This window comes from Agromyces sp. NPDC056965 (assembly GCF_042673425.1).
Classification (GTDB): Bacteria; Actinomycetota; Actinomycetes; order Actinomycetales; family Microbacteriaceae; genus Agromyces.
Map to the genome: position 1 here is coordinate 1 of NZ_JBHURI010000037.1, position 42,243 is coordinate 42,243.

The 42,243-nt window shown below is 69.4% G+C and carries 39 protein-coding genes; 7 read left to right on the top strand and 32 right to left on the bottom strand.

Going from position 1 to position 42,243, the window contains the following annotated elements:
- Nucleotides 1-65: 65 nt before the first annotated feature.
- Both cydB and ACFTQE_RS11045 read right to left on the bottom strand, forming a co-directional pair.
- Nucleotides 66-1,070 carry a cytochrome d ubiquinol oxidase subunit II gene (gene cydB, locus ACFTQE_RS11040; RefSeq protein WP_376925107.1) on the bottom strand — a complete coding sequence of 335 codons (1,005 nt, stop codon included), beginning with the start codon at nucleotides 1,068-1,070 and terminating at the stop codon, nucleotides 66-68.
- A 12-nt stretch (nucleotides 1,071-1,082) separates the two neighbouring features.
- A complete protein-coding gene (locus ACFTQE_RS11045; protein ID WP_376925108.1) occupies nucleotides 1,083-2,495 on the bottom strand; it encodes a cytochrome ubiquinol oxidase subunit I in 1,413 nt (470 codons plus the stop codon).
- Between the two features lie 111 nt (nucleotides 2,496-2,606).
- Here ACFTQE_RS11045 and ACFTQE_RS11050 point away from each other — a divergent pair, with 111 nt between their 5' ends.
- The 3 genes from ACFTQE_RS11050 to ACFTQE_RS11060 all read left to right on the top strand — a co-directional run bounded on the left by ACFTQE_RS11050 (nucleotide 2,607) and on the right by ACFTQE_RS11060 (nucleotide 4,750).
- On the top strand, nucleotides 2,607-2,981 hold the full coding sequence (locus ACFTQE_RS11050; RefSeq protein ID WP_375832578.1) for a BlaI/MecI/CopY family transcriptional regulator: 375 nt from the start codon (nucleotides 2,607-2,609) through the stop codon (nucleotides 2,979-2,981).
- A 2-nt stretch (nucleotides 2,982-2,983) separates the two neighbouring features.
- Nucleotides 2,984-3,919, top strand: coding sequence for a M56 family metallopeptidase (locus ACFTQE_RS11055; protein ID WP_376925109.1), 936 nt, complete (start codon nucleotides 2,984-2,986; stop codon nucleotides 3,917-3,919).
- 84 nt (nucleotides 3,920-4,003) lie between these two features.
- On the top strand, nucleotides 4,004-4,750 hold the full coding sequence (locus ACFTQE_RS11060) for a DedA family protein (RefSeq protein WP_376925110.1): 747 nt from the start codon (nucleotides 4,004-4,006) through the stop codon (nucleotides 4,748-4,750).
- Here the strand turns inward: ACFTQE_RS11060 and ACFTQE_RS11065 are convergent.
- The 5 genes from ACFTQE_RS11065 to ACFTQE_RS11085 form a co-directional block, all read right to left on the bottom strand.
- Nucleotides 4,747-5,673, bottom strand: coding sequence for an ABC transporter substrate-binding protein (locus tag ACFTQE_RS11065; protein WP_376925111.1), 927 nt, complete (start codon nucleotides 5,671-5,673; stop codon nucleotides 4,747-4,749). The two genes, ACFTQE_RS11060 and ACFTQE_RS11065, sit on opposite strands and share 4 nt — an antisense overlap.
- A complete protein-coding gene (locus ACFTQE_RS11070) occupies nucleotides 5,670-6,413 on the bottom strand; it encodes an ABC transporter permease (protein ID WP_376925112.1) in 744 nt (247 codons plus the stop codon). Before ACFTQE_RS11070 ends, ACFTQE_RS11065 begins: the two co-directional genes overlap by 4 nt.
- On the bottom strand, nucleotides 6,410-7,096 hold the full coding sequence (locus tag ACFTQE_RS11075; RefSeq protein WP_376925113.1) for an ABC transporter permease: 687 nt from the start codon (nucleotides 7,094-7,096) through the stop codon (nucleotides 6,410-6,412). The genes ACFTQE_RS11070 and ACFTQE_RS11075 overlap by 4 nt, the downstream gene beginning before the upstream one ends.
- Complete coding sequence (locus tag ACFTQE_RS11080; protein WP_375832566.1) at nucleotides 7,093-7,905, bottom strand: ABC transporter ATP-binding protein; 813 nt, start codon at nucleotides 7,903-7,905, stop codon at nucleotides 7,093-7,095. The genes ACFTQE_RS11075 and ACFTQE_RS11080 overlap by 4 nt, the downstream gene beginning before the upstream one ends.
- 106 nt (nucleotides 7,906-8,011) lie before the next feature.
- The gene (locus ACFTQE_RS11085) at nucleotides 8,012-8,674 is read right to left on the bottom strand and encodes a TetR family transcriptional regulator (RefSeq protein WP_376925114.1); all 663 of its coding nucleotides are present in this window, start codon (nucleotides 8,672-8,674) and stop codon (nucleotides 8,012-8,014) included.
- A gap of 105 nt (nucleotides 8,675-8,779) precedes the next feature.
- Between ACFTQE_RS11085 and ACFTQE_RS11090 the strand changes: the two genes are divergently transcribed.
- On the top strand, nucleotides 8,780-9,838 hold the full coding sequence (locus ACFTQE_RS11090; RefSeq protein WP_376925115.1) for an App1 family protein: 1,059 nt from the start codon (nucleotides 8,780-8,782) through the stop codon (nucleotides 9,836-9,838).
- Nucleotides 9,839-9,893: 55 nt separating this feature from the next.
- Here ACFTQE_RS11090 and ACFTQE_RS11095 read toward each other — a convergent pair whose 3' ends face one another.
- The 24 genes from ACFTQE_RS11095 to ACFTQE_RS11210 form a co-directional block, all read right to left on the bottom strand.
- A complete protein-coding gene (locus ACFTQE_RS11095; RefSeq protein ID WP_376925116.1) occupies nucleotides 9,894-10,946 on the bottom strand; it encodes a quinone-dependent dihydroorotate dehydrogenase in 1,053 nt (350 codons plus the stop codon).
- Between the two features lie 40 nt (nucleotides 10,947-10,986).
- A complete protein-coding gene (gene nrdR, locus ACFTQE_RS11100) occupies nucleotides 10,987-11,460 on the bottom strand; it encodes a transcriptional regulator NrdR (RefSeq protein WP_056008298.1) in 474 nt (157 codons plus the stop codon).
- Nucleotides 11,461-11,572: 112 nt separating this feature from the next.
- On the bottom strand, nucleotides 11,573-12,880 hold the full coding sequence (hisD, locus tag ACFTQE_RS11105) for a histidinol dehydrogenase (protein ID WP_376925117.1): 1,308 nt from the start codon (nucleotides 12,878-12,880) through the stop codon (nucleotides 11,573-11,575).
- 46 nt (nucleotides 12,881-12,926) lie between these two features.
- The gene (gene dnaE / locus ACFTQE_RS11110; RefSeq protein ID WP_376925118.1) at nucleotides 12,927-16,460 is read right to left on the bottom strand and encodes a DNA polymerase III subunit alpha; all 3,534 of its coding nucleotides are present in this window, start codon (nucleotides 16,458-16,460) and stop codon (nucleotides 12,927-12,929) included.
- 79 nt (nucleotides 16,461-16,539) lie between these two features.
- The gene (locus ACFTQE_RS11115) at nucleotides 16,540-17,460 is read right to left on the bottom strand and encodes an RluA family pseudouridine synthase (RefSeq protein WP_376925119.1); all 921 of its coding nucleotides are present in this window, start codon (nucleotides 17,458-17,460) and stop codon (nucleotides 16,540-16,542) included.
- Complete coding sequence (gene lspA, locus ACFTQE_RS11120; RefSeq protein ID WP_376925120.1) at nucleotides 17,460-18,077, bottom strand: signal peptidase II; 618 nt, start codon at nucleotides 18,075-18,077, stop codon at nucleotides 17,460-17,462. The genes ACFTQE_RS11115 and lspA overlap by 1 nt, the downstream gene beginning before the upstream one ends.
- On the bottom strand, nucleotides 18,067-18,762 hold the full coding sequence (locus ACFTQE_RS11125) for a DivIVA domain-containing protein (RefSeq protein ID WP_204459594.1): 696 nt from the start codon (nucleotides 18,760-18,762) through the stop codon (nucleotides 18,067-18,069). Before ACFTQE_RS11125 ends, lspA begins: the two co-directional genes overlap by 11 nt.
- 115 nt (nucleotides 18,763-18,877) lie before the next feature.
- Nucleotides 18,878-19,195: a YggT family protein gene (locus ACFTQE_RS11130; RefSeq protein WP_376925121.1), complete on the bottom strand. Its 318-nt coding sequence runs from the start codon at nucleotides 19,193-19,195 to the stop codon at nucleotides 18,878-18,880.
- A 6-nt stretch (nucleotides 19,196-19,201) separates the two neighbouring features.
- Nucleotides 19,202-19,678, bottom strand: a complete 477-nt coding sequence (locus ACFTQE_RS11135) for a cell division protein SepF (RefSeq protein WP_376925122.1) — start codon at nucleotides 19,676-19,678, stop codon at nucleotides 19,202-19,204.
- A 33-nt stretch (nucleotides 19,679-19,711) separates the two neighbouring features.
- Entirely contained in the window at nucleotides 19,712-20,404 is a 693-nt protein-coding gene (locus ACFTQE_RS11140) for a YggS family pyridoxal phosphate-dependent enzyme (RefSeq protein ID WP_376925123.1), read from the bottom strand.
- Entirely contained in the window at nucleotides 20,401-21,591 is a 1,191-nt protein-coding gene (gene ftsZ, locus ACFTQE_RS11145; protein WP_376925124.1) for a cell division protein FtsZ, read from the bottom strand. The genes ACFTQE_RS11140 and ftsZ overlap by 4 nt, the downstream gene beginning before the upstream one ends.
- 178 nt (nucleotides 21,592-21,769) lie before the next feature.
- On the bottom strand, nucleotides 21,770-22,906 hold the full coding sequence (locus ACFTQE_RS11150; protein WP_376925125.1) for a cell division protein FtsQ/DivIB: 1,137 nt from the start codon (nucleotides 22,904-22,906) through the stop codon (nucleotides 21,770-21,772).
- Nucleotides 22,907-22,919: 13 nt separating this feature from the next.
- The gene (murC, locus tag ACFTQE_RS11155) at nucleotides 22,920-24,323 is read right to left on the bottom strand and encodes a UDP-N-acetylmuramate--L-alanine ligase (RefSeq protein ID WP_376925126.1); all 1,404 of its coding nucleotides are present in this window, start codon (nucleotides 24,321-24,323) and stop codon (nucleotides 22,920-22,922) included.
- Between the two features lie 103 nt (nucleotides 24,324-24,426).
- Nucleotides 24,427-25,527 (bottom strand): undecaprenyldiphospho-muramoylpentapeptide beta-N-acetylglucosaminyltransferase, encoded by a 1,101-nt coding sequence (gene murG, locus ACFTQE_RS11160; protein ID WP_376925127.1) that lies wholly within the window; start codon nucleotides 25,525-25,527, stop codon nucleotides 24,427-24,429.
- Nucleotides 25,524-26,792, bottom strand: a complete 1,269-nt coding sequence (gene ftsW / locus ACFTQE_RS11165; RefSeq protein WP_376925128.1) for a putative lipid II flippase FtsW — start codon at nucleotides 26,790-26,792, stop codon at nucleotides 25,524-25,526. Before ftsW ends, murG begins: the two co-directional genes overlap by 4 nt.
- The gene (gene murD, locus ACFTQE_RS11170; protein ID WP_376925140.1) at nucleotides 26,752-28,293 is read right to left on the bottom strand and encodes a UDP-N-acetylmuramoyl-L-alanine--D-glutamate ligase; all 1,542 of its coding nucleotides are present in this window, start codon (nucleotides 28,291-28,293) and stop codon (nucleotides 26,752-26,754) included. Before murD ends, ftsW begins: the two co-directional genes overlap by 41 nt.
- A complete protein-coding gene (mraY, locus tag ACFTQE_RS11175) occupies nucleotides 28,293-29,390 on the bottom strand; it encodes a phospho-N-acetylmuramoyl-pentapeptide-transferase (RefSeq protein ID WP_376925129.1) in 1,098 nt (365 codons plus the stop codon). Before mraY ends, murD begins: the two co-directional genes overlap by 1 nt.
- A gap of 79 nt (nucleotides 29,391-29,469) precedes the next feature.
- Nucleotides 29,470-30,882, bottom strand: coding sequence for a UDP-N-acetylmuramoyl-tripeptide--D-alanyl-D-alanine ligase (murF, locus tag ACFTQE_RS11180; protein WP_376925130.1), 1,413 nt, complete (start codon nucleotides 30,880-30,882; stop codon nucleotides 29,470-29,472).
- A complete protein-coding gene (locus tag ACFTQE_RS11185) occupies nucleotides 30,879-32,426 on the bottom strand; it encodes a Mur ligase family protein (protein WP_376925131.1) in 1,548 nt (515 codons plus the stop codon). The genes murF and ACFTQE_RS11185 overlap by 4 nt, the downstream gene beginning before the upstream one ends.
- A 13-nt stretch (nucleotides 32,427-32,439) precedes the next feature.
- On the bottom strand, nucleotides 32,440-34,248 hold the full coding sequence (locus tag ACFTQE_RS11190; RefSeq protein ID WP_376925132.1) for a peptidoglycan D,D-transpeptidase FtsI family protein: 1,809 nt from the start codon (nucleotides 34,246-34,248) through the stop codon (nucleotides 32,440-32,442).
- A 29-nt stretch (nucleotides 34,249-34,277) separates the two neighbouring features.
- Entirely contained in the window at nucleotides 34,278-34,856 is a 579-nt protein-coding gene (locus ACFTQE_RS11195) for a hypothetical protein (RefSeq protein WP_376925133.1), read from the bottom strand.
- The gene (gene rsmH, locus ACFTQE_RS11200) at nucleotides 34,853-35,806 is read right to left on the bottom strand and encodes a 16S rRNA (cytosine(1402)-N(4))-methyltransferase RsmH (protein ID WP_376925134.1); all 954 of its coding nucleotides are present in this window, start codon (nucleotides 35,804-35,806) and stop codon (nucleotides 34,853-34,855) included. Before rsmH ends, ACFTQE_RS11195 begins: the two co-directional genes overlap by 4 nt.
- A 103-nt stretch (nucleotides 35,807-35,909) precedes the next feature.
- The gene (gene mraZ, locus ACFTQE_RS11205; protein ID WP_139418416.1) at nucleotides 35,910-36,341 is read right to left on the bottom strand and encodes a division/cell wall cluster transcriptional repressor MraZ; all 432 of its coding nucleotides are present in this window, start codon (nucleotides 36,339-36,341) and stop codon (nucleotides 35,910-35,912) included.
- 310 nt (nucleotides 36,342-36,651) lie between these two features.
- Nucleotides 36,652-37,041 carry a DUF3040 domain-containing protein gene (locus ACFTQE_RS11210; protein WP_376925135.1) on the bottom strand — a complete coding sequence of 130 codons (390 nt, stop codon included), beginning with the start codon at nucleotides 37,039-37,041 and terminating at the stop codon, nucleotides 36,652-36,654.
- Between the two features lie 74 nt (nucleotides 37,042-37,115).
- Here ACFTQE_RS11210 and ACFTQE_RS11215 point away from each other — a divergent pair, with 74 nt between their 5' ends.
- On the top strand, nucleotides 37,116-38,228 hold the full coding sequence (locus ACFTQE_RS11215) for a polyprenyl synthetase family protein (protein WP_376925136.1): 1,113 nt from the start codon (nucleotides 37,116-37,118) through the stop codon (nucleotides 38,226-38,228).
- A 73-nt stretch (nucleotides 38,229-38,301) separates the two neighbouring features.
- Here the strand turns inward: ACFTQE_RS11215 and ACFTQE_RS11220 are convergent, their stop codons facing one another.
- Nucleotides 38,302-38,640 (bottom strand): Rv2175c family DNA-binding protein, encoded by a 339-nt coding sequence (locus ACFTQE_RS11220; RefSeq protein WP_376925137.1) that lies wholly within the window; start codon nucleotides 38,638-38,640, stop codon nucleotides 38,302-38,304.
- A gap of 176 nt (nucleotides 38,641-38,816) precedes the next feature.
- Here ACFTQE_RS11220 and ACFTQE_RS11225 point away from each other — a divergent pair, with 176 nt between their 5' ends.
- Entirely contained in the window at nucleotides 38,817-40,076 is a 1,260-nt protein-coding gene (locus ACFTQE_RS11225) for a LysM peptidoglycan-binding domain-containing protein (RefSeq protein WP_376925138.1), read from the top strand.
- 91 nt (nucleotides 40,077-40,167) lie between these two features.
- Complete coding sequence (pknB, locus tag ACFTQE_RS11230) at nucleotides 40,168-42,081, top strand: Stk1 family PASTA domain-containing Ser/Thr kinase (RefSeq protein ID WP_376925139.1); 1,914 nt, start codon at nucleotides 40,168-40,170, stop codon at nucleotides 42,079-42,081.
- Nucleotides 42,082-42,243 lie beyond the last annotated feature (162 nt).

Genomic DNA, 42,243 nt, shown 5'->3' on the forward strand with positions numbered 1-42,243 from the left:
CCCGCGGCGAGGAAGCCGCGGGCGGCGCGGGAACGGCGGAGGAGCCGCGGATCGAGCGGTTTCACCTAGTGCGCTGCCGCCTCGATCGAAGCGCGGGAGACGCGCTTGCGGAACACCCAGTACGTCCAGCCCTGGTAGAGCAGCACCAGCGGGAGGCAGAACAGGGCCACCCAACTCATGACGGTGAGGGTGTAGGTCGTGCTCGAGGCGTTCTCGATCGTGAGGCTGTTCGCCGGATCGTTCGAGGCCGGCATCACGTCGGGGAACAGCGCCGCGAAGAGTGCGAACACCGCAGCGGCGACCGTGACGGCGAGCAGTGTGAACGCGATGCCCTCCGCTCCCCGCAGGTTCGCGATCCATCCGCCGATGAGGGCGACCGCGGCGACGGCCGCGAGGATCCAGAACCAGAGCGTGCCGAATGCGAGCCCGGTCCAGAGGAGGAACGAGGCGGCCACGACGATCGTGATGATGCCCGACCTGGTCGCGAGTCGCCGCGCCCGTTCGCGCAGGTCGCCCTCGGTCTTCAGCGAGGCGAACACCACGCCGTGCGTGAAGAAGAGCAGGAGCGTCGTGACGCCGCCGAGCAGCGCGTACGGGTTCAGCAGGTCGAAGAGCGTGCCCGTGTAGTTGTGATCCGCATCGAGCGGCACCCCCTGCACGATGTTGGCGAACGCGACGCCCCAGAGCAGGGCCGGCACGGCCGATCCGACGACGATCATGCCGTCGAACCACTTCTTCCAGCGCGACTCGGGTCGCTGGTGGCGGTACTCGAACGAGACGCCGCGAGCGATGAGCGCGAGCAGGATGAGCAGCAGCGCGAGGTAGAACCCGGAGAAGAGCGTGGCGTACCACTCGGGGAAGGCCGCGAAGAGCGAGGCGCCCGCGACGATCACCCACGTCTCGTTCAGGTCCCAGACCGGGCCGATCGTATTGATGAGCACGCGACGATCGGTCTCATCCCTCCCGAGGAACGGGAGGGACATGCCGATGCCGAAGTCGAACCCGTCGAGCACGAAGTAGCCGACGAACATGAAGGCGACGATCCAGAACCAGAGCACTGTGAGATCCATGGGGTGTCCTCCTTAGTAGACCGTCGTGGCGGGTTCGACGCGGCCGGTCTCGGGGTCGGGTTCGCCGAGCTCCGGCGGGCCCTTCTTGATCGCCCGGATGATGAGGCGCACCTCGACGACGGCGAGTGCGCCGTAGATGAGGGTGAACGCCACGAGGGAGATGAGCACGTCGAGCCCGGTCACGTTCGGCGAGACCGCCGACTCGGTGGGTAGCAGGCTGAACACGATCCAGGGCTGCCTGCCCATCTCGGTGAAGATCCAGCCGACGATCATGGCGGCGAGCGAGAGGGGGAAGCTCCAGATCGCGACCTTCCAGACCCAGGCCTGCTTGGGCATGCGGCCCTTGCGGGTGACCCAGAGGCCGACCACGGCGATGAGCACGTGGAGGAGGCCGAGGCCGATCATCCAGCGGAACGACCAGTACGTGACCCAGATGATGGGGGTGTAGTCGCCGGGCCCGTAGAGCTCCTGGTACTGCGCCTGCAGGTCGTTGATGCCCTCGACGCAGCCGTCGAACGTATGCGTCGAGAGGAAGGAGAGCAGGTAGGGCACGCGGATCGAGAAGAGCTCGCTCGAGCCGTCGGGCGTGCCGAGGGTGAAGAGCGAGAACGAGGCATCCGCCCCGCATGCTGTGTCGTACATCGCCTCGGCGGCGGCCATCTTCATCGGCTGCGTCGCCACCATGGCGAGGCTGAGCTGGTCGCCGAAGAGCGTCGTGAGGATGCCGGAGCCCACCATCACCCAGAGGCCGAACTTCAGCGCCGGGCGCATCGAGTCGAGGTGCTGGTTGCGGGCCAGGTGCCAGGCGGCGGCGCTGATGATGAGGCCGGCCGCCACCATGAAGCTCGCTGCGATCGTATGCGGGAACGCAGCGAGCGCCACGGGGTTCGAGAGGAGCGCACCGATGTCGACCAGTTCGGCCCGGCCGCGCTCGGCGTTCATCTCGTAGCCGACGGGGTTCTGCATGAACGCGTTCGCGGCGATGATGAAGTAGGCCGACACGATCGAGCCGATGGCGGTGCACCAGATCGTCGCGAGGTGGATGCCGCGGGGCAACTTGTCCCAACCGAAGATCCAGAGGCCGATGAACGTCGCCTCGAAGAAGAAGGCGAGCAGGCCCTCGAGCGCGAGCGGGGCTCCGAACACGTCGCCGACGAATCGCGAGTACTCCGACCAGTTCATGCCGAACTGGAACTCCTGCACGATGCCCGTCACGACGCCCATCGCGAAGTTGATGAGGAAGATCGTGCCGAAGAACTTCGTGACCTTCAGGTATTCGACCTTGCCGGTGCGGTACCAGGCGGTCTGGAAGACGGCGGTGGAGGTCGCGAGGCCGATCGTGATCGGGACGAACAGGAAGTGGTAGACGGTGGTGAGCCCGAATTGCCATCGGGCGAGCAGCAGTGGATCCAGCAGCTCGTTCACGGATGCCCCTTTCACACGCGATCGCGTCGTGATGAAGTCTCGTTCTACACGTCGTAGAACGTTCTTCTACGAAGCGTAGAACATATCGCCCGACGACGGTAGTCTGGAGGCATGGCGAGTCTCGGCGAACTGGAGCGCTCCGTGATGGAGGTGCTGTGGTCGCGCGACGCCGCGCTCACGGCGAACGAGCTGCGCGACGCCCTCGCCCTGAGTGAAGGCGAGCCCGGTCGTGCCGTGGCGACGACCACCGTCCTCACCGTGCTGTCCCGTCTCGAGCGCAAGGGATTCGTGACGCGCGCCCGCGACACCCGCCCGCACCGCTACCGGGCGCTCCTCACCCGTGAAGAGCACACCGCCGAGCTCATGCACGAGGTGCTCGACCGCGCGAGCGACCGCGACGCCGCGCTCGCCCGCTTCGTCGGCACCGTCAGTGCTGGCGAGGCCGCAACGCTGCGGCGACTCCTCGACGACCTCTCCCGATCCTGACGATGCTCGCCGTCGCCGCGCTGCTCGGCGGGTTCGCGCTCCTGCTCGCCTGGCCGATCCCCGTCGTGCTCTCGCGCGCCACCTGGCCGACTCACTCCCCCGCCATCGCGCTCGCGCTCTGGCAGGCGATCGCCCTCGGCGGCGGCCTCTCGATGATCGGCTGCCTGCTCGTCTTCGGCGCGTCCCCCGCCGGCTCGCTGCTGGGCGCGGCCGAGTCGTTGCTCCCGCACCTCTTCGCCGGCCCGATCCCGCCCGAATTCGGTGTCGTCCACCTCGCGGCCCTCACGCTCGCCGCCGGGCTCGCGCTCCATCTCGCACTCAACCTCGCGCTCACCGCGGTTCGCGCCGAACGCGAACGCCGCCGCCAGCACCAGCTCATCGACCTGCTCAGCGACCCGATGCCGGGGCAGCCGCGTACGCGAGTGCTCGCGCACCCGGTTCCCCTCGCCTACTGCGTCCCCGGCATCCGCACGGCGACGGTGCTCACCGACGGCCTCATCGACGCCCTCGACGACGCCGAGCTGCGCGCCGTCATCGCGCACGAGCGTGCACATCTCGACCAGTTGCACCATCTCGTGCTGCTCGCGTTCCGCGCCTGGCACAGCGCACTCCCCTGGTTCCCGATCGCCAATCGCGCCGAGCGCTCGGTCGCGCTCCTCGCCGAGATGCTGGCCGACGACCGCGCCCGACGCGAAGCCGATGACGACGCACTCCGACGTGCGATGGTGCAGGTCGGCAGCGGCGGCGAACCCGGCGCATATGCCGATTCCGGCGGCGTCGTCCCCGACGTCACGATGCTCGAGGCGCGGCTCGCGCGCCTCGACGAGCCGCAGCAGCCCTCGGGCCCGCTGACCGGTTCGGCCGTCGTGTGGACGGCTGCGATCATCGTCGCCGTGCCGATCGTCGCCCTTCTCGCCACCCTCGGCGCGGTCGCCTGACCCCGACCACGGTACGAGTGCCCCGTCGCCGAATCAGACTGGGGACTGATGCGGTCGTTCAGGACGCCTCGCTACGCTCGAACGATGAACGAGATCCTCGACTGGATCCTCGACACCGTTCAGGCTGTCGACCCGATCGCCCGCACCCTGCTCGCCGGGCTCGGCATGCTGCTCGAGACCTCCGTGCTCATCGGCCTCGTCGTGCCGGGCGACACGATCGTGATCGTCGCCTCGACGGCCGTCGACAGCATCGGCGAGTACTTCGCGCTCACGTTCACGGTCATCATCGGTGCACTCATCGGCGAGAGCATCGGCTTCGCGCTGGGCCGATGGTTCGGCCCGCACATCCATCGCTCGTGGGTCGGGCGCAAGATCGGCGATGAGAACTGGGCGCGGGCCGAGCGCTACCTCGACCGCCGCGGCGGTCCTGCGGTCTTCATCTCCCGATTCCTGCCGGTGCTGCATTCGCTCATCCCCCTCACCGTCGGCATGAGCTCGATGCGGTACCGCAAGTTCATGGCGTGGACCGTGCCCGCGTGCGTCATCTGGGCCTTCGCCTACGTGACCGTCGGCTGGCTCGCCGCGGGCAGCTACCGCGAGCTGAGCCGCGACCTGCACTGGGCGGGCTACCTGTTCGTCGGCGTGATCGCGCTCTTCCTCGCCGCGGCCTGGGGCGTGAAGAAGCTCCTCGTTCGCTCCGAGGCCAAGCACATGGTGGCGACGGATGCCCCGGCCAACGCGTCGTCCGACGCGGTGACGATCACGGCCGAAGACGGCGAAGGGCCGGATGCCGCGGCATCCGACCCCTCGAATCTCGACGCGAACCGCTAGAACAGCGCCTTCTCGGCGAGCCAGTCCTTCGCGATCTGGTCGGCGGACTGCTGCTCGTCGACGCTCAGCGCGTTGAGCGCGACGAGGTCTTCGGCGGTGAGCGCTTCGCTCACCGTGTTGATGACGTCGGCCATCTCGTCGGTGACCTTCTCGCTCACGACCGGCACGACGTGCGATGCGAGGAAGAGCCCCTCGGGGTCTTCGAGCGTCACGAGGTCGTTGGCCTTGATGTTCGGGTCGGCACTGTAGATGTTGACGAGCTGGACCTGGTCGTCGACGAGCGCCTTGAGCGTCAGCGGGCCGCCGCTGTCCTCGATCGGCGTGAACGCGACATCGACGCCGTAGACCTCCTTCAGGCCGGTCGGTCCGTACGGACGCGTCTCGAGCTCGGAGTTGCCGCCGAGGGTCAGCGGCGTCGTGACCTTCGCGAGGTCGGCGAGGCTCGTCACGCCGTTGGCCTCCGAGAACTCCTTGGTCACGTTATAGGAGTCCTGGTCGGTCGCGGGCGACTGGTCGAGCACGCGGAGCCCATCGGGGAGCGACGTCTCGAGCTCGGCGTAGACGTCCTCGCTCGTCGTGGCCGTCGTGTCGGGCACGTAGTACTGCAGCAGGTTGCCCGTGTACTCGGGGAAGACGTCGATCTCACCCGCCTCGATCTCGGGGATGTAGACCTCGCGCTGGCCGATGCGCGGCTGCAGTTCGACCGTGAAGCCGTTGGCCTCGAGGGCCTGCGCGTAGATCTCGGCGATGATCTCATTGGAGTAGTAGTCCTGCGAGCCGACGACGATGGTCTCCGACGAAGCGCCGTCGGTGCTCGATCCGCTGTCCAGCGGATCGCCCGACGCGCACCCTGCCAGGGCCACTGTCGCCCCGACCGCGACTGCTGCGAGTGCAAGCAGCCGGCCTTTTCCTGCGGTGTTCATTCTCGATTCCCTTCGGTGATGGGTTGCCCCACGACCGCTCGGGGCCGGGTCGGCCGCGAGCGGAGCTCTCTGGTCCTGGTCGCCCGCACGCCGACGGGCACGACGAGGCGCTGCGTGATCGCGAAGAGGCCGTCGATCGCGAGGGCGAGCAGGATCACGAGGATCGAGCCGCCGAGCATCTCGGCGTAGTCGCGGGTCTTCAGGCCTGCGAAGATGTATCGGCCGAGTCCCTCGTCGGCGATGTAGGCGGCCAGCGTCGCGGTTGCCACGATCTGCAGCGTCGCCGAGCGGATGCCGCCGACGATGATCGGCATGCCGAGGGGCACTTCGACCTTGCCGACGATCTGCCGCTCTCGCATGCCCATCGCGCGCGCCGCATCGACGGTGCGTCGGTCGACGGACTCGAGGCCCGCATATGCGCCGGCGAGCAGCGGCGGCAGGGCGAGCACGACGAGGGCGATGATCGGCGCCTGCAGTCCGATGCCGAGCCACAGCGCGAGGAGGGTGAGCAGGCCGAGCGTCGGGAGGGCGCGCAGCCCGCCCGACACGGTCACGGCGAGCTCCTTGCCCCGGCCGGTGTGCCCGACGAACATCCCGATCGGCAGCGCGATGACGGCGGCGAACAGCAGCACGGTGGCCGAGATGGCGAGGTGCTGCCCGATGCGTTCGGGGATGCTGCCGACGCCGGTCCAGTTGGCGGGGTCGAGGATCCACTCGATGGCGTCGAGGAAGAGATTCATGCGGCGTCCAACCGCTCGACGCGTTCCAGGCTGCGACGACGCACAGCCGTGCTCGGACGCGACCACGGCATGAGCAGCCGACCGACGGCGACGCTCGCCCAGTCGAGGCCGATCGCCAGCACCATCGTGGCGACGATGCCGGTGATGATCTCGATCTGGATGCCGCGCTGGAGGCCGTCGGTGAAGAGGCTGCCGAGGCTCTGCACGCCGATCACGGCCCCGATCGTCGCGAGACTGACAGTGCTCACGATCACGACACGCAACCCCGACAGCAGCACCGGGCCCGCGAGCGGCAGCTCGACGCCCCAGAATCGGCCGGCCGGCGAGTAGCCGATCGCGGTTGCCGACTGCCGCACGTCGGGCTCGACGGCGTCGAAGGCGTCGGCGGCGGTCCGCACGATCACGGCGATGCCGTACAGCGTGAGCGCGATCACGAGGTTGAGCGGCGACGTGGTTCGAAGCCCGGTGACGACCGGCAGCGCGATGAGCAGGGCGAGCGACGGGATCGCGTAGAGCAGGCCGCAGATCGAGAGCAGTACTCCTCGCGACCACCGATACCGGTGCGCGAGCCATCCGATCGGAATCGAGATCACGAAGCTCAGTATGATCGCGGGCACCGACAATGCCAGATGGGTCAGCATCAGCTCACCGACCAGGTCGAGATTCGACCAGAGCCAGTTCACGAGGCGAGCACTCCCGCCGGGCGGCCGTCGGCGTCGACGACGAGCCGCCGACCGTCGACCTCGGTCACGTGCAGGGCTCGCTTGCCGCGGTTCGCGCCGACGAAATCGGCGACGAAGTCGTCGGCGGGGTTCGCGAGGATCTCGGCCGGCGATGCCGCCTGCGAGATCTGCCCGCCGTGCTGCATGATCACGACCTGATCGCCGAGGAGGAACGCCTCGTCGATGTCATGCGTCACGAAGACGACCGTCTTGCCCAGTTCGCCCTGCAGGCGCAGCAGCTCCTGCTGCAGCTCCGCGCGCACGATCGGGTCGACGGCGCCGAACGGTTCGTCCATGAGCAGGATGTTGGGATCGACGGCGAGACCCCGCGCGACGCCCACCCGCTGCTGCTGGCCCCCCGAGAGCTGGCTCGGGTACTTGTCGGCGAGCGAGCGGTCGAGTCCTACCGTGTCGAGCAGTTCGAGCGCCCGCGCGTGCGCCTCGCGCTTCTTCTCGCCGCGGAGCATGGGCACGGTGGCGACGTTGTCGATCACCTTGCGGTGCGGCAGCAGTCCCGAGTTCTGCATCACGTAGCCGATGCTGCGCCGCAGGGCCACGGGCTCGAGCGTCGCGACATCAGTGCCGTCGATCAGTACCTGCCCCGCCGTCGGATCGACCATGCGGTTGATCATGCGCAGGAGGGTCGTCTTGCCGGAGCCCGAGGAGCCGACGAAGACGGTCGTCTTGCGCGGCGGGATGACGATGTCGACGCCTGCCACCGCGACGGTGCCGTCGGGGAACTGCTTGCTGACGCCTCGGAACTCGATCATGCTGCCTCATTCCAGGCCCGGCGTTCGCCGGACCGGCTTCCAGCCAAACACCAATCGCGTGCCGAGGCAACGAAGGAGACGCGGCGCGTCTGCTGCCGGCGGTGCGTCAGGCGGCGTTGCTGGTGCTGCGCGCCGCGCCGAGGTGCTCGGCGAGGTAGTCGTGCACGAGCCGCTTCGCCTCGGCGAGGTAGCGCTCGTCACCGGTCTCTTCGCGCTCGAAGGCGCGGCTGATGAGCGCATCGCCGAGCTCGATCGAGACGCCGAGACGGAACCGCAGCTCGGCGAGGTCGTGGTCGCCGCCGAACTCCGCCTCGATCAGGCGCGCCAGGCGGTGGGCGAGCTCGGGTTCGATGTCGCCCTCGGGAGTCTCGCGGCGCGCAGCGTGCACGACGCTGAAGCCGGGCTCGTCGCGGTACATCGCGGCGCAGGCGTCGATCGCCACGTCCATGACGTGCCACCAGTTGACGAGGTCGATCTCGACGAGGTCGTCGGCGATGCGTTCGCGGAAGCGACGGACCGAGCGCTCGCGGAGTGCGTACAGCACGGCGACGCGGTCGGGGAAGTAGCGGTAGACCGTGCCGATCGAGGCGCCGGCGCGCTCGGCGACCATCTGCGTGGTCAGCCGTTCGAACCCGGACTCGTCGACGATCTCCGCCGCCGCGTCGAGCAGCGCGTCGAGCCGCTGCGTACTGCGTCGCTGGGTCGGCTCGGTGCGGATCGAGCGTCTCCGGCTCGGATCGGCCCCCAGGATCAGGTCGACATTCGGCACGGAACCTCCTCAGTTGCCCGTCCACTCTACCCGGACGAGCACGGGTCATCCGACCATTCCCCGCTCGTTTCGCGACCCGGCGTCGACGCATGACAGACTGAGTGGATGCCGGCGAGCTCCCCCCTTCCGGCCGGACAACGAGAGCGCCAGGTCCGGCATCGTGCCGCGCGCGCCGAAGACTGGGTCCACGACCTGCGCGAGCGCTGGGCGCGACGCCGCGGCCACAGGCCGACCATCGTGCCCTACACCGGCTACGGATCGACCGAATGGGTGCGCGTGCTCTGCCGGGTCCTGCTCAGCAAGCCCGTCGACCCCCACGAGACGTCGAAGCGCCGCCGCCGCAGAGGCGAGCAGGGCATTCGAGGATGGCGCAGCTTCACGAGCGTGCCCGTCGGCGGCGTACCCGTGGTGATCGAGGTCGGCGGCACGCGCATCGAGGTGCTCGCCGATCGCGGCGGTGTCGTCGACACGAAGGTGCCGGTCGCCCTCGAGCCCGGCTGGCATCGCGCGACGCTGCACACCGAGGGAGCCGAACCGGTCGAGGCGCCGATCTGGATCGTCGGGCCCGACGTGCGGTTCGGCATCATCTCCGACGTCGACGACACCGTGATGGTCACGGCGCTCCCCCGGCCGCTCGTAGCCTTCTGGAACACGTTCGTGCTCGACGAGCACGCGCGCATCCCGACTCCCGGCATGGCCGTGCTGTTCGAGCGTCTCGTGCGCTCGCACCCGGGCTCCCCCGTCATCTACCTCTCGACGGGCGCGTGGAACGTCGCGCCGACGCTCACGAGGTTCCTCTCGCGCAACCTCTATCCAGCCGGGCCGCTGCTGCTCACCGACTGGGGCCCGACGCACGATCGTTGGTTCCGGAGCGGCCGCGAGCACAAGCAGGAGAACCTCCGGCGTCTCGCCGAGGAGTTCCCCGACGTGCGCTGGCTCCTCATCGGCGACGACGGCCAGCACGACGAGGAGCACTACGAGCGATTCGCGCTCGATCACCCCGACAAGGTCGCCGCCGTCGCGATCCGCCGCCTCTCCAAGGGAGAGGCGGTGCTCGCCGGAGGCCGCACCAAGGGCGAGCAGCACGGCGCGGGCGTTCCGTGGGTGTCGGCGAACGACGGCTCGACGATCGCCGACCGGCTCGCCGACCTCGGCGTGCTCTGAAGCTCGCCCCTGCTCGAACCTCCGCGCCCCGGACCTTCAGGGGCGCGGTGATTCGCTACGCGGCGACGGCCGAGCGGCGGCTGCGAGCGAACTTCGCGAGCCCCCGGTTGACCTGCCTGGCCCAGAACGGTCCGCGGTAGATGAACGCCGAGTAGCCCTGCACGAGCGTGGCTCCGGCGTCGAGCCGGTCCTGCACGTCGGCGGCGGTCTCGACGCCGCCGACGGAGACGACGCAGAGCTCAGCGGGCACCTGGGCGCGGATGAGTCGCAGCACCTCGATCGATCGCGCAGCGAGCGGCGCGCCCGAGAGGCCGCCTGCCCCGATGGCCTCGACGACGGATGCATCGGCCGTGAGCCCCTCGCGGGAGATCGTCGTGTTGGTCGCGATGATGCCGTCGAGGCCGAGGCGGTCGACGAGCTCGCAGATGCGCACGATCTCGGCATCGTCGAGGTCGGGAGCGATCTTCACGAGGAGCGGCGTGTCTCCGGCCGCCGCGCGAACGGACTCGAGCAGCGGGGCGAGCGAATCGATCTCCTGCAGGCCGCGCAGGCCGGGAGTGTTCGGCGAGCTGACGTTGACCACGAGGTAGTCGGCGAACGGCGCGAGCACGCGGGCGCTGCGTTCGTAGTCGGCGACGGCGTCTTCGACGGCGGTGACCCGGCTCTTGCCGATGTTGACGCCGAGCACCGGGCGGTCGCGGCGACGCGACAGTCGCGAGAGACGGCCGGCCGCGGCATCCGCCCCGCCGTTGTTGAAGCCCATGCGGTTCACGAGCGCGCGGTCGCCGACGAGGCGGAAGAGCCGCGGGCGCGGGTTGCCGGGCTGGGCGACCGCCGTGATCGTGCCGACCTCGACGTGCCCGAATCCGAGGTTTCCGAGGCCGCGAACCGCGAAGCCGTCCTTGTCGAATCCGGCGGCGACGCCGAACGGCGACGGGAAGCGCAGTCCGAGGGCGTCGACCGCGAGCGACGGGTCGGGCGCGGTGAAGCGCTCGACGAGCTTGCCGAAGCCCAGGGTGGGCAGCCCGCGGATGACGCGGAACGCGAGGTGGTGCGCGTCCTCCGGGTCCATGTGGGAGAGGAAGGCGCTGAAGAGAAGTCGATACATCGCGCCTCAGGCTACCGGAGTGGGAGCGGCCGCCTCGACGTCACTCGACCGGTCGCGCAGGCAGGCGCCCGTGCTCTTCACGCAGCTGATCGATCGCGGACTCGAAATCGTCGAGCGAATCGAACGCCTGGTAGACGCTCGCGAAGCGCAGGTACGCGACCTCGTCGAGCTCGCGGAGCGGCGGCAGGATCGCGAGTCCGATGTCGTTCGCCTCGATCTGCGATGCGCCCGTCGAACGGATGGTCTCTTCCACCTTCTGCGCGAGCACCGCGAGGTCGGAGTCGGTCACCGGTCGCCCCTGGCACGCCTTCCGGACACCGAGCACGACCTTCTCGCGGCTGAACGGCTCGACCACGCCGGAGCGCTTGATGACGACGAGACTCGCCGTCTCGGTCGTCGAGAAGCGACGCCCGCACTCGGGGCACTGGCGGCGACGCCGGATCGAGAGCCCGTCATCGCTCGTGCGGGAGTCGATGACGCGGGAATCGGGGTGGCGGCAGAAGGGACAGTACATGGTGCTCCCAGCCTAGCGGCGGGGGCCGGGGCGGCGTCGACGACGAGGCCGCCGGCGCGCAGCCCGGTCAGGTGGACGAGCCGGAACGGCAGGTGGACGAGCCGGATCGGTCTCAGCCCGGGAATCGGGCGGTGACGGCCTCACCGTGGGCGGGGAGGTCCTCCTCCGTCGAGAGCGCGGCGATCACCGGGGCGACCTCGCGGAGGGCCTGCTCGTCGTAGCGCACGACCTGTTGCGGGCGCAGGAACGTGGCCGCGGAGAGGCCGGCCGCGTGGCGTGCCTGACCACCTGTCGGCAGCACGTGGTTCGAGCCCGCCGCGTAGTCGCCGAGGCTGACCGGCGAGAAGTAGCCGACGAAGATCGCGCCGGCGTTCTCGATGCGGGCGAGGGTGGCATCGACGTCGCGCACCTGGATCTCGAGGTGCTCGGGGCCGAAGGCGTTCGCGAAGTCGGCGGCCTGCTCGAGGTCGTCGACGAGCACGAGCGCCGACTGCACGCCGTCGATCGCCTCGCGCACCCGTGCGCTGTGCTTCGTGGCCGCGACTCGCACCTCGAGGCGTTCGGCCACCCGGGCGGCGAGCTCGGGCGAGTCGGTGACGAGCACCGCAGCGGCGAGTTCGTCGTGCTCGGCCTGGCTCACGAGGTCGGCCGCGACGAAGTCGGCGTCGGCGCTGTCGTCGGCGATCACGAGGATGTCGGTCGGCCCGGCCTCGGCGTCGATGCCGGTGACGCTCTGCACGATCCGCTTCGCCGCGGCGACGAAGACGTTGCCCGGACCGGTGACGCGCTGCACCGGCTCGAGGCCGATGCCGTCGACACCGTAGGCGAAGGCGCCGATCGCTCCGGCACCGCCCATGGCGTAGACCTCGGTGATGCCGAGGAGTGCCGCGACAGCGGCGATGGTGGGGTGGATGCGGCCGCCGAACTCCGACTGCGCCGGCGATGCGAGTGCGATCGAACGTACGCCGGCGACCTGGGCCGGCACGACGTTCATGATCACGCTCGACGGGTAGACCGCCTTGCCGCCCGGCACGTAGAGGCCGACTCGGCCGACCGGCTGCCAGCGCTGCTCGACCACGGCGCCCGGCGCAAGCCGGGTGATGTGGGGCGCGGGAACCTGGGCTTCACTCGCGGCCCGCACACGATCGATGGTCTGGAGCGCCGCAGCGCGGATCTCGGGGGCGAGTCCGTCGAGCGCCGCCGCAAGCTCGTCGGCCGGCACGCGAACCGCCGCCGGTCGAACGCCGTCGAAGCGCTCGGCCTGGTCGAGCAGGGCCGTCTCACCGTGCTCGCGGACCTCGTCGATGATCGATCGGGCGGCGTCGAGGGCCGCCGAGACGTCGGTCGCTGAGCGGGGAACGAGGGCGAGGAGCCCGGTCGTCGTCGGTCGGGTTCCGCGGAGGTCGATGGTACGCAGCATGATCCCTCAAGCCTATCGACGCGTCATCGCACCCGACTCGTCGTCGTCACACGAGGCAGTTCGGGCCGAGCAGGCTCTTCAGCTCCCCGTAGAGGTCGGCGGTCACCTTGACCGGGTACTGCCCGATCTCGAAGACGCGACCGACACGGCCCTTCGTCAGCGTGATCCGAACCTCCGTGTCGCCGCGATGACGCACGAGCACGTCGCGGAGCGCCTCGGTCGTCTCCTGCGTCGCGCGCTGGTCGGGCAGCATGATCCGCACGATGCCCGACTCCTCGTCTTGACCGATCTCGGGCGTGAAGACGCTGTACGCATGCAGGTTCATGCCGTCGTCTCGCATGCTGACCCGCCCGCGAACGACCACGATCGAATCGGCCTGCAGGCCGGGCGCGAACTCCTGGTACGCCTTGCCCATGAACATCACCGTGATCTCGCCCGAGAAGTCCTCGACCGTGATCATGCCGTACTGGTTGCCCGAGGCCTTCGCGATGCGGTGCTGAACACTCGTGACGAGACCCGCGACCGTGACGGTGTCGGCGTCCTGCGTCGAATCCGAGGTCATCAACTCGGTGATCGTCGTCGACGCATGCTTCGCGAGCGGCGCCTCGAGCCCGGCGAGCGGGTGATCCGACACGTAGAGCCCCAGCATGTCGCGCTCGAACGCCAGCTTCTGCTTCTTCGGCCATTCCGGCCGCGCGGGCACGAGTGACGGCGCGGCATCCCGCTCGTCGTCGTCGAAGAGGCTGTCGAAGTCGAAGCCGAAGTCGCCGACCTCCTCGGCCCGCTTCTCCTTCACGACCGATTCGACCGCGCCCTCGTGGATCTCGACGAGCGAGCGACGCGTGTGTCCGAGCGAGTCGAACGCGCCCGCCTTCACGAGCGACTCGACCGTGCGCTTGTTCGCCACCGGGAGCGGCGACTTCTTCAGGAAGTCGTGGAAGGACTCGAACCGGCCCTTCGCCTCACGTGCCGTGCGGATCGCGTCGACCACGTTGAACCCGACGTTGCGGACAGCGCCGAGCCCGAAGCGGATGTCCTCGCCGACGGCGGCGAAGTAGCCGATCGATTCGTTCACGTCGGGCGGCAGCACCTTGATGCCCATGCGACGGCATTCGTTGAGGTAGAGCGCGAGCTTGTCACGCGCGTCGCCGACGCTCGTGAGCAGCGCCGCCATGTACTCGGCCGGGTAGTGGGCCTTGAGGTATGCGGTCCAGTAGCTCAGTACGCCGTAGGCGGCCGAGTGCGCCTTGTTGAACGCGTAGTCCGAGAACGGGAGCAGGATCTCCCAGAGCTTCTGGATCGCGGCCTCGGAATAGCCGTTGGCCTTCATGCCGCCGGAGAAGCCCTCGTACTGCTTGTCGAGCTCGGACTTCTTCTTCTTGCCCATCGCGCGGCGCAGGATGTCGGCCTGACCGAGCGAGAACCCGGCGACCTTCTGCGCGATCGCCATGACCTGCTCCTGATAGATGATCAGGCCGTAGCTCGTGTCGAGGATGTCCCGGAGCGATTCCTCGAACTCGGGGTGGATCGGGGTGATCTCCTGCAGGCTGTTCTTGCGCAGCGCGTAGTTGATGTGGGAGTTGGCACCCATCGGCCCCGGTCGGTACAGCGCGATGACGGCCGAGATGTCTTCGAAGTTGTCGGGCTTCATCTGGCGCAGGAGCGACCGCATCGGACCGCCGTCGAGCTGGAACACGCCGAGCGTGTCGCCTCTCGCGAGCAGGTCGTAGGCGCCCTGGTCGTCGAGCGCGAGGTCTTCGAGCACCGGGCGGTGCCCGCGGTTCGCCTCGATGTTGTCGAGGGCGTCGTCGATGATCGTGAGGTTGCGCAACCCCAGGAAGTCCATCTTGATGAGGCCGAGCGACTCGCACGCCGGGTAGTCGAACTGCGTGACGATCTGGCCGTCCTGCTCGCGCTTCATGATCGGGATGATGTCGACGAGCGGATCGCTCGACATGATCACGCCGGCCGCGTGCACGCCCCACTGGCGCTTCAGGTTCTCGAGGCCGAGCGCCGTCTCGAAGACGGTCTTCGCCTCGGGGTCGGTCTCGACGATCGCGCGGATGTCGGAGGCCTCTTTGTACCGCGGGTGCTTCGTGTCGAAGATGCCGGTGAGCGGGATGTCCTTGCCCATGACCGCGGGCGGCATCGCCTTCGTGAGCTTCTCGCCCATCGAGAACGGGAAGCCGAGCACGCGGCCGGAGTCCTTCAGCGCCTGCTTGGCCTTGATCGTGCCGTACGTGACGATCTGCGCGACGCGCTCGTCGCCGTACTTCTCGGTCACGTACCTGATGACCTCGCCGCGACGACGCTCGTCGAAGTCGACGTCGAAGTCGGGCATCGAGACGCGGTCGGGGTTCAGGAATCGCTCGAAGATGAGGCCGTGCTGCAGCGGGTCGAGGTCGGTGATGCGCATGGCGTACGCCGCCATCGAGCCGGCACCGGAGCCACGGCCGGGACCCACGCGGATGCCGTTGTTCTTCGACCAGTTGATGAAGTCGGCGACGACGAGGAAGTAGCCGGGGAAGCCCATCTGCAGAATGACGCCGACCTCGTAGTCGGCCTGCTTGCGGACGTCGGCCGGGATGCCGTTCGGGTAGCGCACCTCGAGGCCGCGGTCGACCTCCTTCACGAACCAGGTGTCTTCGCTCTCGCCCTCCGGCACCGGGAACCGCGGCATGTAGTTGGCGTTCGTGTTGAACCGCACGTCGGCGCGCTCGGCGATCAGCAGGGTGTTGTCGCACGCCTCGGGGTAGTCGCGGAACACGTGCCGCATCTCGGCCGCGGTCTTCAGGTAGAACTCGTCGGCGTCGAACTTGAAGCGGTTGGGGTCGTCGAGTGTTGAACCCGACTGCACGCAGAGCAGCGCTGCGTGGCTCTTGGCGTCGGCGGCGTGCGTGTAGTGGAGGTCGTTCGTGGCGACGAGCGGCAGGTTCAGGTCTTTCGCGAGCCGGTGCAGATCTTCCATGATGCGGCGCTCGATGCCGAGGCCGTGGTCCATGATCTCGGCGAAGTAGTTCTCCTTGCCGAAGATGTCGCGGAAGTCGGATGCCGCCTTGACGGCCTCGTCGTACTGGCCGAGCCGGAGGCGCGTCTGCACCTCACCCGACGGGCAGCCCGTCGTCGCGATGAGGCCCTTCGAGTACATCGACAGGAGTTCGCGGTCCATGCGCGGCTTGAAGTAGTAGCCCTCGATCGAGGCCCGGCTCGAGAGGCGGAAGAGGTTGTGCATGCCCTCGGTCGTCTCGGAGAGGAGCGTCATGTGCGTGTAGGCGCCCGAACCCGAGACGTCGTCGCCGCCGCCGTTGCCCCACCGGATGCGGGTCTTGTCTCCGCGCGCCGTGCCCGGCGTGATGTAGGCCTCGGTGCCGATGATCGGCTTGATGCCGGCGTCGGTCGCCTGCTTCCAGAAGTCGTACGCGCCGAACACGTTGCCGTGGTCGGTGATCGCGACGGCGGGCATGCCCTCGCCCTTCGCGGCCTGGATGAGCTCCCCCACCCTCGCTGCGCCGTCGAGCATCGAGTACTCGCTGTGCACGTGCAGGTGGACGAAGGAATCGGTGGCCACTGGGCTCCTCATCGGGGTGTTGCGAGTATGTTCCGGGGGTCTTCGAAGTCTACGTGCGACCTCCCCCATCGGGGTCGCCGCCGGCGGGGTGTCAGTCGCCGCGGAGCACGCCGAGCGCGTGCGCGAGGTCGGCCGGATACTCCGACTCGAAGGTCGTCCAACGGCCGTCGGCCGGGTGGGCGAAGGCGAGCTGCTTGGCGTGGAGCCACTGCCGGTCGAGGCCGAGCTTCGCCGACAGGGTCGGGTCGGCTCCGTACATCGAGTCGCCGGCGCACGGATGCCGCTGCGCCGCCATGTGCACTCGGATCTGGTGCGTGCGACCGGTCTCGAGGTGCACCTCGAGCAGCGACGCGTAGGGGAACGCCTCGATCGTCTCGTAGTGGGTGACCGCGTGCTTGCCGTCGGCGGTCACCGCGAACTTCCACTCGGAGCGGGGATGACGACCGACGGGCGCGTCGATCGTGCCGGCGAGCGGGTCGGGGTGGCCCTGCACGACCGTGTGGTAGATCTTCTCCACCTCGCGGTCGTGGAACTGGCGCTTGAGCTCAGTGTAGGCCCGCTCCGACTTGGCGACGACCATGAGGCCGCTGGTGCCCGCGTCGAGGCGGTGCACGACGCCCTGACGCTCGGATGCTCCGGACGTCGAGATGCGGAAGCCCGCGGCCGCGAGCGCCCCGACGACGGTCGGTCCGTTCCAGCCCACCGAAGGGTGGGCTGCGACGCCGGCCGGCTTGTCGACGACCACGAGGTCGTCGTCGTCGTGGATGATGCCGAGGTCGGGGACCGCGATCGGATCGATCGTGAGCCCGCGCGGCTCCTCCCAGCTCACTTCGAGCCAGGCACCAGCACGAAGCCGGTCGGACTTGTCGACGGATGCCCCGTCGAGCGAGACGCCGCCGGCCGACGCGATGTCGGCCGCGAGCGTGCGCGAGAAGCCGAGCAGCTTCGCGAGACCGGCGTCGACGCGCGCGCCCTCGAGCCCGTCGGGAACGGGGAAGGAACGGTGCTCCATCAGGCTCCGGTCGCGGCTTCGCGAAGCGGAGCGTCACCGTCGGCCGCTGCCGCGGGCGTCTCGCGCTGCATGCTCTCGGCGGCGTCGCGCTTCGCGGGCCGGAGCTCGCGTGAACCGTCGAGGCCGATGCCGCGGATGGTGAGGATCATGAAGAGCACCATGCTCGACACGATGGCGATGTCGGCGACGTTGTAGATCGCCGGGATCAGCCATGGCGTCGAGATGAAGTCGACCACGTGGCCGAGGCCGAACGACGGCTCGCGGAAGAGCCGGTCGGTCAGGTTGCCGAGCACGCCGCCGAGCAGGAGTCCGAAGACGACGGCCCAGGCGATCGAGCGGATGCGCCGCGCGAACCACACGATGAAGGTGATGACGCCGGCAGCGAGGATCGTGAAGATCCAGGTCATGCCGCTCGCGAGCGAGAAGGCCGCACCCGGGTTCCGCACGAACTGCCACTGGAGCAGCGAGCCGAGCACCGGCACGATCTCACCCTCGGTGAGGTTCGAGACGACGAGGAACTTGCTCAGCTGGTCGAGGCCGTACGCCGCGAGTGCGGCGCCGGCCACGACCAGGAGGGCGGTGGCGGAGCCGACCTTCGCGGCCGGCTCAGCCTCCAAAGCCCTGGAACGTCGGTGCCGGCTGCTCAGCGGGCAGGCCCGATGCGCCGACCGGCGACGAGAAGCCCTGGTTGCCGGTCACCTGCACCGGCGCTGCGGTGTCGAGCTCTCGGAGCTGGCCCTCGATGTAGTTCTTCAGCTTCGCGCGGTAGTCGCGCTCGAACACGCGGAGCTCGTCGACGCGCTTCTCGAGTGCGACGCGCTCCTGGTCGAGCACGCCGATCTGGGCGCGCTGCTTGGCCTCTGCCTCTGCGACGACTCGCGCGGCAGTGGCGTGACCCTCGGCGATCAGCGCATCGCGCTTCTCGACGCCCTCGCGGACGTGCTCCTCGTGGAGTCGACGCGCGAGCTGCAGGAGGTTCGTCGTGCTCGCCTGCTCGTCGAAGTCCGACTGCTGCGAGACGGGCTGCTGCATCGGCACCGCGACTGTGGGCGGCGGAGCCGCCGGCTCGGTGTAGACCGCGGCAGCTGCCGGCGCAGCGGCGGCGGGTGCCTTGGCGGCCTCCGCAGCACGGGCCTCGGCCGCGGACAGCCGCTGACGCAGCTCCTCGTTCTCCCCGTTCAGTCGACGAAGCTCCACCACGACCTCGTCGAGGAAGTCGTCGACCTCGTCTTGGTCGTAGCCTTCCCGGAACTTCGTCGCCTGGAAGCGCTTGTTGACCACATCTTCCGGAGTTAGCGCCATGGCTTTCCACCCTCAAATCTGTCGAACTGTTCGATCACGTTCAGCTAACGGTAGCAAAGACATCCTCAGAGTCGTGAGTGCCGATCGTCTCGACCTCATCCCTCGCAGGAGATCATCAGCCGGGCATGGACGCCGCCTGCTGCAGAAAGGACACCACGGTCATCGCGACGATCACGACGAGCATGGCCAGACTCCACCCCAGATCCAATGCGACTTGGCCGATGCGGATCGGCGGCACGAGCCGCCGGAAGAAGCGCACGGGCGGGTCGGTGAGGCTGTAGACGGCCTCGACGACCACCAGCCAGCCACCACGAGGGCGCCATGACCGGTTGAAGGTGCGTACGAGATCCAGTACGAACCGCCCCCACATCACGAAGAAGTAGATGAGCAGCAGCAGGTAGAGGATGTTCCAGACGACGAGCAGCGCGCCCACGACGGGCTACGCGTGCGTGAAGAACGACGCGTCCACGTCGCCTTCACTCTCGCCGGTCTCCCCCGAGACGACCACGTGTGCGGGCGAGAGCAGGAAGACCTTGCTCGTCACGCGCTCGATCTTGCCGTAGAGGCCCTGCGAGAGGCCGCTCGCGAAGTCGATGAGACGACGTGCGTCGGCGTCCGACATCTGCGAGAGGTTGATGATCACGGGGACGCCCTCGCGGAACGACTCGGCGATCACCTGTGCGTCACGATACTGACGCGGGTGGACGGTCAGGATCTCGTTCATCTCCACCTGCGGTGTACTCGGTTGAACATGGTTCTTGCGCAGCGGCGTGACCGATGCACCAGCCCTCGGTGCGGGCGCCGCGTTCGCGACCGGGGTCACCGGTGCGGGCGCGTGGGCCTGCGTGGTCTCCTCTTCGAGCTCTTCATCGGCGAGTCCGAGATAGACCATCGTCTTCTTGAGCGGGTTCGACATCGCTGCCTCCGTCTGTGTTCCGTCTCTTCGAGGTTAACCGGCGACCGGCCGATTCCCGGTGATTGCCGTTCCGATTCTCAGGTGTGTCGCACCCTCCATGATCGCGTCGCGAAAATCGTGCGACATCCCCATGGACAGATCCCGTGCCGTCGGGTCGAGTTTCCGCACCTGCTCCGACAACTCGCGAACGCGCGCGAATGCGGGCCGGGCGGGTTCGCCGAGCGGGGCGACCGCCATCAGGCCGCGCAGGCGCAGCCCTGGCGTCTCGAGCACGCGCTCGACGAGCGCCTCGAGCGCATCCGGCGCGACGCCGCCGCGGCCGGGATCGTCGGTGAGGTTGACCTGCACGAAGCAGTCGACGGATGCCTCGTCGGACCGCAGCGCGTCGACGAGCGCCGCACGGTCGACCGAGTGGATCGCCGAGGCGTACGCGCGCGCCTGCCTGGCCTTCTTGCTCTGCAGCTGCCCGACGAAGTGCCAGCGCAGGTCGAGGTCCGCGAGCTCGGCGGCCTTCGCCTGCGCCTCCTGGTGGCGGTTCTCGCCGACGTCGCGCACTCCGAGCTCCGCCAGCTGCGCCACGAGGGCCGCGGGATGGAACTTCGTGACGACGATCGTCGTGATCTCGGCGGGGTCGCGGCCCGCGTCGCGCGCGGCATCCGACACCTGACCGGCCACCCGTGCGAGGCGCCCGGCCAGGGAGTCCACGGCCGGCGTCGCGTCGCTCACTTCAGGAAGTCGGGGATGTCGAGGTCGTCGTCGTCGGTGTCGAACGCCGGGTCCGAGACGATCTGATCGGCCGTCGCCGTCTCGACCTCGCCCCAGTTCGCCGTCTCGACGAGCTCGTCGATGTCGATCTCGGCGATGACGTCGGCCACCTCGCTCGAGATGGCACCGCCGCCGACCGCTGCACCGACGGCGGCGGGCACGAAGTTCGTGCGTCGCGCCTCGACAGGCTTCGCGTTCGGCTCGCCGCCGTCGAATCCGGCGGCGATGACCGTGACGCGCACCTCGTCGCCGAGCGTGTCGTCGATGACGGCGCCGAAGATGATGTTCGCTTCGGGGTGCACGGCCTCCTGCACGAGTCGCGCGGCGTCGTTGATCTCGAAGATGCCGAGGTTCGACCCGCCCTGGATCGAGAGGAGCACGCCGTGGGCGCCATCGATCGAGGCCTCGAGCAACGGACTCGCGACGGCGAGTTCGGCCGCCTTGATCGCTCGATCGGCCCCCCGCGACGAGCCGATGCCCATGAGCGCGGAACCCGCGCCCTGCATGACCGACTTCACGTCGGCGAAGTCGAGGTTGATGAGGCCGGGCGTCGTGATGAGGTCGGTGATGCCCTGGACACCGGCGAGCAGCACCTGGTCGGCGGTGGCGAAGGCCTCGAGCATCGAGATTCCGCGGTCGCTGATCTCGAGCAGGCGGTCGTTCGGCACCACGATGAGGGTGTCGACCTCTTCCTTCAGGCGCGCAACGCCCTGCTCCGCCTGGGTCTGGCGCCGCTTGCCCTCGAAGCCGAACGGCTTCGTGACGACACCGATGGTGAGCGCACCGATCGACTTCGCGATGCGAGCGACGACGGGGGCTCCGCCGGTGCCCGTGCCGCCGCCCTCTCCGGCGGTGACGAACACCATGTCGGCACCCGCGAGTGCCTCCTCGATCTCCTCGGCGTGATCCTCGGCGGCACGACGGCCCACCTCGGGGTCTGCGCCGGCGCCGAGGCCGCGAGTGAGGTCGCGCCCCACGTCGAGCTTCACGTCGGCATCCGACATGAGCAGCGCCTGCGCGTCGGTGTTGATCGCGATGAACTCGACTCCGCGGAGCCCGAGCTCGATCATGCGATTGACGGCGTTGACACCGCCGCCGCCGATCCCGACGACCTTGATGACAGCGAGGTAGTTCTGGTTTGTCGACATGACCGGCCTTCCGTGCGAACTCTGAACCCTGAACCTCTAGTCGAAGGTTAAAGTTTTGCTGAGTATGCAATTCCTGTGATGACGGTAGGCTCCCGGCGGCCTCTCCCGCGAAAGGATCACCCGCGTGTCGCGAACCGACGGGCGGATCGGCTGGGATCCGACCGATTTCGCGCTCCGGCTACCGCGTCACGGCACTCGCCGGCGATGACACGTCGTACTCGCCGACCGTGTCGGGCGGCGCAGCGACCATGAGTCGAGCGAGCACGGCCGCCTTCGCGGCGGACTCCTCCGCACTCCCCCAGACGACGGTCGCACCGGTCGACAACTCGAGCCGTACATCGTCGGCGGTCGCAGCCGACGCCCCGACGAGCTGCCCTCGGATCTCGGCCGGAAGGCTCCGGATCACCGCGGCCGCGGCCCGGAAGCCCTCCCCCGCGACGCCGTCCTCCGTGACGATCAGCGGTTGCCCCTCCGGGCGTTCCGCCGGTCGCTCGATGACGACACCGGCCGCATCGACGAGTTCGAGGCCCGACCCCGTGTCGACCACGCCGACCGGCACCCGCTCGACGATGCGCACGACGAGGGTGCCCGGCGGGATCGTCTCGGTGGAGTACGTCTCGATGAGCGGGAACGCCGAGAGCGCCGAGAGCACGTCGGCGCTCGCGATGAGCGGCAACGGCGTGCCGAGCGTGTCGTCGAACGCCGCCTGCACGTCGGCGACGGGGATGCGCGAGGCGCCCTCGACCCGGACCTCGCGCAGCGCCATGAGCGGCGAGTAGGCGCCGACCGCCACGACCACGACGAGCGCCACGATCGAACCGAGTACGACCGACCAGGCGATCCGCCGTCGGCGCGAGCGCTTCGTGAACCGCCGCACCTCCTGGCGCTCGTACTTGCGACGCTCCTTGCCCGCTGCGGCGAGCTCGCGTTTGGCAGCCCTGGCGCTCTTCGCCGTTGCGGGAGCGGCATCACCTGCGTCGCCGAGCTCGGGCGCCGTCGGACGACCGGGCGCGCCGACACCGGTCGGGCTGCCGCCCGCGCCCGTGACGAGCGGCGTCACGGGCGTCGCGACCACGATCGCGATCGGCTCGGTCGAGACCTGATCGGCAGCGGAGCCCGGGCTCCGTCCGCTCGAACCACGAGCGCCGGGCGCCGCGCGGTCGGCACGGATGCCCGAGGTCGCCGCCGGGCGCTGCCCCTGCGAAGCACGCGCCTCAGACGGCCGGGCTTCGGAAGGCCGCGCCGCGTCGGCGGCCGGACGAGACGCGCGAGGCGCACGTGCGACCGGCCCGTCGAACCCCTGAGGCCGTTTCACGCGGGCTCCGGCGTCATCCGCGCTCGCGCTCGAGCGAACCGAGCAGCTGGGGCACGATGCGGTAGACGTCGCCGCAGCCGAGCGTGATCACGAAGTCGCCGCTGCGGGCGATGCTCGCCGTGTAGTCGGCGGCCTGCTGCCAGTCGGGCACGAAGGCGACGTGTGCGGGGTCTGCGAAACGGTCGCTGACGAGCGCACCGGTCACCCCGGGAACGGGGTCCTCGCGCGCACCGTAGACGTCGAGCACGACGGTCTCGTCGGCGAACTGCTCGAGCACCTCGGCGAACTCCTTGGCGAAGGTCTGCGTGCGGCTGTACGTGTGCGGCTGGTGCACGGCGATGATCCGGCCCTCGCCGACCACCGTGCGCGCTGCAGCCAGCGCGGCGGCGACCTCCGTGGGGTGGTGGGCGTAGTCGTCGTAGACGCTGACGCCGCCCACCGTGCCGTGCAGCTCGAAGCGCCTGCCGGTGCCGGCGAACCGGGCGATGCCGGCGAGGGACGCCTCGGGGTCGAACCCGAGTCCGACGAGCACCGCGAATGCGCCCGCCGCGTTGATGGCGTTGTGCAGCCCGGGGATGAGCAGGGTGGCGCGGTAGGTCGCGCCCTCGTAGTCCACGGCGAAGGAGACGGGGCCGTCGGTCTCGACCGAGTGCACGCGCACCGTGGCATCCGCCGCCTGGCCGAAGGTGACCACGCGATCATGCGAGAGCTTCTCGGTGACCCGCTTGGCACCGGCGTCGTCGGACGAGACGACGACGAGCTCGCGTGCACCGTCGGCGAAGGTCACGAAGGCCTGCTCGAAGGCGTCGCGCGAGCCGTAGTGGTCGAGGTGGTCGGGGTCGACGTTCGTGATGAGTGCGACCGAGGTGTCGTAGAGCAGGAAGGAGCCGTCGGACTCGTCGGCCTCGACGACGAACAGCTCGCCGTCGCCGGCGGCCGACGAGACACCGAGTCCCTCGATGACGCCGCCGTTGACGAAGTTCGGGTCCTCGCCGAGCGCGAGGAGACCGGTGACGATCATGCCGGTGGAGGTGGTCTTGCCGTGGGCGCCTGCGACCGAGACGAGGCGGCGGCCCGCGATGAGCGCGGCCAGGGCGAGCGAGCGGTGCAGCACCGGGAGGCCGCGCTCGAGCGCGAGGCGGTACTCGGGGTTGTCCTCCCAGAGCGCGCCGGTGACCACGACGGTGTCGATGTCGTCGGCGAGGTTCGCGGCATCGTGGCCGATCGCGATCTCGGCGCCGAGCTCGCGAAGGGCCGCGATGTTGGCGGAGTCGCGAACGTCGGACCCGGTGACCCGGTGGCCGTCGCCGAGCATGAGTCGGGCGATGCCGCTCATGCCGGATCCCCCGATGCCGACGAAGTGCACGGCGCCGAGTTCGGCGGGGATCTGGGCGGAGAGGTCGGGCTTGATCGTCACGGTGCTGCGGTTCTTCCTGGGTGCGGTCGAGTGCGGACGGGTGCGTGGCGTCGAAACGCCGGGGTTCGTGCGAGCGGATGTCGCGACATCCGCTCACTCAACGTTACGCGCCTTGCGGGCCGGCGCCGGCTGCCTCGCCGAGCGCCTCGTCGACGAGGGCGACCATGCGGTCGGTGCCGTCGCGGAAGCCCACGGATGCCGCGGCGGCCGCCATTGCGCGAAGGCGCTCCGCGTCGGCGAGCATCGGCAGCAGCGAGGCGTCGACCCATGCGGGCACGAACTCGGCGTCGTCGACGAGCACGGCACCGCCGGCGGAGACGACGCCCGCGGCGTTGAACCGCTGCTCGCCGTTGCCCACCGGGTAGGGCACGAACACCGCGGGGATGCCGAGCGCCGAGAGCTCGCACACCGTCGCCGCCCCGGCGCGCGAGACCGCCGCGTCGGCGACCGCGAGGGCGAGGTCCATGCGATCGGCGTACTCGACCATGTGGTAATCGGCAACACCGGGGTCGACGACCTCGGAGTTCGCGCCCGTCACATGGAGCACCTGCCAGCCCGCAGCCGTGATCGCGCGTGCTGAGTCGACCATCGTGCGGTTGATACGACGTGCACCGAGCGAGCCGCCGGTCGCGAGCAGCACCGGACGCGATGCGTCGAGTCCGAAGTGAGCGGCGGCTTCAGCTCGCAGCGCGGCCGGATCGAGCGTCTCGATCTCGCGCCGGAGCGGCATGCCCACGAGCTGCGCCCGTGGCAGGGGCGTGCCCTCGAACGCGACGCCGACCGTCGCGGCGAATCGAGCGCCGAGCCGGTTCGCGAGACCGGGGCGGGCGTTCGCCTCGTGGATCGCGACGGGGATGCCCGCGCGTCGCGCGGCGAGGTAGGCCGGTGTCGAGACGTAGCCGCCGAAGCCCACGACGACGTCGACGCCGCGTTCGTCGATGATGCGGAAGACCGCGGCGATCGACTCGCGGAACCGCGAGGGGAAGGCCACGGCAGCACGGTTCGGCCGCCGCGGGAACGGCACCTTCGCGATCGTCAGGAGCTCGTACCCGCGTGCCGGCACGAGGCGCGCCTCGAGTCCCTCCGCCGTGCCGAGCACGAGCACGGACGCCTCGGGGTCGCGTTCGCGCAGGCGGTCGGCGACGGCGAGCAGCGGGTTCACGTGGCCGGCGGTGCCGCCGCCGGCGAGGAGGTACGTCGTCATCGGGCGGCCCGCGTCGCTGCGGGTCGTCCGCGCTTTCGTGCGGCTGCCCGGGCAGCGGCCCGCGCCGGGGCTTCGGGATCGCGCGCGACCGACAGCACGATGCCGATCGCGAAGAGCGTGGTGAGCAGAGCCGTGCCACCCGCGGAGACGAGCGGCAACGGGACACCGAGGACAGGGAAGACGCCGAGCACGACACCGATATTGACACACGCCTGACCGATGATCCACACGAGCACCGCCGCGGACGCCGCGCGACCGAACGGCGTACGTGCACCGCGCAGCACGCGCCCGAGGGCGACGGCGAGCACGACGAACATCGCGATGACGACGATCGCACCGATCAACCCGAGCTCTTCGCCGATGATCGCGAAGATGAAGTCGTTGTCGGCCGCGGGCAGCCACGACCACTTCGCGGCGGAGTTGCCGAGACCGACGCCGAAGACACCGCCGTTCGCGAGGGCGAACGATCCGTGCTGGATCTGCCAGCAGTCGCTGATCGCATCGCCCGTGCCGCCGCTCTCGCAGTTCGCGTCGAGGAAGGAGGTGATGCGCCGCATGCGGTTCTCGCTCGACACCGCGACGATCACGAACAGCACGATGGCCGCGAAGATCGGCGGAAGCAGCAGTCGCAGCCGAACGCCGATCAGGAACAGGGCGCCGAGCAGCATGGCCCCCATGATCATGACCGTGCCGAGGTCGCCGCCGAGGAGCACGAGGCCGATGGCACCGCCCCCGACGAGCACGATCGGCAGCACGCCGTGCACGAAGTCGCCGAGCAGCGCCTCCTTCTTGGTGACGATGAGGCCGAGCCACATGACGAGCGCCACCTTGATCAGCTCCGACGGCTGGAACTGCATCGGACCGAGCTGGATCCAGTTCGTGTTGCCGCCGACCTCGATGCCGAGCGGGGTCGCGATGACGAGGAGCTGCAACGCGCAGGCGACGATGAGCGTCGGCCAGGCGAGACGCATCCAGAACTTCTCGGGCATCCGACTCGCGATGAGCATGATCGGGATGCCGAAGACGGCGAAGAGCCCCTGACGCAGCGCCTGCGCGAAGAAGCTCTCGTCTTCGAGGTGCGACTGCACGACGGAGGCGGAGAGCACCATCACGAGGCCGAAGACGACCAGGAAGAGCGTCGTGCCGAGCAGCAGGAAGTAGTCGGCCGACTCGACGCGGAAGACGCGACCGAGACGGATCCTGGCGGCGGAGACGCCCGTCGGCTCAGGCTCCTGGGAGCGGTTCGCGCGGGGCGGAGTCGCCATCCGCCTCACCTCCCAGCATCGATCCGACCGCGTCGTGGAACCGCCGTCCGCGATCGCCGTAGTCGGCGAACTGGTCCATCGACGCCGCAGCGGGCGCGAGGAGTACGGTGTCGCCCTCTTCAGCGACCGCCGCGGCCAGGGCGACCGCGTCGGGCATCACCGTCTCAGTGTCATCCGTGACCACTTCGAAGAGCGGCAGCTCGGGCGCGTGTCGGCGGAACGCCTCGACGAGCGCTGCGCGATCGACCCCGATCACGATCGCCGCGCGGAGGCGAGCCACGTGGGCGGCGACGAGGGCATCGGCGTCGACGCCCTTCAGCAGGCCGCCCACGATCCACACCACCTTGCCGAACGCTCGCAGCGACGCCTCGGCCGCGTGCGGGTTCGTCGCCTTCGAGTCGTCGACCCAGCGGATGCCGCCGGAGACCGCGACCGTCTCGATGCGGTGCGCATCGAGGCGGAAGGTACCGAGCGCATCGTGGATCACGCCGACCGGCACGCCGAACGAGCGCGCGAGGGCGGATGCCGCGAGGATGTTCGCCACCACGTGCGGGGCGGTGAGCCCCCTCGGCTCCAGCTCGTCGATCGTGATGATCTCGAGTGCGGCGGTGTGGCGGTCGTCGAGGAAGGCGCGGTCGCAGAGGATGCCTTCGACGACACCGAAGTCGCTCGGCCCCGGCACGTCGAGACCGAAGCCGATGGCGCGCGCGCCCTCTTCGACCTCGGCGTCTTCGACCATGCGCCTCGTCGCCTCGTCGGCGCGGTTGAACACGCATGCGATCTTCGTGTTCTCGTAGACCGTCGCCTTCGCGGCGCGGTAGGCCTCGAACGAGCCGTGCCAGTCGAGGTGGTCGTCGGCGATGTTCAGCACGGTGCTCGCCCACGGGTGCAGCGCGCCCGGGCCCGACGTCGGCAGGTGGTGCAGCTGGTAGCTCGAGAGCTCGACGACGAGCACGTCGAAGCCGCCCGGGTCGCGCACCGCGTCGAGCACCGGCACGCCGATGTTGCCGCAGGGTGCGGCGCGCAGGCCGTTCGCCGCGAGGAACGTCGCCGCCATCTGCACGGTCGTCGTCTTGCCGTTCGTGCCGGTGACGAGGATCCACTCCGCGGTGTTCACCTTGTCGCGCACGCGCCAGGCGAGTTCGATGTCGCCCCAGACCGCGATCGACGACTCTGCCGCCCACGTGAGCACGGGGTGATCGGGGTGGAACCCGGGCGAGGCCACGATGAGCTCGGGCGCGAAGTCCACGACCTCGGCGGGCACGGCATCGAGCGGATGCCGCAGCAGACCGGCCCCGATGACCTCGAGGATGCGCGCGCGGTCGTCGTCGACCTCGGGCGCGACGACGAGCACCGCGGCTCCGAGTTCGGTGAGCGTGTCGGCGACGGCGAACCCGGTGACGCCGAGGCCCATGACGACGACGCGGAGACCCGACCAGTCGGCGTTCCAGCTGGTCAGCGAATCGAGACGAGCGGCGATGGGTGCAGCGGCATCCGTCATCAGCTCTGCAGCCACTCGAAGTAGAAGGCGCCGACGCCGGCCGCGACGAGCAGTCCCCCGATGATCCAGAAGCGCACGACGATCGTGACCTCGGCCCAGCCCTTCAGCTCGAAGTGATGGTGGATCGGACTCATCAGGAAGATGCGCTTGCCGCCCGTGAGCTTGAAGTACGCCCGCTGCACGATCACCGAACCGGTCTCGATCACGAACAGGCCGCCGATGAGCAGGAGGAGGAGCTCGGTGTGGCTGACGATCGCGAGGGCGGCGAGTGCGCCGCCGAGCGCCAGCGACCCGGTGTCGCCCATGTAGATCTTCGCGGGGTTCGTGTTCCACCAGAGGAAGCCGATGAGCCCGCCGACGATGGCCGTCGCCACGATCGCGATGTCGAGCGGGTCGCGCACGTCGTAGCTGCGGTAGGCATCGCTCGGATTCAGGCCCGCACCGAAGCGCGACTGGTTGAACTGCCAGAAGCCGATGATCACGAACGAGCCGATCGCGAGGATCGACGCGCCGCTGGCGAGCCCGTCGAGCCCGTCGGTGACGTTGACGGCGTTCGACGTGCCGACCGCGAGCAGGCAGATCCAGATGACGTAGAGCACGATGCCGACGATCGTGCCGAACACCATGAAGTCGAGTGGCAGATCGCGGATGAACGAGATCTTCGTGTTCGCCGGTGTGATGCCGTGCTCGTTCGGGAACTGCAGCGCCATCAGGGCGAAGAGCGCCGCGATGACCACCTGTCCTGCGACCTTCGCCCAGCCGCCGAGGCCGAGGCTCTGCTTCTTGCGGGTCTTCAGGAAGTCGTCGATGAAGCCGACCACGCCGAGCCCGACCATCATGAACAGCACGAGCATGCCCGACGCCGTGGGCTTCTCGTTCGAGACGAGGAGCGTGGCGACGAAGTACCCGAACAGCGTACCCAGGATGAAGATGATGCCGCCCATGGTGGGCGTGCCGCGCTTGACGTGATGGCTCTGCGGCCCGTCGTCACGGATGAACTGCCCCCACCCGAGCCGCGTGAACAGCCGAATGAACAGCGGGGTCAGAAACAGCGTGAAGGCGAGCGACAACGCCCCAGCGGTCAGCAGTGCTCTCACGCGAACCATTCTCCCAGTCGGTCGCCCAGCAGGCGGATCATCAGTGCTGCCCCGCCGCTCATCAGTGCTGCCCCGCCGCTCATGCGAACCATTCTCCCAGTCGGTCGCCCAGCAGGCGGAGACCCGCCGAGTTGGACGATTTCACCAATACCGTGTCGCCGGGGCGCACGGACGACGTGACGAGGTCGAACGCCTCGTCTGCGGACTCGACGAATGCGGATTCGCCGTCCCAAGATCCCTCGTTGATCGCCGTGATGTGCAGGCGACGCGCGCCCGCCCCCACCACGACGAGCTGCGAGATGCCGAGTCGCACCGCGAGCAGGCCGATCCGGTCGTGCTCCTCGCCCGAGAACTCGCCGAGCTCGCTCATCTCACCGAGCACCGCGATCGTGCGGGCCTCGGGATTCTTCACCTGTGCGAGCGTCTTCAGCGCCGCCGACATCGAGTCGGGGCTCGCGTTGTAGGCGTCGTTGATGATCGTGACGCCGTCGCGGCCGCCCATGACCTGCATGCGCCAGCGTTCGGCGAGGGTCACCTGCTCGAGGGCCTCGACGACCGAGGCGAGCGGCACGCCGAGTTCGACGGATGCCGCGATCGCAGCGAGTGCGTTCATGACGTGGTGCTCCCCCAGGACCGAGAAGCGCACGTGCGCGGTCTCGCCACCGGGGATCGTCACGGTGAACTCGGTGCCGCGGGCATGGGCACGGATGTCGGTCGCGCGGACATCGGCGGACTCGCCGAAGCCGAACCAGACGACGCGCGCCGCCGTGAGTCCCGCCATGGGCACCACGCGGGGGTCGTCGGAGTTCAGCACCGCGACATCCGTCTCGAGGAGGTCGGTGACCATCTCGGACTTGGCGCGCACGGTCTGCTCGATGCCGCCGAACTCGCCGGCATGGGCGAGCCCCACCTTCAGCACGATGCCGACGTCGGGCCGGGCCATGCGCACGAGGCGCGCGATCTCGCCGACGCCGGAGGCGCCCATCTCGGCGACGAGGAACTCGGTGTCGTTCGTGAGCTCGAGCATCGTGATCGGTGCACCCACCTCGTTGTTGAACGAGGCGCGTGCTGCGACGGTCGGACCGACCTGCTCGAGCACGGTGCGGAGGAGGTTCTTCGTGGTCGTCTTGCCGTTCGAGCCGGTCACGCCGACGATGCGGAGGCGCCCGAGTGCGCGCACCCGGCGCACGACCTCGGTCGCGAGGGCGCCGAGGGCGTCGACCGAATCGGCGACGACGATCTGGGGCACCGCCAGGTCGAGCGCGTGCTCGACGATCAGCAGCGCGGCGCCCTGCTCGGCGGCGGTGGGTGCGAAGCGGTGGCCGTCGTCGAACTCGCCGCGCTTCGCGACGAAGACGCCGCCGGGCTCGACCTCGCGGGAGTCCGTCGTCACGACGCCGTCGATCACGGTGTCGTCGGCCGCCGCGGTACCGTCGAGTCGGAGCACGCCGTCGACGGCCGAGGCGATCTCGGTCAGGGTCAGGGCGATCATGCGAGCCACCCCGCGTCGCGCAGCGCCTGCCGGGAATCGTCTCTGGCGGAGTACGGGATCTTGACGCCCTTCACTTCGTGGTAGTCCTCATGGCCGGGGCCGGCGTAGAGGATCGCGTCGCCTTCGCCCGCGAGGGCGAGCGCGGCGCGGAACGCCTCGTGCGGATCGGCGATCTCGTGGATCTCGCGGTCGGGGACCGCCTCGCGGGCGCCCGCGATGAGCGCGGCGCGGATCGAGGCCGGGTCTTCGAACCGGGGGTGGAAGTCGGTGATGACGACCGCATCGGCACCGCGGGCCGCGATCGCACCCATCTCGCCGCGCTTCGTGGTGTCGCGGTCGCCGTCGGCGCCGAAGACCATGATGATGCGCCCGTCGGTCGAGCGACGGATCGCGCCGAGCGTCTGGAGGAACGCGTCGGGGCTGTGGCCGTAGTCGATGTAGACGACCGGACCGCGGTCGCCCGAGATGCGCTCTGCACGGCCGGGGATGTACGCGTCGACGCCTCCGTCGCGCTCGAGCGCCTCGGCGATGCGGTCGAGGTCGTACCCGGCCTCGACGAGCATGACGATCGCGAGGGCGGCGTTCGCGGCCATGTACCAGCCGAGGAGCGGCACACGCGTCTCGAGACGCCGACCGCCGGGCCCCTCGAGCAGGAACGAGGTGTGGTCGGCGCCTTCTTCGAGCACCGTGATGCGCCAGTCGGCCTCGACGCCGTCGATCGAGGTGAGCGTCGTCACCGGAATGCCCGATTCGGCGAGCAGGCGCCGTCCCCACTCGGAGTCGACGGTGACCACGCCGCGACGAGCGCGCTCGGGCTGGAAGAGGTCGCGCTTCGCTTCGAAGTACTCGTCCATCGAGGCGTAGTCGTCGAGGTGGTCGTGCGTGAGGTTCGTGAACCCGACGACGTCGAACACGAGACCGTCGACACGGTGGCGGGAGAGCGCCTGGGCCGACACCTCGATGCCGACGGCGCGCACATCGACCTCGCGCATCCGCGCCAGGAGCGCGTGCAGTTCGCTCGCCTCGGGGGTGGTCAGCGAGCTCGTGACGGCTTCGTCGCCGATGCGGCGCTCGGCGGTCGAGGTGAGCCCTGCGGTGACTCCGAGCTGGCGGAGCATGCCGTAGAGCAGGTACACGACGCTCGTCTTGCCGTTGGTGCCGGTGACCGCGAACATCGTGGCGGGGTTGTCGGCGGTGCCGTGGATCCAGGCAGCGACGTCGCCGAGTGCGGCGCGCACGTCATCGGTCACGAGGATCGGGAGGCCGGCTTCGGCCGCGCGCTCCGCGCCGGCCGGGTCGGTCAGGAGCGCGACGGCACCCGACTCGCGGGCGGCGGCGGCGAAGTCGGCACCGTGGGCGTTGCGGCCCGGAACTCCGACGTAGAGGTCACCGGGCTGCACGGTCTTCGAGGAGAGCCCTGCGCCGGTCACCTCGAGACCGTCGATCTCGCCGAGCACGGCGAATCCGAATGCTTCGGCGAGGCCGGGAAGCGATCGAGGACTCGGGTGCTTCGGCCGGAGAGCCGTGAGAGGCGATCCGGTCACGAACCCAACTTTCTCACCAGGTAGCTGGCAGCTCGGGCGCCTGGGCGCCGGATGGAACGGTCCGGTACTTCTTCAGCACCTGGCTCATCACCTCTTGGAAGACGGGAGCGGATGCGGCGGACGAATTCATCTTAACGGGATTCATGATGCTCACCGAAACGACGAACTGCGGATCGTCCGCCGGGGCGAAGCCCGAGACCGAGACGAGGTACTCCTTGCGATAGCCGCCGTTGCCGTCCGGGAACTGCGCGGTGCCGGTCTTCGCGGCGACCCGGTAGCCCGGGATGTTCCATTCATCCGAGAGCCATGCATCCTGATAGACGCGCTCGAGCATCTGGCTCGTCTCGGTCGCGGCCTGCTCCGAGATCACGCGCTCGCCCTGCGTCGGTGCAGCCGTCGCCGTGCCGTCGTCGCTCACGCAGCTGTCGACGAGTGAGACGGGCATGCGCACGCCGCCGTTCGCGATGGTCTGGTAGACGCTCGCGATCTGCACCGCGGTGGTGGTCAGGCCCTGGCCGAACATCGTGGCGTACTTGGTCTGGTTGTCCCAGTCCTCGTCGGGGTCGCCGTGCAGGTCACCGGCTTCCTCCCCCGGGAATCCGACCTCGGTCTCGGCGCCGAGTCCGAACTTCACCATGTCGTCGTAACGTGCCCGGTCGGTCATCAGCTCGCCGAACTGCGACATCCCGGTGTTCGACGATTCGATGAGCACGCCCGTGAGCGTGAGGTTCTGGTCGTCATGACGCGAGCTGTCGTTGACGTTCGCTCCGTTCGGGAAGATGATCCGGTACGGGGCGACGATCTTGCTGAACGGGTCGGCGAGACCAGCGTTGATGACGGACGCCGCGGTGAGCGCCTTGAACGTCGACCCCGGTTCGAACGGCGCGGTGAACGAGCGCGATCCGCGATCCTCCGCGTCGATCGCCGACGGATCGTTCGGATCGACGGTCGGAACGTCGGCCACCGCCAGAAGCCGTCCAGTCTTGGCTTCCATGACGGTGACCGTCGCCCATTCGGCTCCGGTCTCCTGCACACGGGCCTCGGCGATGCGCTGCACGGCCCACTGCAGGTCGGTGTCGATCGTGAGCTTCAGGGTGCCGCCGTCGTGCGCCTGCTTGTGCACGATCTCGGTGCCGGGGATCCGCACCCAGTCCTGGAGGCTGTGCAGGTAGCTGACCTGGCCGTCCTCACTTGCGAGGCACTGGTTCTCGGAGAGTTCGAGGCCCTGGAGCGGGTCCCCGTCGGGGCCGACCCAGCCGACGAGGTTGCCGGCCACGGCTCCGTTCGGGTAGCGCCGGCTCGGGTGTTGGTACGGCTCGACCCATGGGATCTCGAGCGCCTTCACCTTCTCGTACGTCTCTGTGTCGACGAGCTTCGCCACGTACGCGAAGTCGGAATCCGGGTCGTCTGCCAGAGCGGCGCTGATGATGCCCTGCACCTGATCGCCCGTGAGTCCGACGACCGCGCCGAGCTCGGCCACGACCTGCTCGAGCGGAACGTCGACCTTCGTGGTCTTCTCAGGGTCTTCGGGGTCGGCCACTTCGCGTGCGACCGGACCCTTGGACGCCTGCTTGGGCGACAGTGCGATGTCGTAACGCATGACGCTGTCGGCGAGCACCTTGCCGTTCGCATCGACGATGTCGCCGCGCGCACCGTACACGGTGACCGGCTCGGAACGCGCCTCCTGCGCCTGTTCGTTGAGCTCGGCGGCCCGAACGATCTGGATGTCGACGAGACGCACGACGAAGACGCCGACCAGTGCGACCAGCACGGCGGCGGAGAGCAGGATCCGCCGCATCGGGTGACGGCTGGTTCGGTTCATCGAGTCGGTCCTCGCAAGCGATCGATCGGTCAGTGCGTAGCGGGCGTCGGGAGTCCGCCGTCGGGAGTCCCGGCCGGAGTCTCGGGTGCGGCACCCTCGACCTGACCGGGAGTTCCTTCGCTCGGAGTCTCCCCCGCCTGCGGCTGGCCGCCGAACGGCACGCCGTCGATCAACGCATTCGGGACGAGCGGAGCGGATGCCCCCGCCCCGCCCTCGGCCGCCGTCGGCTGGCCGAGCACGGCGCCGTCGGAGAGCCGGAGGTAGACCGGATTGGAGTTCGGCACCATGCCGAGCCCCTCCGCCTTCGTGGCGAGGAACTGAGGCGATTCGACACGGTCGAGGTCTTCGGAGAGCTTCTGCTCGTCACGGGTCAGCGTGGTCTGCTGCATCTGCAGCGCATCGATCTCGTAGGCGCCCTGCGTCACCGCGATCGAGAGCAGCAGCTGCGCCACGATGATGACCGCGACGCCGCCGAGCGCGATGACGGCATAGGCGAGCCTCGGCTTCGACCGAGCGGCTCGCTCGGGTGCCGGGCGGAGGCGTCGTTGCGGGCGCTCGGGCCCGACCCGCCGTGGCGCGGGGAGCGACTGAGCCTGCACTGCGCTCATGATGCCCTCCGCACGCGCTCCGCGGCTCGGAGCCGCACGGGCTTGGCCCGCGGGTTCTCCGCCTGTTCGTCTTCGCTCGCGAGTTCGGCGCCCCGCACCAGGAGCTTGAACTCGGGCCGGTGCTCGGGCAGCTCCATCGGCAGGCCGGCCGGAGCCGACGAACTCGACGCCGCCGCGAGCGAACGCTTGACGATGCGGTCCTCGAGCGACTGGTAGGCCAGCACGACGATGCGACCGCCGACGGCGATCGTGTCGAGCGCTGCGGGCATCGCCCGCTCGAGCACGGAGAGCTCTTCGTTGACCTCGATGCGCAGCGCCTGGAACACCCGCTTGGCGGGGTGACCCTGCCGCTGGATCGCGACCGGGGTCGCCGCCTGGATGATGGCGACGAGCTCGCCTGAACGCGTGATGGGGGCATCCGCTCGCGCCCGCACGATCGCCCGGGCGTACCGGGCGGCGAGCTTCTCCTCGCCGTAGTCGAGGAAGATGCGGCGGAGTTCGTCTTCGCTCTCCTCGGCGATCACCTCGGCCGCCGTGCGTCCGCTCGTGACGTCCATGCGCATGTCGAGCGGCGCATCCTTCGAGTAGGCGAAACCGCGCTCGGCACGGTCCAGCTGGAGGGAGGAGACGCCGAGGTCGAAGAGCACGCCCTGCACCTCGCGGAAGCCCTCGCCGCGAACGGCCTCGACGATGCCGTCGTAGACCGTGTGCACGAATCGTGCGCGGTCGCCGAACTTCGCGAGGCGTTCCCGGGCGATGCCGAGCGCGTCGGTGTCGCGATCGAGCCCGATGACGGTGAGCTTCGGGAACCGCTCGAGGAACGCGGCCGTGTGGCCGCCCATGCCGAGGGTCGCGTCGACCATCACGGCGGCGTCGCCCTCGAGGGCGGGGGCCAGGAGTTCGAGCGTGCGCTCGAGCATGACCGGGGTGTGAATGCGTTCGATGTCCATGATTCCGCCTTGCCTTCGTGGCCTCGGGTTCCGATCCCCATCCGTTCGTCCTGATGCGGGGAAGTGCACCAGGCGCGGCCGGCTGGGAGTCGGAGCCCGAGGACTAGAAGAGTCCGGGGATCACCTCCTCCGCCGTGTCCGCGAAGGCCGCCTCTTGCTCGGCGAGGTAGCTCGCCCATGCCGTCGCGTCCCAGATCTCCACCCGGCTGCCCGTTCCGATGACCGTGAGGTCGCGGTCGAGGCCCGCATACGCGCGGAGCGTGGCGGGGATGGTGACGCGATGCTGCTTGTCGGGGGTCTCCGCGGAAGCCCCCGAGAGGAAGACACGCATGTAGTCGCGCGCCTGCTTGCTCGTTACCGGGGCCTGGCGGATCTTGTCGCTCATGTTCTCGAACTCCCGCGCACTGAACACGTAGATGCAGTGTTCCTGCCCGCGCGTGAGCACGAGGCCGCTCGAGAGCTCCTCCCGGAACTTCGCCGGAAGAATGACGCGGCCTTTCTCATCGAGCTTTGGTTCGTAGCTACCGAGGAACACCGCACCACCCCCTTTCCTCCGGCCAGAATCCAGGTAACCCCACTTTACTCCACTCTCATCCACCGATCAACGACATTCGCTCGTTTTGGCGTGTTGCGGGCTTCGAGTTCCCTGTGAACACGCGGATTCGACCGGTGGAGCGGAGTGGAGGGTCCGGGAACGGAATCGACGAATCGAGCCCGATCTCAGCGGTTCAGGGCAGCGGATGTCGCGCCGGCAGCCCGGTCACCGGACCGGATGCCCTGGCGGGCGCACGAAAAAACGGGCCGATCCGAAGATCGACCCGTTCAGGTGGTGCGAAGTGGAGGGATCAGCCCTGGCCGTCCTGACGGCGGTCCCAGCGCTCGTTCATGCGATCCATGAAGCTGCCACCCGAAGCGGTACGGCCTCGACGGCCGGCCGTCGAGGGCTCGGCGGGAGCGGCGGCGGCGGCACCGCGTTTGGATGGGGTGATCGCGACGAGCACTCCTGCGAACATGAGCGCGAAGCCGATGACTCCGACGATGAGGAGCTGCGAGGCGACGCCCGCGATGAGGGCACCTGCCCCGGCGACGGCCAACAGCACTCCGAGCACGATGGCCCGGTAGTTCGGTCGTCGACCACGAACACCGCCGACCGCTTGCACGAAGTCGGCGTCATTGCGATAGAGGTTCCGCTCCATCTCCTCGAGAAGACGTTGCTCCTGCTCTGAAAGCGGCATCTCATTCCCCTCAGGCTCGGGATCGACGCATCCGAGTCCATTCTAGCCCTGCTCAGCCTCGCTAGGCTAGGCGGGTGGCTCACGGTTCCCGACTGGTCGATTTGGTGCACGAACGTATCGAGGGTTTCCTCGCCGAACGCACTTCCATTCTCCGCGAGATCAGCCCCGACCTCGCACCGCTCGATGCGTTCTCAAGGCGATTTCTCAGCGGAGGCAAGCGCTTCCGGGCGCTGTTCTGCTACTGGGGCTGGGAGGCCGTCGGCGGGCGGGGATTCGACCCATTCGCCCCCGAGGGCGGGCGCGACAAGTTCTCCGTGGTCTCCGCGGCATCCGCTCTCGAGCTCTTCCACGCGGCGGCGCTGCTGCACGACGACATCATCGACAACTCCGACACCCGGCGAGGCGCCCCGTCCGGACACCGTCTCTTCGAGCAGCTGCACGCGGATTCCGGCTGGGCGGGCTCGGCGCCCGAGTTCGGCCGCGCTTCGGCGATCCTCCTCGGCGACCTGCTGCTCGGCTGGAGCGATGAGCTGCTCGACGAGGGGCTCGCGGCGCTCCCCGACCGCGACGCGGCACGCATCGCTCGCTCGGAGTTCATGCGCATGCGCACCGAGGTCACGGCCGGTCAGTACCTCGACATCCTCGAGGAGCGCGCGTGGCGGAGCCAGACCGAGTCCGAGCAGCGGCTCCGTGCTGAGCGCGTCATCATCTACAAGTCGGCCAAGTACAGCATCGAGGCCCCGCTCGTGATCGGCGGCGCCATCGCCGGCGCCTCGACGGCGCAGTTCGACTCGCTTCGCGCCTTCGGCCTGCCGCTCGGCATCGCGTACCAGCTCCGCGACGACCTGCTCGGCGTGTTCGGCGACCCCGAGGTCACCGGCAAGCCGAGCGGCGACGACCTCCGCGAGGGCAAGCGCACCATGCTCATCGCGATCGCCCGCGAGCGACTCGCGCCCGGCCAGCGCCGGCTGCTCGACGAACTCCTCGGAGATCCCGACCTCGCCCCCGAGCAGGTCAGGATGCTGCAGCAGACGATCCGCGAGTGCGGTGCCGTCGACGAGGTCGAGGCCCTGATCACCGCGAACGTCGACACGGCCGCGACAGCGCTCGAGGCGGCGCCGATCAGCAGGGACGCCCGGGCGGAACTCGGCTCACTCGCGCGAGCGGTCACGCGCCGCACGAGCTGACGCCGGCCGGCGGTTCAGGCGGTCACCCGTCGGCGGACGGCCGCCCGACGGCGAACGGTCGCCCGTCGGCGGATCAGGCGAGCGCCTGCGCCACTCGACGAACCTCGGCCTTGCGCCCGGCGAGCAGTGCGGCGATCGGCGAGGTGCCGAGGCTGTCCTCCTCGGCGAGCATCCACTCGAGCGCCTCCTCGTCGGTGAAGCCGTTGTCGGCGAGCACGTTCGCCGTTCCGTACAGCTCGGGCAACGGGGCGTCGTCGCGCAGGAACACCGCGGGCACCTTGAGCACCCCGTCGATGCGGGCGGCGAGCAGGTGCCGGTCGTCGATGAGTCGACGAATGCGGCTCGGGCTCTGCCCGAGCATCTCGACGAGGTCGGGAACGGTCAGCCATTCGGTTTCGGCAGCATCGGTCACGTGTCAAGACTGCCACGAGCCGGGCATCTTGCGGAACCATCGATGGCGACACGCCCTTGCGCCCTCCCGCCGACCGCTTCACGAGACTCGCGTCGAGGTGTTTGACTCCCCCCATACCGCTATGCGACGGTTGCCGCGGGGGCCGGGAGCACCATGCCGGGCGTAAGGGGGCAACGATGACGCATGACGCCGAGACTGCGAACGGACAGGTCGACCATCCACGTCGGCTCGCGCGTGAGGGGAACGATCGGCGCCGGGGCATCCGCCGTCTGATCACCCTGCCGCTCGCCGTCGTCTCGACCATCGCCGTCACGCTCGGCATCGCACAACCCGCCGAGGCGGCGCCGCAACCGGCCAAGCGCATGCCCAAGGCGAAGGCCGCGAACGACGGACCCGCCCGGAACGCGGCGTCGGCGCCCGCGTCGGCCGGGGCGGTGCCCGCGGAGGTCACCGTGGCCGACGGCGACACCGTGAGCAGCATCGCAGAACGGTACGGCGTGGCCACCGCCGACGTCCTGGCGCTCAACGGGCTCGGCTGGTCGAGCCTGATCTTCGCCGGGCAGCGTCTGGCGTTGCCCGGGGGCGTCGCCGCCCCCGCACCGGTGCCGGTCGCCGCCGAGCTCCCCCGGCACACGGTCGTCGCCGGCGACACCATGAGCGGTATCGCCGCGACGTACGGCGTCGCACTCGACCAGATGCTGAGTGCGAACGGCCTGAGTCGTCAGAGCCTGATCTTCCGGGGTCAGTCCATCGTGCTGCCTCCCGGGGGCGCGGAGGCCGCGGCACCGGCCGCCCCGACGCCGGCGCCGGCAGCACCAGCACCTGCGCCGGTTCCACCCACAACGAGTGCCGAGGAGTACACCGTCGTCGACGGCGACACCCTCTGGGACATCGCCGCGCGGCACGACCTCGAGGTCTCCGAACTCGTCGCGATCAACGGCCTCGACACCGCCGCGGTGATCCGCGCCGGCCAGGTGCTGCGGGTCGCGCGACCGGTCGCCGTCGTCACCGTCGCCTCGGTCAGCGTCGCGCTCACCGAGGAGATGCGCGGCAACGCGAGCATCATCGTGAGCGTCGGACGCGCACTCGGCGTGTCCGACCAGGGAATCGTCATCGCCCTCGCCGCCGCGGCGCAGGAGTCTGGCCTGAAGAATCCCGAGTACGGCGACCTCGACTCGCTCGGACTGTTCCAGCAGCGCCCGAGCCAGGGTTGGGGCACCGTCGAGGAGGTCCTCGACCCGGTGCGATCCGCGACGGCGTTCTACGGCGGCGCCGCGAACCCCAACGCGGGCCGCACGCGCGGCCTGCTCGACATTGCCGGGTGGGAGTCGCTCACCGTGACGCAGGCCGCGCAGGCCGTGCAGTTGAGCGCCCACCCCGACCACTATGCGAAGTGGGAGACGTCGGCGCGAGCGTGGCTCTCCGAACTGGGCTGAGCCGGCGGCCGCGCATCACGATGGGGTTGCGATCGGCGCGCCGTCGGCGTTTGCAACGGTTGCGGCATATAGCTCTTCGTAGACTCTCAGAGTGACCACTGCGCCCGTCGACCCCATGATCGGCCGTCTCATCGACGGCCGCTATCAGGTGCGCTCCCGAATCGCCCGGGGCGGCATGGCGACGGTGTACCTCGCAACCGACCTGCGCCTCGAGCGTCGCGTCGCGATCAAGATCATGCACGGCCACCTCGCCGACGACAACACCTTCAAGACCCGGTTCGTGCAGGAGGCCCGCTCGGCCGCGCGCCTCGCGCACCCGAACGTCGTGAACGTCTTCGACCAGGGCCAAGACGCCGACATGGCCTATCTCGTCATGGAGTACCTGCCGGGCATCACCCTGCGCGAGCTGCTGAAGGACTACAAGAAGCTCACCCCCGAGCAGACGGTCGACATCATGGACGCCGTGCTCGCCGGCCTCGCCGCCGCGCACAAGGCGGGCATCGTGCACCGCGACCTGAAGCCCGAGAACGTGCTGCTCGCCGACGACGGCCGCATCAAGCTCGGCGACTTCGGCCTCGCGCGCGCCGCGAGCGCCAACACGGCGACCGGCCAGGCGCTGCTCGGCACGATCGCCTACCTCTCCCCCGAGCTCGTCACCCGCGGGGTGGCAGATGCCCGCAGCGACATCTACGCCGTCGGCATCATGATGTACGAGATGCTCACCGGCGAGCAGCCCTACGTCGGCGAGGCGCCGATGGCGATCGCCTACCAGCACGCCAACGACCAGGTTCCGACGCCGAGCTCGAAGAACCCCGCGGTTCCCGTCGAGCTCGACGAACTCGTGCTGTGGGCCACCAACCGCGACCCCGAGGCGCGCCCGAACGACGCCCGCGAGATGCTCGAGCGACTGCGCGAGGCCGAACCGTCGATCCGGTCCTCGCACCGTCCACTGCAGACGCAGGCGACGATGGTGCTGCCCGGGGGCGCGCTTCCGGTCGCCGCGGCGACCGCCGAGACGCGCGTGCTCGGCGCAGGCGGGGCGCCCGCCGCCACGTCGACGCTCGAGGCATCCGACGGCGACGACACCGAGGCGCTCGCGAAGAGCGCCGAGCGCCGCAAGCGCCGCGGCTACTGGATCGTCGCCCTCGTGCTCCTGCTGACCGGTCTCGCCGCCGGCACCGGCTGGTACTTCGGAGCCGGCCCCGGCGCCCTCGTCTCGGTGCCCGCGACGGCGACGCTCGCGCCCGACGCGGCGACGTCGATCCTCGAGGAGGCCGGATTCTCGGTCGAACCCGCCGAGCGCAACGACCCGGTCGTGCCCGCAGGGCAGGTGTCGGGCACCGACCCCGCAGGCGGTGAGCAGGCCCAGCGCGGCTCGACCGTGACGCTCTTCGTCTCGAAGGGACCGAGCATCCTCGCGGTGCCCGAGGTGCGCGGCTCGCCGTCGGCCGATGCCCGTGCGGCCCTGAAGGACTTCACCGTCGTCGAGCCGAACGTGCTGCAGTTCTCCGCAGACGTGCCGGCCGACACGGTCATCGACGTGCTCGATGTCGACGGCACCTCCGTCGGAGCCGAGTACGCCGAGCTCGGAGAACTGACGCTCGTCGTCTCCGCCGGCCCGATTCCCGACGTCGTCGGCATGTCCGCCGCCGATGCTGAGGCGGCACTCGCCGCCGTCGAACTCCAGGTCGCCTACGGCGAACCCGAGTTCAGCGACGACATCGCGGCTGATCTCGTGCTCTCGCAGTCGGCGACGAGCGACCCGGTGCGTCCGGGTGACACGCTGACGCTCATCATGTCGAAGGGTCAGGACCTCGTCGAGGTGCCGAACGTCATCACCGGTCAGACCGTGGCCCAGGCGCGTGCGCAGCTCGAGGCGCTCGAGTTCGAGGTCGGCTCGAACGTGCCGGCCTTCCTCGAAGGCGCCGTCATCGCGTCCGTTCAGGATCCTGCCGCCGGCACGAAGCTCAAGCGCGGCTCGAAGGTCAACGTCAACTTCGGCTGAGGCGAGCCGGTCGGGCCCCGCTTGCAGTGCTGCGGGTCGTCGACCTTCGCACGACATCACCCTGACGCCTCGGCGACGTCGTCGCGGGGGGGGGCCGCCCCCCCCCCGGGGTGTGGCCGGGAACCCCCCCCCCCCTTAGCCCGCCCCGCCCCCCCGCGTTAA

Coding starts and splice junctions, on each gene's coding strand:
- murF (WP_376925130.1), bottom strand. CDS start 30,882: ATGATCGCCCTGACCCTGACCGAGATCGCCTCGGCCGTCGACGGCGTG.
- ACFTQE_RS11080 (WP_375832566.1), bottom strand. CDS start 7,905: ATGATCGAGTTCCGAGGCGTCAGCAAGCAGTTCCCCGACGGCACCGTC.
- ACFTQE_RS11050 (WP_375832578.1), top strand. CDS start 2,607: ATGGCGAGTCTCGGCGAACTGGAGCGCTCCGTGATGGAGGTGCTGTGG.
- ACFTQE_RS11070 (WP_376925112.1), bottom strand. CDS start 6,413: ATGAATCTCTTCCTCGACGCCATCGAGTGGATCCTCGACCCCGCCAAC.
- dnaE (WP_376925118.1), bottom strand. CDS start 16,460: ATGAGGAGCCCAGTGGCCACCGATTCCTTCGTCCACCTGCACGTGCAC.
- rsmH (WP_376925134.1), bottom strand. CDS start 35,806: ATGGACATCGAACGCATTCACACCCCGGTCATGCTCGAGCGCACGCTC.
- ACFTQE_RS11125 (WP_204459594.1), bottom strand. CDS start 18,762: ATGGCGCTAACTCCGGAAGATGTGGTCAACAAGCGCTTCCAGGCGACG.
- ACFTQE_RS11090 (WP_376925115.1), top strand. CDS start 8,780: ATGCCGGCGAGCTCCCCCCTTCCGGCCGGACAACGAGAGCGCCAGGTC.
- ACFTQE_RS11115 (WP_376925119.1), bottom strand. CDS start 17,460: ATGGAGCACCGTTCCTTCCCCGTTCCCGACGGGCTCGAGGGCGCGCGC.
- ftsZ (WP_376925124.1), bottom strand. CDS start 21,591: ATGTCGACAAACCAGAACTACCTCGCTGTCATCAAGGTCGTCGGGATC.
- hisD (WP_376925117.1), bottom strand. CDS start 12,880: ATGCTGCGTACCATCGACCTCCGCGGAACCCGACCGACGACGACCGGG.
- ACFTQE_RS11055 (WP_376925109.1), top strand. CDS start 2,984: ATGCTCGCCGTCGCCGCGCTGCTCGGCGGGTTCGCGCTCCTGCTCGCC.
- ACFTQE_RS11095 (WP_376925116.1), bottom strand. CDS start 10,946: ATGTATCGACTTCTCTTCAGCGCCTTCCTCTCCCACATGGACCCGGAG.
- ftsW (WP_376925128.1), bottom strand. CDS start 26,792: ATGGCGACTCCGCCCCGCGCGAACCGCTCCCAGGAGCCTGAGCCGACG.
- murG (WP_376925127.1), bottom strand. CDS start 25,527: ATGACGACGTACCTCCTCGCCGGCGGCGGCACCGCCGGCCACGTGAAC.
- cydB (WP_376925107.1), bottom strand. CDS start 1,070: ATGGATCTCACAGTGCTCTGGTTCTGGATCGTCGCCTTCATGTTCGTC.
- ACFTQE_RS11195 (WP_376925133.1), bottom strand. CDS start 34,856: ATGAGCGCAGTGCAGGCTCAGTCGCTCCCCGCGCCACGGCGGGTCGGG.
- ACFTQE_RS11225 (WP_376925138.1), top strand. CDS start 38,817: ATGACGCATGACGCCGAGACTGCGAACGGACAGGTCGACCATCCACGT.
- murD (WP_376925140.1), bottom strand. CDS start 28,293: ATGACGGATGCCGCTGCACCCATCGCCGCTCGTCTCGATTCGCTGACC.
- ACFTQE_RS11060 (WP_376925110.1), top strand. CDS start 4,004: ATGAACGAGATCCTCGACTGGATCCTCGACACCGTTCAGGCTGTCGAC.
- ACFTQE_RS11065 (WP_376925111.1), bottom strand. CDS start 5,673: ATGAACACCGCAGGAAAAGGCCGGCTGCTTGCACTCGCAGCAGTCGCG.
- ACFTQE_RS11210 (WP_376925135.1), bottom strand. CDS start 37,041: ATGCCGCTTTCAGAGCAGGAGCAACGTCTTCTCGAGGAGATGGAGCGG.
- nrdR (WP_056008298.1), bottom strand. CDS start 11,460: ATGTACTGTCCCTTCTGCCGCCACCCCGATTCCCGCGTCATCGACTCC.
- ACFTQE_RS11190 (WP_376925132.1), bottom strand. CDS start 34,248: ATGAACCGAACCAGCCGTCACCCGATGCGGCGGATCCTGCTCTCCGCC.
- ACFTQE_RS11135 (WP_376925122.1), bottom strand. CDS start 19,678: ATGTCGAACCCGCTCAAGAAGACGATGGTCTATCTCGGACTCGCCGAT.